Here is a 52,285-nt window from a genome sequence, read left to right on the forward strand (position 1 = left end):
CAGGGTGGACTAGGGACTTTCACCCATTAGAACGTGCGCCCGCTGGGCACACTACCACAAGAGAGCAGGGAATTAATTCCTCGCTCTCTTAAATAATTTCCTTTATTCATGGCTTGTACATTCCGGGAGATACTGAGTTGCAAGCCATTGGGTAAATTCTGCGCTGTCCACTTTTACCAAGCCATCTTCCTCGGTTTTAATGCCATCATAGTACTCATATCCTGCTTTCAATTCTCCATATGTATTAAAGGCGCATTGGTAAGGTTTGTCACGGATAAAGCAATCTGATCTGCCCTGATGCTCAAAGAAGCCTCTGCCTGCTTTGCCCTGGTGACTTCTGCAAGGATCTGTTCAGCGGTAATAGCGAACTTTGCTTCGGTTTCTGCTTTCAGGTCAGTTACCCTTACGGATACTTCTTCCACAGACTTTTTAATAACAGCCGCCTTACCCTCAAGTTGAATAATTTGGTCACCAAGTCCGAAACTCTGTTCCCACTCAATACTTCCTTGAGATTCATAGGTATCCATCATGCCCTGAATACCTTTCATGGTACGCTTAAAGCAGTAAGTTTCGATAACATCATCGGTAGTATAGCAAATAATGCCATCTCCAACCTCCACCCATGGCAGTGCCGGTCCTACAATATGACACGGTTTATATATCCTGCTGGATATCTGCTCATATACCGTAGCCGCAATTGATGGAAGTTCATCCGCAGACTTACCATAAACCAGGTAATTCCCCTGAATGATATAGCAGTTTTTTCCCGGCCCGTAAGAAACCCCTACATCACCTTCCTCCTGCCGAATCTGTACTTTGTTAATTGGTTTTGTTACAAAATCCTCATAATAGGTTTCAGACTGTTTGTACCGAGACAAATTTTCTGCGTTGGTCATTTCTGATGGAAACAAATCATCAGATGGATATAAGGACTCTGACGGAAACAAACCTGAAAATCCTAGAAACTTATATGTAAGCCGACCAGTCTTATCAAAATTTCCGAAGCAACCGTTTATTTTACAGATGGCCATTAAAACCTTACGGCCATCCAACTGCTCCGGATCAATAGTCTTTGTCAGCTGCATATCGTCCAAAGGTAAATTAGTCGTGGCCTGGGAAACGCCGACATACTCGCAAAGTGAATCCCGGAACTGTTTCAAGGTCATGGGAAAGGTTAATCCCTGGTACCAGTCAGCCACGTCAATATCAAAATACAGCATACGATCATAGGCTACAATTTTCTTACGCCGCCTGTCAGCCTGTTCTCGGACAAAACTATCGACCTTGTAAATCCCCATAGCCAATTCATAGCCGCCGATTTCTACCGTCACCACAAATTCTTTCCCGGTTAAATCCATCAGTACATCAGCAACTGTTATTTCAAATTGAGATGAATTACATTCTCCAAATGCCAAGTCTTGGCTTGCACATAGGTTCTCTTCTATCGTAAGGGATTCGGATATTATCTGTCTGTTATCAATGATGTATATTGGCTCCTGATCAACGGGAAATAATTCATCTGAATGAAAAAGAACATTTTCCGGGAAATTTATTTTCTCATCATAGAAACGAAGCTTTAGATGCCTTTGTGTATCGGCACTTAAATTATCCGCTCGAAACAACTCCTTTATTTCTTCAGGAATATTCAGCAAAGCATTGACCTCCTTAATATTCGGTTATCGTTATTTTAATCGGCTTGTAGAGAATGTCCTTTTTCTTCTCATCAACATATAAAATTTCATACGGAATATCGGAAATATAAAACGCCCCCGATTTATATAAGGACGTATTTGGATTCCAATATTCAATTTCACTTTTTACTCTGTTTCCGTGAGGGAAAAAAGCATTCAGCCTTTCAGTATCCCTCAATCGCAAATGTGTGGTAGAGAACTCCATGGAGGTGGCTGTATGAGGCAACACATTACGGTGAAGCTCTCCGCTTCCATCTCGATAGGGGTCCAGGTCCATTATCTGATCCGGCGTACATTTATATGATTCAAGCGCAATCAACTCATTCGGAAACACTGTCCCATTTATCTTAAGCAGCCAGCCTTCAAACGCCAAACTCCCACCTCCAGACATAACAAAAAGCGCCATCACTAGGACAACGCTTTATTCATTCTATACCACGATATCATTTTATCATATTAGAAATGGGAAATGTGGGAAAAATATTTATAACACATAAGTTATATTTCTTCTCCCATTCTATCCTTGTATATTTTAATTTTACCACTTTCATCTTTTACCGCATCTTCTAGCAGTATATTCAAATATACTGGACCTAACGTATCTTCAGTTAGATACCACTTTCCTTTACATCTCAAATCATCATTGTCCCCTTTTTCCCAAAACACTTTGTATAATTTAGAATTATATACAACATTACCCTCTTTAGGTATTCTATTTCCTTTACTATCAAAGTATGGTGTATACTTTTTTTCTACACAATCCCAATATCTTTTGTTTTTTTCATATATCCAGCAAAAGATTCTAAATAAAAATAAACAAAAGAAAATAATAAATACTTTATCTTTTTTTGATATCGAATGTTCTATAACCATGATTAAACTCTATTAAACAATTTATAAAAAACAATGCTATTATCGAAGCAAATGCAATTCCTAATAAATCTTCAATAGTATTCCAAAGTGGAAATACTTTTATCTCCTGGGTTACTTCTAAATATATTATTAATTTTTCTAAAAAGTATTTAATAGGAAAACAGTATAATATAGCAATAATAAATATAAAAGGCGTATAATTATGTAATACACTTCTCAAACCATAATCAAATAGGGGGACTAACGGCATATTGATATATTCAAAAAAGTTCCAATAATGAACAAATAATACACAAAAAAATAAAACAATCTGTACTAACTCTAAAAAAGAAATTATTTTACTTACTGCTCTTTGGTCTTTAAAAATTGTATTAAAATCTTTTAATAACTCTTTGCCTTTATCGTAATCCAAAACAATTCTCCTCTTGTATAAAAACTTTATTAATCAAGCCAATATGAAGCATTTAAAATTAATCACCATTATAATACACTTCTAAAAACTTATCAATCTTCTTTTGTATAGTTGTTCTGTCATAATTCAATTCTTTTGCAATTTTTTCATATGGCCAGCGCTCAACATACCGATAATATAGTATTTGCTTAATCTCCAACTGTCCCAGTCCTAACTTTTCAAGAAAACACTCTATCTCCAGCTTCATGTCCTCAAAAAGTTGTTCATTGCCTTTTAAGTCAATTAGGAGCTGCCTGACCGCCCTTTCTCTTTCCTCATTTGATTTCACACTTGCTCCTGAAACCACGAAATGGCATTCCGTATAGGGAAACTGCTTCAAAGAACCTTTCACAATCCCATATTCAGAAGACAAGGGATTGTTCTCATAGTATTTTATCCTGCGCCTGATACGCTTAATTTCGGATTCTAGATATGTATAAGTTGCTAAATATTCCCTCGACAATTTCATAAAGTCCTCCTCATATAAGTCTGCTGATTGGCTCCCAGGCCTGCGCTTGGCGTATTTAATGCGATTTCCAAATCCCAACCCAATTTGTAAACTCTATCTCTAACCGTTGCTGGCTTTAAACCATGCTCTCTACACAATTGAGCAAAAGATTTTTCGTTAGCAAGGCTTTCAAATGCTTTTTCAGGAGACCACCCACTAGTAATGCGGTTATGAATTGTATCATACATCAGTCCCATTTCATTGCACCACACCATTAAATCTTTCGTCTGCCCTCGATAAGTAACAAATATTGAATCTCTTTTATTGAAGGCCTGCTGCTGCCTAGTAATCCACATACAGTTATTCGGCTCGTAATTGCCATTCACATCTTTTCGTTCTATTGTTAATCCATTCCTGTATCCATTTACTTTTGCCCAATCTGCAAATTCATCAAATCCTTTAAGCCATTCTTCACATATTTCTATTCCTCTTCCACCGTAATCTTTATAACGCTTGCAATTCGGATTTAAACAGCGTTTTTTCATGCTATGATAAGAGTTCCATAGACTTAAGTTTTCTTTTTTAGGATTCCTCAATTTTTTTGCCATATGGTAAACCTCCTAACATGGTCTACGGAAGACGGTCACTTTACCGCCACCCATATTTTGTGTAAATAATGCAGACTGCGCCCAGCCATCGGGTACATCATCATGGACGTTCTTGCCTTTGACAGAATAACTAAGCAGAAAACTCATCATTACCCCATAATCACTTTTGGCCTTATACAGGGAAGAGTCTTTGAATAAAACATGTTTCTTTACCCAGTCCGCATTTACGATAATCTTCGTTTCCTTGTTGCTATCAGTGAATTTTGTTGTGATATTACAACGACCATTCTTCTGCTCCACCAGCTTATTTACTTCGTACCCTACCCGGCTACCACCGTTATTGCTTTCGAACTGGCACTGCTGCAGCTTATTATCCACTATTATCTTGGAGCACCTTTCATATTGAACGCCGTAGTCAGAATTATCATCACAAACGCAATCCAAGCAGTAATAATCACTTCCATACTGGGCCACGCAAGGTAGGAACATATAATCTGAACCCTTGTCCTTCGTATCACAAATACCAAGAAGAGCGTCAGGCTCTCTTTCTGGAAGTTTAAAGTATCGCCTTAATTCATCTTCATGATATAGCAAGCCTTCACGTTCAATCTGCTGGCTTTTATATAGACACTTATAAGAAATATCATCCATGGCCAAAGCCTGATCATTGAAAAAAGCCACCGAGAAACCATTGTACTCGTAATCAAAATTCGATTCCTCTGTTACCGGGTCAATATCGGGAACTTCAATGAATCTCACCCGGTCACTATAGTGGTATAAATTCTTTATTCTCCCAATCACATCATGGACGGACCACCTTGTCGCAATATGAATTTCTTTACAGCCGTCCATCTTTCTCTGCTTGCCATCAACACTGTACAGAGACCAGAGTTTATCTAACCGGACCTTATTCAAGGCTTCTTCAATACCACCAATCAGATCATCACAATACAGGTAACGATTACACCTAACCTTACCAGCGTTCTTTGAACCAATTGAGGTACATTGAATATTGGGAAAAGGCTTGTACTTTTTAAAATTAATCGTTTCCGTTTTGGCATTGGTACCTTCAAGCTTCACATCTGGGAAAATTTCGTTCCAAGTGTATTCATCTGAATTTGTTGTGATATCATATATACCGTCGTAGAACATTCTGGTGATATCACCACTATGAGAATAGAATAAGCTGAAATCATCTGGGTGCTTCCTATTACCCACGAGGCAAAGAACTTCTCCAAGGTTGTCTTCTGCGTCCCAGGCGGCATTGATATGCTTAAGATATCCAGTCTATCATCTTCCAGATCCTGCATTGCTTGAATCAAGCCGTGTTTATTCAACTGCTTGCGTTTCGGTAAATAAAAGCGGTCCTTTGCTTCCCGGTTCTTCTCCAGGTAAATCAGATAGGATTCAAATAAATATGGAGCCTCAAAATGTAAAGTTTTCCAGTACAGATCATCCCAGCGTATATCCATGGTCTGGACAAACCTTGTGACGGCCCATTTCTTAATGAACCCGGAATAGGTCATGATGAAATCTCGGTCCTCAACGGGCAAATCCGGATTATCCTGCATTGTATATTGGAGTTCTGACAGAAGAATGTTTAGAATATCGTAAGACGGCAGCGTTCCAATCTGCCGCTTTAATTTTTTGATTATTTCCCGGTGTTCATGGAAATCCATAATAAAAGAGCCACCTACCTTTCATTGAAAAGTAAATGGCTCTCGGCTCATCGGCTCTCGGCTCTATTTATAATTCTTTTTTAATTTAAGCAAATCATTCTTAATTTCCTTCATACCTTCTTCTTGTTGATTTGCATTAATAGTTTTAAACTTTGAAACTTTTTCGTATTCCGCTTTACCTATTGGGTGTTCATTTCTAAAATAATTTTCCTTGTTATTACCATCAAAATCTATGTAAGATATTTTCACATAATAGTCAAATGTTTCATATACTTGAAATTTATCTTCATCATTAGTGTCGTTAATTTCTTGACTGACACCATATATCTTTCCCATTATTTGAGAATAATGAAAAGATGTAGATTTTCTACTTATAATTCCTGTTTTGTCATATCTTAAATATGCCTGATCATAAAATGAAGTAAAAAAATCATCTACCTTATAGCAAATGCCTTTTAAAGTTTCACTATTTTCATTTTTAGTCATTCCAATATTTAAGACTGCAGCTGTTTCAATTTCTTTATTATCTATTGCTTTTCCATTATTGCTAATCTCAAGATATTGATCATATGCATCGGTCAATTCTTCCGTTGATCCAGGGATCCCACTTACTATTTTTACATTAAATTGAGGACCTCTGTCATGTTCCTCAAATCTTACTTGTTTTATATAAAGCTGCAATGTCAAAAAAGCAAGTAATGCTGTTACTATAATACTTATAATTTCAAGTATTGATAAATCACCTATTACAAGCCCCCATATTTTCGTCATGAATTTTCCTCTTTTGTTTTTTATAATTTTATCATGTGCTCTTATTATTCTCCAATAATAAATACTTTCTTACAGTGACTATTCCTGCATCTGTACTGCAATCCAATTATAATTGCCCCATCATTTATTGGGAAGTGCTTTTTATGGCACCAAGGACAGTATACCCATTTCTTTCCATTACTGTCAACCTCAATATCTGCCTGCCCGTCAAATCCATCTTCTAGAGGATTCATAGCTTTTTCAAAACCTCTTATCAAACCTGACATTATGCTTTCCCCCATTTCTAGCCCCTCTTTCGCTGTATAGCCTCTATTCATTTTTTGTTTTCACCTCATATCCTCCAATTAAATCACCCAGTCCATATATGCCATAATAGCAAAGATGGTACTGATAAACTGGACCCATAGGCACATCAACACCATCTACCCGCATGTTTCTCTCTACAGTACCTGTCTCTTGAAATTCTTTACCGCACCGGCGGCAACGATATATTACTACTGGTTTACTCTCTCCTATATCATTATCTCCTTTTCATAGGCAAGCCATGAAGCCGCCGCCAGTTATTCTGCTGTATCTGCTCCAAGGTGCACAGGCCACATAAAACTGCAAACAATTCTCCGTCGGCAATATCAAATCCATGGAGAAATCTAGAGATATAGGCTTTTGTAAATCAGCTTTGGCCTTTTCCATTTCTTCATCTGGCACTAATTCAAAATTAAGTATCGGAATCTCATGCAGTGGTATTTTTATTCCGTCAGAGCCACACATAAGCACCGTACTGTAACATTCATTTTCTTTAAATGGCATATTCAAACCTTGCCTTTCAAATTCTCAGCAATATTGTTACATCTGCTCTCATTCTGGCATCGGATATTATTCATAGTCTTTTGTGAGGAATCTCCAATCAAGGTACAATCCACCTTTTCAATCGCCGGATCAAAATCCGGGCAGTAAGAGCAGAAGTTACGTAAGCAAAACTGGAAAACGTCCATAATGCCACCTCATTTACGCAATAAAAGACCAACCTCCAAATATTGATGGTTGGTCTTTTGTATTATCTTTAAAAGAAGATTCCATAAACCGAAGCTATGCTTCCTATAAAACCAATAATATAACCCAAATTACTTATCCATTTTTTTCGTGCCATTTTCTCAATCATATCTTTATAATATCTATCTTTTTCAAACAACACTCCACGATTAAAAGCCATTAACTGTATGATAAATTCTTTTAGTTCTCTAGCTTCTTCACTACCATTCTTTTCACGCACTTTATTAACAACACTGTCTATTTTATCATCATCAAGACGATATTCATCCTTAAATTTATCAATAATTCTTTCAAGCTTGTCAATATAATTTATATTATTTTCAAGTTTTAACTTTCTATCAAACTTTTGGCACAATTCAACAATTGAGTTGCTAGAAAATCCAAATCTTTTATTCTTATACACCTCATAATCATTTCTCAATCCTGTCATGGATTTATTGATGTCATCAAGCTCTAATGATTTCTGTGCTGCCTTAAAAAATTTCTGATTTTCATATTTACTAAAAATCCATGTAACTAGGATCGCTATTATAAGCGTAAGCCATATTAAAATAATGCCTACAGCCAAAATGAAATTTGTATACTCCACAAATTTTTCCATTTATTCACCTCTATCTTTTGTAATATCAAGATTATATCATACAAACCATCAATATTCAATTTCCAATGTGCAAAATCGGGCTACCCGGATTCAAACAGGGAAATGCAGGAATCAAAATCTTGTGCCTTGCCTTTTGGCAATAGCCTATTAAACAGGTATATACGGAATCGAACCGCATGTCTTGCTTCCTGACGTATGTCTAGTAAGCGTGATCTGTCCAACCCACGCACCATCTGCAACACTTATATATAGCTTACCTCCCTCAACGGCCAATCTTATCTTGGATCCAGTGGAGTAATCAAAATCAATCTCAATCCTCAGAAACTTCATTCCAGATTTCTTTCCAGGATAACCATGCGCTATTGCACTCAACACATATCCAATACTAAATCCGGACCAATCAGCCAGTTCCCTTAATGTGTCAGCCACATAAAGCGGCAACTCATATTTATCTGTTTCAACCGCCATATATAACTTTTTCTTCACAGCAATCAACGCCTTTTTATTTTTTGAGAAAAATGGAAATCCATCTTCTGGACCGGACCGTATTAATTACTGTCACGTTATCGCCATCTTTCTCAATCCCAACATCACAGTTATAGCGGAGAATTGTCCGCCGGAATTTCCTGGCCAGTTCTTCATCAGGCAGGTTATAAATCAAATACAGATTTTCGGCTTTATCAACCAATGGCTTTTTACCCTCAATGATTTCACTTTTCTTACATGGGATTACCGCTCCTCTAGTATGTCTGCCAAAATAGAAAAACAACCAGCCGACTAATGGCCACTTTCCATCATTCAGGTAATATGGATCATATTTAGGAATCCACCAGGGGGTTTTCAAAGAAAACTGGATATACCACTCATAGCATTCCTGGGTCTTGAAATTTACAAAGGCAAACATGAAAGTTCCTCTATGCCTTTTGGCGAATAATAGTTTACGATTGAACATTTTGTATCCTCACGGGAAAAGCCTTTTTGTTTTTTTGAAAATTTTAAAAGTTGCTCTTCTAAGAAACAATTTCCACAGGACATCCTACAAGCAATTCAATATCAGCCTTTGAAAGCTTAATCGGTTTCCCAATACTCAATCCAATTTCTTTACGATCCCCGGAATCCCCTTTGGCAATCGCCTTTCCCTTATACGTCATTGTTTCTTCATCAACATAAATTCTGAAAAGGCTATATCCATGAGCCCGGCAGAAGTGCAATGAATCAGATAATATTCTGTTCATCTCCTCATCTTCTTCTCCAAATAATTCCTGGTATGTATATAAATTATTCGGTGCCTTAAAAAAATCCGGTGTAGATATCCACCTAGGAAATTCAGAAAAATGGAAAAGTCTCTTATTGACCAATGCTTTCAATCCAATATCTGTTCTGTATCCTCGTGCAGATGCCATTCTAAGCAGTCTTTCACTTTCTTTATTTGTCATAGTAGTTATAAACTTTCCTGTAAGGTCTACCATATCATTTGCTCCTTTACTCTTTTGATTAGATTCCTGACTTTGACGAAAAGCCTTTTTTAAATTTTTCGGAACTTCGGGACCTAACTACGCCCGAAAAGCTTTTACTCTAGACCCCCTCCCGGGTGCCTATCCAGCTTGCACTTTCAAGGTTCGTAAAATATACAATATACGAACTATTACGTATTTACAATGGTTTCAATGTATGGTATAGTGTCTATAGGGAATAATACGAACTTATCTAATGTGTTTTACGAACTTTAGGAGGAGTATAGAATGAATAAAAAGACTGTTGCATTAACCGAAGAATCTTATCGATTTATAATTGGCACAATACGCTCCGGCTTCACAGCCAAAGACGGGACCATCTGCAAACCAAACAACCGGATAGCAACCGCTTTAGTACTGGAAGCTAACTTAGGCCTGCGTATTGGCGATGTCCTACAACTCCACGCCTGCGACATAATCAAAGACGGTAACCGCTACAGGCTGGACATTACAGAAACAAAAACCGGGAAGCAAAGAACATTTACAGTACCAAATGAGATTTACAACTACATCTTGCAATATGCACTTGATAACGGCATTTCAAGCCGCGCAAAGCTATTTGACATAAGCGAAAGAGCCATACAAAAGCATTTAAAACTGGTTTGTGAAGCATTAAATCTTGATAACATAGGTACTCATAGTTTCCGGAAATACTTTGCAACCTCTATCTACACAGACAATGGCTACAATATCGAACTTGTACGACAGCTCTTACAACATTCCAGTACTGCCATTACTCAACGATACTTAGGTATTCAGCCGAAAGAAGTCGAAGACGCATTACAAAAGCATATACAGCTGATCTAACACCTGCCCTGGCAATCGCCGGGGCTTTTCTTATGCCTTAATCCGGCAACTCATCGGCAGATCCCGACAGCAGGCCCACCGTTTTTGCTCTTTCTTCGATCTCTGCTCGGCTGTATTCCGGCTTCCCGACCTTGTCATCGTAGGCTATGATCTGGACGTTGTCACGATACCCATAGTTGGCTTTTAGGGCGAACATGCAGCCGATATTGCCAGTTTGGATTACCTCGTCATACAGACTTGACTCGCATTCAGATTTCCATTTTTGTGCCGTTACGGAGTGGCCAGAAGCGACCCGGCCATCATATTCCCCTTTTAACCAGCTATTAAACGTATCTTTATTTACATTAATCATCATACCAAATCTAAGTAACGTAGGCTTAATCCTGCAAGTACAACAGATAACTGTATAGATATCCCATAGTATATCTAATTCTTTTATATTATTAATATCTGCTTTATACTTACGTCCTATATCTTTTAATAACTCAGATAATCCCTGAGAAGAACATAGATTAATATTACTATGTCTCTTTATGAACTCATTAGATATCTCCATAATGGTAGCTGTAATATTATTAATATAATCTCTATCATCTGTATCTCTATCATCTGTATTAAGCTCTATATCAAAGCCATCTACTGTATAATCATCTGTCTTAGCCATAACTTATATAACTCCTTTCTGTCTCTTATACAGGTATCATATAATCATCATACAGACACATATAAGAGCTTTATATATTAATACCTGGGAAAATACTCTTGAAGTCCCAAAAGCTTATAAACTCTAACTTTAAATCCCTGATCTGACAGTGCAAATGTTATCCGGTCATCTGGAAGTGGAATGATTTGGTTCAACAGATCCAGACATTCATTCCGCTGTTCCTGATCAGTACACCTTCCGTCCTCACAGAACCTGCAGCTTTCCCGGTTGCATTTATCACTTATTCTCTGCATCTGATCACCTCGCAATCTTAATTTCTTTCACAAAGTTATATTTGTTCTATAACCTATGGAATTAAATGCCGTTTTTACGTTCACAAATGCCCTTTAATGCGTTTCCGGTATCTTCCATGGAGGTTTTCTTGCCTACACTTTTCAAATCTATTTACGGGCCAAATAAAAAAGTCCTCGCGCCATACGGAGTGGATACCGTACAACACAAGGACTATAAGTCTTGGTTCTTTCCCGCCTATTGCGGGGACATTGCATATGGTCAAGGCCAACCAGGCTAGCATATGCACGCTTTATATATATCATTTTCCAGATAATACCATAGCATTATATATCTGTCAATATCTTTTAGATATTAAATCACTATACATCCCATACATCTAATTACCTCAGGGGATACAGAAAGCCTAAGAGTATATTATAAATAATACTTTATGTCTATATATTTTTTATAATACATAGGGCCAAAATATACGAATTTATGAATACAAAAAGCAGGCTTCAAAGCTTTTTCTGCTCCTTCGCCTGCCTGATTTAATCACCATGATAAATTCTCAATGTCCGGAAGATATACCCTTGAGTATTTCTTGTAGAGCCCCCTCGGCTTTTTCAGATTAGCATAAAATAAATTTTAAATCAACCCTTGACAAGAATTTTTTTGTGTTATTTGTATAACAGATGCCGACATAGCTGCCCCCAATCGGTATGTCGGAGAGGTTCAGCCTTGCAGATAATGCAGGGCTTTTCTTTTGTATAAAAGCGACAATTATTAACAAACTTTTATTGGCCAGGAGGAAAGCAAATTTTATTAATCACCTTGTAAATTTATACACCAATGCAATGGTCATTACAAATGCTGGAATCATTAAAGCAAAACCAAAAACCCAAAATGTCAAAGCACACAAAAGTATTGAAAAAGCTAGCAACATCAAGTAAAAAATAAATAGTTGTATATTAAATTCTTTTGTTTCTTTTGCTTCCTTTGCTCCACACTCTTGTTCTGCTGATTTTACTTTTATCTTTACTTCATCTAATATTTTATGAGTGAATTCTGAATATTCTTCATTGCTCATAAGCAAATTCCCTTGTTCGGATATAATTTTATTCCTCAGGATTAACGACAAAATTTTGCGTGATTCTTCTCTAGATATTTTGTTGAACAAGAATTTTTCTACAGTGTCTATTTTGATTTTTTCCACTTTGTTCTCAAAAGTAATATCCATAAGCTGCCTTATGTAAGGATTGATGTCACCGTCTACAATTATCCCCTTATTAAATGGCTTATAAGGCCCATACCTCTTCTCATATAAGAAACCCAGTTCATCGTATTCTCTTTTGCTCATCTCGTTGAAATTAATCAACTTTATTCCCCCAGTACTATTTCAATATGAATCAAAGAATTCTTAATAGATACCTAATGATAATGTATATTTTTTTATTTATCAATGTCAATAGGAATCCCAACAAATCCAGATCTTATTATATCAAAAAATGAGCCACCAATTGCCCACACCTAAATTACAATCGTTCTATCTCTTATTCATAAATTGCATCACCCGATAAATCAATATCATCGTTATAAAATATGTCAAATTCGAGTTGCATAAATGTATATTTAAGTCTATTATAGATTTAAAAATATCTATAAGGGAAGAATAGGTGATGATATGAATAAAGGCGAATTATGCAAGATAAAAAATACCCATAGAAAACTTAATGAGGTTCATCTTTTATGGCATCAAGCTAGTGAAGCATATTTCAATCCTGAAGGATTCCGCACAAATATTAATGCAACCATACAAGCATTAAGAAATATTACATTTGCTTTGCAAAATGAGAAATCTACTATTCCTAACTTTACAAATTGGTATGAACCATGGCAGAAAGATTTAAAAGAAGATAAAATAATGAAATGGTTATGTGACGCCAGGACTGAAATAGTACATAAAAAAGATTTGGAGATTTATAGCGAAGCAGCAGTTACAATTTATACATATGAAACCATTTTAAAAGCTAAATCAAATATCCCTATTTTTATATCTGGCAAACAGTTACTTCAACACTTGGTAGAAAAAAACATTATTGACGAACAACTTGCCGATATGGACGTATATGCAGCGGTAGAAAGAGTGTGGCGAATATCTGAATTCCCCGAAAGCGACTTACTATATTTAGTGGCTTATGGAATTGGAAAATTATATGGTTTAGTTAAAGAAGCTCATGAAATAATTGGGGCAAGTATAGACTCATGTAATATTGCTTTTAAAGATCACGCTTTTGAAGTTAATATTAATAATATTCCAATATGTATGGAAAAAGAGTTAAATAGCAGAAGAGAATTAATTGATTTAAAAAATTTTATTTCTAGACAGCTGATTATTCAAAAAGTCGAGTTTAATTCAAACATAATTGATGATATGAAGAAAAAATATAGAAAAATTATAGATGGATTAACAAAAAGCAGCACTAATAGCCCTAGTGTATATGAATTTGCCAACTTCGTTGTGGATTTATCAAAACAAATACTAGTCAAAGATAAGTTTCATGTTGCATTATTATTTTATAGAAATGGTGATATGAATTGGGAAATTATTCAAGCAGTTTTCGGAGATCAAACATCAAAGTTCATATTTTGGCAAGAATTTTCTAAGAAAGTAAGAAACGAAAACATTAATGCAATTATATTTACTTCTGAAGTTTGGGTAGGAACTATGGATGAATATGTTTCCAGTGGTAAAAGAGCATCAGAGCAAAAGGGAAAAACCGAAGCATTAGTAACAAATGTATTTGTTAAAAACGATAAAACTATAACATATTCTACTGATTTTAGTAGAGGGTTTTATGGTAGAATTAAACTCGGCGAAACAATAATGTCAGAAGAAGACAACCAATATAATTATTTTTTTTCACCAGTATTGAAAGTTTGGAATGAACAATAATCTTCTAATAGTTACATGTCAAATATTTAACTTAGAGGTTTCTTATTCGACAGACGTAGATGGTCTGAACCCAGAATATTCAGATAGGGGAAAATAGAAAAGTGAGTATGTGAAAGTTTCTCTGTAAATTAGGGTCTTCTATGATAAAATAAAAAATCATAGGAGGCCCTTTATTATGGCGAGAGAAAAGAAACCAGTACACAAAGTACAAATGACAGATGGGTAACGTAACATTATCCGGCAGCTTCTTGAAGAGTATGACATTGAGTCTGCTCTGGATATTCAGGAGGCTTTTAAAGATCTTCTTGGCGGCACTATCAAAGAAATGATGGAAACAGAGATGGATGACCATCTTGGTTATAATAAATCCCAACGATCGGATAATGATGATTCTCGTAACGGCTATAAAACAAAACAAGTTAACAGTAGTTTTGGAAGCATGAAGATCAATGTCCCCCAAGACCGCAAATCCAGTTTTGAACCACAGGTGGTGAAAAAGAGACAGAAAGACATTTCTGATATTGATCAGAAGATCATATCTATGTACGCTAAGGGAATGACCACCAGACAGATTTCCGATACTCTTTATGATAACTATGGCTTTGAAGCTTCTGAGGGATTTATATCGGATGTAACTGATAAAATAATTCCATAAATCGAAGACTGGCAGAATCGTCCTCTTTCTGAAATATATCCAGTACTCTATATTGATGCCATCCATTACTCCGTAAGAGATAACGGCGTCATTCGTAAACTTGCGTCCTATGTTGATCTTGGAATCAATCTCGATGGACGCAAGGAAGTTCTAACCATTGAAGTAGGGGAAAACGAAAGTTCAAAGTACTGGCTATCTGTATTAAACGGCCTTAAAAATCGTGGAGTGAACGACGTCTTACTTATCTGTGCAGATGGCCTAACCGGAATCAAAGAAGCAATTTCAACCGCATTTCCCAAAACAGAATATCAAAGATGTATTGTTCACCAGGTACGTAATACTCTGAAATATGTGGTTGATAAAGAACGGAAACCATTTGCAACAGACCTAAAGACAATCTATCAGGCGCCAACGGAGGAAAAATCATTGTAAGCTCTGGAGCGAGTTACAGAAAGATGGTCAGAAAAATATCCTAACTCTATGAGGAGCTGGAAACAGAACTGGGACGCTATTTCTCCTATCTTTAAGTTCTCTTCTGATGTTCGTAAGGTTATCTATACTAAAAATGCCATAGAGAGCTTAAATGCTACATATCGTAAGCTTAACCGCCAAAGAAGTGTATTTCCAAGTGATACGGCCTTATTAAAAGCCTTGTATCTGTCAACCTTTGAAGCCACAAAAAGGTGGAGTATGCCTATCCGTAACTGGGGCCAAGTTTACGGTGAATTGAGCATTATGTACGAGGGACGCCTACCGGAATAATAGTTTGACATAAGAGAAAAAACAGACGGAAAGTTCCGTCTGCTCTTGACATGCCCAGCATGCGCTGTTATATATAAATCAAGGGCTGAACCTACTTTTAGAAGAATTCAGCCCAATCAATATCATAGAAGATTCACAATTACAGAGATTTCTTCACATGCTCGAAAAAGCGGTTTCCTATAATTTTACGCACTGGAAACCGCCTATATATTTTAATTCAAATTGTATTAAATGCCATACTTTGATAATAATTCTTCTATACGTTTATCAGAAAATAACCTAAAATCAGAAATCTCATCTATCGTCCCATATCCAACAGCTTGCTTACCCCAAACATGCTTTTCCCTTCGTACTTAATTAGTATAGCACATCTTAGAACTATTATATGATTTTTTTCGTGCATTATAAAAAAAGAAAGTATCCGTAATAGATACCCTCTTATTTTTACCTAAATTAAAAGAAAAGCATTAATAATTTATTATATTCAATTCCTTATATCTTCTGCTCCTATCCTTGTTAACCAGATTATCCATTCTGTCAACTTCAATGATTGTATATCTATCATACAATTCCCGTATCTGCTGGCAATCGTTATAAGACAATACAAATTTCCCTCTAATATTGCCCAGGCACTCCCTCAGCCGTTTATGGTCTTCCGGATTAAATCGATCTGGATAATATTTCTCCGCTTCGTAGTAGGGAGGATCCAGATAGAATAATGCATCTGGTCTGTCATACGTTTTTATCAGTCGTTCAAAGTCTTGGTTCTCAATTACCACCCTATTTAATCGTCCAGAAACTGCTTTTAGATAATCAACTGCCTTATATATATCCCTGGAACTTACACCGAATGATCTGCAGTCTGACCCAAAACTCTCCCTGATCAGGCAGAAGAAACGAGCGGCCCGTTGTATGTCGGTCATTCCTCTGGTGTTCCTGCTTAGCTCATCAAAGAACTGCTCCCTGGACATAAGCAGCCATTCCAGTTCCTTCTGCAGTGGATCCGGGTGATATTTAACCACCCGGTATAAATTAATCAATTCCCCGTTTACATCGTTGAATACTTCCAACGGAGCATGTTTATTCTTTGAAAATAAGACCCAACCGGCTCCGCCGAATACCTCAATATACCGGCTGTATGAGCCCTGATCTGGAAATTGTTCCAGTATCTGCTTTCGTAATAGCTTTTTTCCACCAATCCAACTTATAAAACTATTCATGCAACAGCACCTCCAATATACATACAGCATATCATTAATAACCAGTGCAATTCTATGCAAAATTACTTTTTAACTGTTTTCTTATTTACTCCTTTTACTATACATAGTATAATTTTATTAACTTGTTATTATCTTTGCAAATTATTTTAGAGAATTTCAGAACATTACGTATCTAAGCTTATGATAATTACAAAATATACTTAAGATTAATTGGAGAAAAAATGCATCTTTTAATATATTTATCAATTGCAATCCTATTTTTTGTCTTATTGAGCTTAATTGATTCTAGGATTGATTACCAAAACAAAAGTATTTACTATACAATTTATAATCAAAATGGCACTACTTTTATTCGTGTACCATATCTTATATGGCAACAAAATAAAAGAAAGGAAATAGAAGAAAGATTTTCAGAGTTCGTAGAATATGAAGGACGTTTATATAGCGTTAATATAGCCTTTAAAAATCAGGCCCATATATCCGAATCAGATAGCGGAATTATAAGCCTATTTTACAGAGATTATTATGCAGAGATTGAAGCATTTAAAAATAAAGAACCAAATATAGTAATTAATACACAAATTGACGGAAATAACAATACAGTAAATATTGTTCAAAATATTACTAATAATATATCTAATAGTATAGATGGCTTACTTAATGACAATCGTATAGCATTTGAAGATAAAAAGGATTTAGAACTCTTCAAATATAAGCTTAAATCGAATGAAACTTCAAGTAATGACGCAAATAAAATAATAGACAAACTAACAAAGTATACTCCTTATATTACATTAGCTAATACATTGATAACCTTAATAAAAACTCTTTATTCCTTATTCTAAGTAATTCAAGAATAAATAGATAACATGCCTTAGAAACCACGGAAGTTTGTGATTTCTAAGGTTTTTTGATTTCTAAAACACACTTATTTTGTAGGTAATATTATGGATGGCCTTACTATGTATATTGAATATCTGCCTGGTGCTATAATCCATTTTGTCTGCAATTTCTTCCCATCGGCAGCCCCTTATATACCGATATTTCATTAAACGTTTCCCCTGCTCATCTTCCAAGGCTTCGATTTTATCATACAGCTCCAAGCAAATCTTCACCTTTTGATACCGATAGTAAATAGCTTTCTGTTTCATTTCATTCAGGGCAGAGACATATTTTTCATCATAGCCATATGTATTAATTTCCTTTTGTATTGCCTGGATTTCTTCTCCAGCTTCAACGATGGCAGTATTAAGCACAACCAAACTCTTTAATTGTTCCTTGACCGTTTTTTTCATCATGCTGAACATCTCTCCCTCACGTTTCTTAATGTATCCGGTGTAGACTGAGCATAATAAATAGCTGTCACTGATGGGCTGGAATGCCTCAAAATCTCCTGAATGGTGCCAAGGTCCACTCCCTTGTTTTTAAGGTTCATTCCCAGAGTTTTACGCAATTTATGAGGATATACCCGGCATTTCAATTTGGCCCGGTTGCCAATAGTTTTTAAGATGCTCCGAATCCCGGAAGTTGACAACTTTTCATAAGGTTCCCTACAGTGAGGAAACATAAACGGACTATCATCACTCCTGGAGTCAAGATACTGCCGGTAATAATATCGAGCTTCATCATCTAAGAAGATGGGCTGATACTTGTCGTTCTTCTCTCCCAGAATCACAATGTCTCCGGTCCTCCAATCTATCTGATCAATAGTAATATCAACCAACTCTCCGACTCTGGCACCGGTGCTCCGTAGCACTTCTATTAAGGCGCGCTCCCTTGGTTTCTTACAAGCATCTCTCATCTTTGCCATCTCTTCTGGCTTGAAATAATCAATCGGCTTTCGAACCGTTTTCAGCGGATCAGTAGCTTCCACCGGATTTTCACCTATTAACTTTTCCTTCCGCATCCAAGTGAAGAACGCAGATAGAAAACGTCTTTCGTTATTCACAGTCACAGCTTGGTTCTTTTTGCCGCCTGCATTAACATTTCGCTTCTCGTACCATGAAAGATAATAACTGATATCTGATTCCTCAATTTTATCCAGTGGCTTATCAATCAGGGTAATCAGACTTTTTACCGTACCAAGGTAAGCTTCCTTTGTATTATCTTTGATTTTCTTCTTAACAATGAATAGCTGAATAATGTATTTGTTTTTCTGATCCACATCATTCTGATACTCTACCGGAAGAGTTGTAATCTCCTCCATATTGACATTAACAAATTCCTTTATTACCACCTGATGAAGAATGTCTAGAACTTCTTTCGCCACATGCCCTGCCATGGCAACAATGATATTATTTATAACCTGTGCTTTAACAGTTTGTCCATTCACAATATGTAATCTCCTTATCTATAAATTTCAGTTGCTTAAGGAGACAAATTGATTTATAATATCCTTAAGCGTGAAGCGGTAGAAGAACTTTTGTCGGGGACTCTGCCGCTTGTTAATTGTCTATGATTCGAATGTATGTTCTTTTTGAGCTATTTTTTTACCGGGGTCTCTATGCCCCGGCTTTTATTTTAATTTTTGGTTAAAAAACTACTAGTTTTACTTGATTTTTTATAATAAAAAACCAATAACTGAAAATTGATAGTTGGTTTTTTAAATATATTAAATTATAGTTCTCATAAGTTCATATTTATCATATAAAACACTTGTTTGATAAACAGCTTTATTGTTTGTATTGGCCCAAATCATGATTTCTCTTTTATATTCTTCTGGGCAATTAATTCCAAGAGTTACAGACGTAATGCTATCTTTCAAATTAATATTTGCTCTAATTTGTTTTTCATAAACTGCAATTCTCCACTCTTTCTCGTACTCCCACTCTTGAGCTTTATGAAATAAGAAATTAAATGAATTATATTGGTTACCCTCAAAATCATATGTAGAATCATAAAATTGTTTTTGATATATAACAGGAAGAAAAAAACGCTTTGTATGATCAGGAATCATAGTGGTATCATATTCTATACAGAATCCTTTGTGGGAATCTGCATAATGTGCCCACATTAAAAGTGAATTCCATTGTTCGCAAAAACAAGCCACCCTCATCTTTTCCTGGGTAAATTGCTTGACTTCCAATTGTATTATATCAAAGATATCTTCTGCAGATTCCATGTTTAGCTCAATGTCTATACCCGTATTATCATAAAATATCTTTCTTCCACATATATCCCAGAATTTATTAATCTTAATATTGGGGACACCATCAAATGGATCATTAAACTGGCTAGGTTTCGAAAGATATATCTCGCCATCAAATAAATTATTTTTCCAAAAATTATTAAATGTTCGATATCTATATAACTTTTTTGGAACATACTTTATCATGTAATCCATAACTTCATTTGTACTTATATTTTTATCTTGTATAAGCCGCTTATATTGATCATACATATACTTACTTCCTTTATAATTCTATATATAATAGTATAGCGTATACTATATCAACTATCAATATTCAATTTCCAATGTGCAATAATATATTAACATTAAGCAATTCTAAACTGTTCCTGGCTATCATCAATCCTCATGTTTTCTTTTCCATGCATACCCACCAGCATGATGCCTCTCGCCTCTTATAACCTTTTCAATATTTGTACTGTGGATATTATTACTTTTGGCAGCTTCTGCTAAAGAAGAATATTTTCCTTCTACTTCACCAGTCACCAGATTTACCTTTAATACAGGGATTTTCTTGCGGCCGCCCTGGCCTGTAACACGATATAGCCCCATCTTATAAGCATGGATTTGATTTTCTCCATTAGTTATCCACTCAAGATTACTAACGTCATTATTTCTTTTATCTGTGTCTATATGATTAACCTGCAGCTTATTCTCCGGATTAGGGATAAATGCGACCGCTACAAGTCTATGTATTTTCGCCGTTGCTTTCTTATCATGTAAATTCATTCGAACACGTAAGTATCCTTTATTATCTAATTGTGGTTTCAATATATGACCTGTTATCTTATTCCTGACAGTACCAGTATTACTTACTTGATACTGTTCGCCGTAAATGTAAGTATCTTTCCATGTTTCTACATTTACCATTTTCAAAAAGGACCCGCTATAGCATTACCCCGGCCGGAGGTCGGCTCCTTTCTATTATTACTTTGCTGTTCTCCAAATCCGTTCAAGTTCTTCCAAGGTTACGTGAATCAGGAGGTTGTTTATAAAGTAGCAATTTTTATATTCTCTGGAAATGGCCCCGATCATATCAACAAGACCATTCCAGTATTCATCAGTATCATTTGGTTCGCTGTACTGTTTAAACAGTTTCCATGCTCCGGTAAGACACTCCTCATACTGCTTATCCTGAAGAGGAGTACCGCCGGATTGAATCCGTTTTATCTCCTGCCAAACCACCAGACAAAATAGCCGGCCCATGACCGGATTATCATGCTTCTTTATCATCTGCTCAACATACTCTGGCTTAACCATCTGTCGATTCTTCATAAATTTCCATGAATCCGTATAAGCAGACCAGTACTTTCTAAGCTGATTCTCATCCATCTATTCCACCGCCTTATATGGAATACAATACCGGGCCTTTACTTTTGCCTTATCGTCTATGTAAGCATCAGCGAATATCTTCCGTGAATCATTACCGAAATGCTCTATCATTTCCGTCAGATTCTCATTTACAGCGTCAAATTTCAAACCGTGAGAATTACACCATGAAACAGCTTCTTCCAAACGATTTCCGCATCTACAAGTCCAGAGAATTACTCTGTTCCCCTCTCTTCGCCTTTTAATCAAATGTTTAATCAGAGCAGTGTTAGGACTACCAATTCCGGGCCAGACACTTTCACATAAGGTCCCGTCAAAATCAACAGCATAAATAGTATATTTTCTACCTTCGTTCATATCCCACCGCCTTTATGCTTCGTTCACAGGAGAAGCAACTCTCATTACCAAATCTTCCATCATAATGTTCGCAGGTTCCGCAGTTCTTCACGGTCCACAACATTATGAGCTTTCGTAAAAGCATATGTAAGTTATATCTCATAGCCGATATACCTCCGTTATTCACAGAAGACCGGAATGAAAAACGCCCATAAGCAACCAGGGTTCTTCGTAATAAAAATCCCTATGGAAACTGCAACTGCTACGCTTACCCATTTAACCCAACCATTCAAATTTATTCTCCTTTCTTCAAACCATTTTGTCGAGTTCAACAATATGGTTAATTATGCGAATCTAGTTCATGCCAATAGCATCTTGATAAGTTTGTGAATGCCTCTCCCATTTTTACGCCCCATTATTTTCCTGTACCTGCCCAAAATTGGAAAAGCTTTGTATCGTTTTTTCTCCAACAATGAAAATGGCCTATTGTTTCATTGAGTAATTTGTACTCGATACCATTTCTTTCAAATTGAGAAATCACTTATTGAATTCTATCCGGTGTCTTAGCGACCCTGATTTGATGACGTTTTTTTTGCTTCTGCTTTTAAGAATTCTCCAACTTCCCTCATGTCTCCCATGCTTTTTGTCTCCTATATTTCAGTTTAGAATTTTAAAGCCTGACCACAGTAAGCACAGAACTTATCTGATATATCAATATCATCATTCTCACCAATTATTCTCTTACACGATGGGCATCTGACCCAATCCTGCTCATCACTACCATCTGAAACTGCCATCTGAGGAATCTGCTTTTCCAAAGCTTTTATAGCCGCGTTTATGGCTTCTCCCTCTTCACAAGTGGTATCGTCAAAACCACCTTGCATTCTTCCATTAACCATCTTACAGTTCTTTGGATACATGGTTTTCAGCTTTTCTATAGCTATTTTTGCTTTCATAAGTTTCCTCCTCAAAATAATAATTTTCATGTTCTTTTGGAAAGTGGTTTTTGCTTTTATAATGCCGTTTTCCAGATGCCGATTTGCCGGGTTTGTCGTTGTGAATATTCGAGGTCAATTATTCATATTGGATACTCTTTTGTTTAAAATTAGCAATAAATATGATATAATCAATGTGATCGTAATATTCCTCTGTTGCAGCTTGTTGAGGTTTGGAGGGAAAGCGAACTAAAAGTGAGGTAACAATCATGAGTGACCAAAAGAGATCGCAGTTGCCGATACCAGCGCGGATGACAGTTGGTATTTTTCTGATTGCTTTTCCCATTATAGGGGGAATTGCCCTTACCATTACAGGTCTATTAGATAGGTATGTACTGGTATACATTGGATATTTATTGAGTGGTTGGCATATATTCGGCCTTTGCACCAATCAGTTTATCTTCTTAAAGCGCTTTTTCGGGAAGGATCTTTCGTTTCAATATAGCGAGAACGAACTGTGGAGCAAACGCTTTGGCATAGTAATGAATTTGCTTTTGCTTACCTTTGGCCTATTCCTGCTTGGCCTTGGAATTTATGATTTGATCCGATGATATATATAATATATATAAACATAGTTCACCTCCGATTCTAATGGTGAGCGAGGAGGTGCCACCCTTATTTTGGACGGCGCCTTAAAGTGGATTTTGAGCATGGTATAATAAACTAGACACTTAGATAAGAGAATTCTGTGAAAGGTGGATGGTTTATGGTAAGAAGAAAGTTTGATAGGAATTTTAAATTAGCAGCGGTAAAGCTTGTTGTTCATGATGAGATGCCTGTCTCTGAAGTAGCTAAGCAACTGGAAATTCATTATAATAGTTTATATCGCTGGATTCGTGAATACGAAGAGTATGGAGAGAGTGCGTTCCCTGGTCATGGGTGCGCACTTTATAATTATCAGTATGAAATAAATAAATTAAAAAATGAAAATAAGCATTTGCAGGAGGAACTTGAATTGTTAAAAAAATTCCGGGCCTTCTTGAAGAAAAAGAATGTGTGAGATTCCAGTTCTTAAAGGATAATCAGGAAAAATACAACATCAAGAGGGCCTGTAAAACACTCAATATATCCCGCTCTGGATTTTATGAATATTTAAAGCGTAAAGAATCTGACCGTGCCATTGAAAACAAGGTACTGAGTCAGGAAATCATACGAATATTTGAAGAGCATAAAGGGAGATACGGCTGTTTAAGAATTTCAAAGGTGCTGGAAAACGAGGGTTTAAAGATTAACCATAAACGTGTCCAGAAACTTATGCGCTCCATGGGCTTATATGCTAAGGGAACCCGGTATCGATATAAGCATTATCATAGTTCTCTTCAAATGGAAGAAAGACCAAATCTATTGAACCAAGTCTTTCAGTCTACTGGGAGAAATAAAATATGGCTTGGCGATATTACTTATGTGCCAACGAAAAAAGGCGTTTTATATCTGGCTGTATTTTTAGATATATTCTCCAGAAAAATCACAGGCTGGTCCATGGGAAGAAGCATGAAAGATACTCTCGTAATGGAGGCTTTCATGCAGGGATATGGCCGGGAACTTCCGGAAGATGGATTAATTGTTCATACCGATCAAGGTTCACAATATACAAGCGGTAATTTTAGAAGTCTATTGAAACAACATAAAGCCATCCATAGTAATAGCCGAAAAGGGAATCCCTATGATAATGCAATGATGGAGTCTTTCTATCGAACCTTAAAAAGAGAGCTTATTCTGGATGCTAGATTTGAAACACCAGAACAAGCTCAAATGGAAATTTTTAAATATATTGAACTATACTATAATACGAAGCGCATGCATTCTGCACTGGGCTATATTTCTCCTGCACAGTTTGAGCGAGAAAACTCATAAAATCAACTTAACTTTGTGTCTAAAAAATGTTGACAAGTCCAAAAAGATAGATGCATATAAAGCAATCATGAGATATAAAGAGAATCCGTATGATTTAAAAAACGATTTAACTGTCAAAGAATTATATGATGCGTGGTTATCAAAGTACATATCAGATAATAACTTAGATGGTAATAGGCGCAAATCGTATGATGCTGTTTTTAAGTATTGCGGACCAGCTTATAACATCAAAGTCGTTGACTTTTTACCACCTATTATTGAAGAACATATAAAAACTGCCTATAAAATTGGTGAAAAGGGGAACGATGCCGGTAGAAAGATTGCTGCAACTTATATAATAAAAGGCAATATTAAAGCTTTGTATAATCTTCTTTTTGATTATGCTGTCTTCCGACGAATTGTAACAGAAAACTATGCTAGGACGTTTACAACAAACACAAGCAAAGGGGACTGTCAAAAATCCAGAGAGGGCCGGCCATACACTAAAGATGAGCTAGCAATTCTCTGGGATAATAGCGGTGACCTTTTCATTGACATGATTATTGTTCAATGCTACTCTGGCTGGCGTCCAGGTGAGGTCATTATTCTTGCCGTAAATAACATTGATCTAGAAAACAGGACATATACTGGCGGAGTAAAAACTAGCAATGGTATTAATAGAACAGTACCCATTCATCCAAAGGTATTACCAATAATTCAAAAATATTACGATGAAGCCATTGACATAGGAAGGCCTATGTTGTTTGGAAGAACACAAAAATTTCACGGTTCGTATAGATACATTGAAAATTCATTCAGAAACTCTCTGTTGAAGAAAGAATCCGAACTTGGCATTTTGGGTCATGTTCTACATGATGGCAGGCATACTTTTTCAACATTCGCAAAAGAATATGGAGTTGATGAATACGCCAGGAAAAAATTTATGGGACATTCCATAAAAGACCTAACAGATAGAGTTTATACTCACATGGACATTGAATGGTTTAGGACGGAAATAGAGAAGATTTTATAGTGTTGTATAGTTTGTTGTATAGTACGTTACTACCAATGCGATTTTATAATACTCTTATTTCATAATTATTCAGTTATAATCAGCTACAGTTGCATAATCAGTTGTAATCACTTATAAAAAGCTTATACCATTCATTCACAGTTTTTTCACAAGACGTACAAAATTTATTTACAACTTCTACAAACTTTTTTCACATCTGTCTTATATAATAAAGATAGTAACAAGAGGAACTCCAAACTTGTTAAAAATAAAACTTTTTTTCATAACTGGCCGGTGAAAGTCACATTTCACCGGCTCCTCCCTTTTATGGGCCAATTATTTCCCAGTTGCAAAGAAACTCTTTCTATTATAGAATAGGGAAGGTGCCCATGGCATATGCAAACTTGGAGGATATTATTACATGAAGAAAAATGCAATCGTAGGACAATCCGGCGGACCAACCGCTGTGATCAACGCAAGCCTTTACGGCGTCATCAAGGAAGGAATGGCCCAGACTGAAATCGGAAGGGTTTACGGAATGCTCAATGGCATAGAAGGCTTCATGTCCGGCAATTATATGGATTTAACAGATAACCTGACAGAAGAAGAGCTGGAGCTTTTGAAATTAACACCTGCTGCTTATTTAGGTTCCTGTCGCTATAAACTTCCTGACGATCTGTCTTCTCCCTTTTATCCTGCTCTTTTTGAAAAATTCCGAGCTATGGATATCGGATATTTCTTCTATATTGGCGGTAATGATTCCATGGATACGGTAAGTAAGCTTTCCCGCTACGCCGCCTATCATGGAAGTCCTATCCGTTTCATTGGAATTCCCAAAACCATTGACAACGACTTGATTTTAACAGATCATACTCCCGGATACGGCAGTGCTGCCAAATATGTGGCTGATACCGTCCGTGAAATCGTTCTGGACTCTTCTGTTTACCAGCAAAAGTCCGTCACCATCATAGAACTGATGGGCCGTCATGCAGGCTGGCTTACTGCTGCCAGTGCGTTGGCCAGAAAATTTGATGGCGATAATCCCCTGCTTATCTATCTTCCTGAAACGGATTTTGATTTTGAGCAGTTTGCTTCGGATGTAAAAGCTGCCCTTAACAAACACAATTCCGTTATTATCTGCATCTCAGAAGGACTCTCTGATTCCCAGGGCAAATTTATATGCGAATACGCGGATGAAGTCCGTTTGGACACCTTTGGTCATAAAATGCTGACCGGAAGCGGTAAAATGCTGGAGAATTATGTACGTAGCCGTTTTGGTGTAAAGGTCCGTTCCATTGAACTGAATGTAAACCAGCGCTGCAGCGGCATGCTTGCTTCTGCAACCGACATAGAAGAATCCGTGCAAGCGGGCTCAGAAGGAGTAAAGGCCGCGTTAAAAGGTCTTACCGGAAGAATGGTCGCTTTTCACCGCACAGGAAACTCCCCTTATTCCATGGAATGCATCACCGTTGATGTCAACGAAGTATGCAATCAGGAAAAGCTGTTCCCAGCCCAGTGGATCTGCGGCAATGGCACGGATATCTCCCCGGAATTTCTGGAATATGCCATACCGCTGATCCAGGGTGAGCCTCAAAGAAAGATGGAAAGCGGCAGACCCGTGTACCTGTACCGGAGATAATCATGGTATGCTTTTCCGAATCTTAAATTCCGTTCATTCATACGGCTCAAGAAAAGCGCCATGATCCTTTAATAGATTCTGAAGCTGTGCTACGTCGATTGATGCAACACTTATTCCCTGTTTTGCCGCAATCGCTGCCGCTGTACCGGCCCCTTCACTGATTGCCATCAGTATGGGCGTTACGCGGACCGCAGCACAGGCTTCATGAGTCGCACTGATGCATCGCCCGGCTACCAATAGGTTATCCAGTTCATTTGTATACAAACAACGGTATGGAATGGAGTACCAGCTTCCTTTTTTCAAATAATGATGCTCCATGGTTCCCCCATCAGGGGAATGGATGTCGATGGGATAGCCGCCCATGGCAATGGCATCTTCAAACATTTTGTTCTGTAATAAATCGGATGCAGTTAACCGATAAGCACCGTTTATCTTGCGGCTTTCCCGGATCCCGATATGCGGCCCTGTGGTAACGATAACTGCATTTTCAAATCCAGGAATGTTTTTTCTCATAAAGGCAACTATGGCATGTGCCTGTTTTCTGCCCTCTATCTCCGCTTCCGTTAAATCAAAAGAATCCAGAGCGCTTTTTTTAATGATCCGGGACATGTTAAGGATGTATTCTCCGGAATTGTTGGTTTCAAAGCAAAGCACCATATCTCTGTCAATCGGGAATTCCCCATTTTCCTTTGCCTTACTGATAACAGAATACGCCCCCTGCATGCCGCTTCTGGGAATCAGCTGCAGACGTACGAATGGAATGGTCTCAAGCATATCATCAGAATTATTCTTTATATATTCAATCATCTTATCCCGATCCACATTGCATACCTTGACATTCATTGTCATTGGCTGAGCCAGATGATCCTCCTCCCTGCCGTAAACACTTCCAATTCCTGCATGGGTGGCCAGGTCTGCATCTGCTGATGCATCAATGAACACGGATGCGGATACATCAAAGAACCCCTGTTTTGCATACAAACGCACCTTGCAAATCTTGCGGTCCTCCCATTCACAGCCTGTATAGACGGTATGATAGAGCAGATCAGCTCCGGCCTCTTTCACCATGCTCTCAAGAATCAGCTTCATTCCTTCTGCATCAAACGGGGTTACAGAACTGGCATACCCCACAAAATCCTCCATATGGCCTGGAGAAAAGCCTTCTCTTACCATACGCGCTATAATTTCCTCCGCAATTCCCTGCACCACTTGTGTATTTCCTGCATGGAATGTCATCTGGGGACCCGTTCCGGCCATCGTAAGCATACCGCCTAAGTATCCGTTCTGCTCTACCAGGAGGGTCCTGGCTCCGGATCTGGCACTGGCAATTGCAGCTACGGTACCGGCTGGTCCTCCTCCAATAATGACCACATCATAGGTTAAGTTCTGTTTCATATCTCTCCTCCTTTATCAGCTGATCATAGCGGCAGGCAAAGGCATGAGCACCGATTTCTGATAGTGCCCGGATCCCGGTCCGTCCGATTTTCAGACTGCCAATCCTTAGCATTGGCACCAGATATTCTTTACTTGTAAATCCCAGTTCACTCCATTCAAGAAAATGGTAATATTCATGGCTTAAAATCAAATTCATAGCTTCCCCCATCTCCATTTTATTTTCTTTTGCCCAAAGTGAAATGGATCTCAAATAAAGATGGATCCTCTTCTGTCCGGTCAGATAATCACTGAAATATCTCTGGTTTCCCACAACATAATCAGCATCAACCTTCTCGCAGGTTAAACCGCTTTCTGCTGCAATTCTAAAAAAATCTTTTTCCCCATTGTAACGCCCAAAAATCATTTCTGCTGCCGCTTCTCCCTTTTGCCACGCCCGGTCTGTGATCCTTTTTCTGTCCTCGGACCGGATTTTATGATAACAGCTGTCACGGCTTAATTCATCCTGTGCCAATTCCTTCCCCGGAAACGGCATGGAACTCGTATTCAAAATCCAATCACCACCTTATCCGCATTTATCCTTCTGTCCGGCCGGTCGCAATGATCAAAACCTTTTCATCCTTGCCAAAACCCGTCAGTTCCGCATTTCCCAGTGCACAAATTTGCGCTTTGCTCTGGAGCCCGGATAAATCAATGACCCGTTTCCCTGATACCAGATAAATATTGGGCAGATTGGCACCGCCATCATTAAACACCGTCAGCTCTTCCAGATACCATTCGATTTTTGTTTCCCAGTCCACAATCTTCACCTCTGAAACCAGAGCATTGCTTTTCTGAAGGCGGATCACACCTTCTTCATCAATCAGCCGAAGGGGAGTAGTTTTCTTTTTCACCAATCCCAGAAATTTCTTTTCCAGTCTCTGGGACTGTACGGCATACATCACTCCATTTTGAGCAGTTATGGATAACTCTCCCGGATTCATATCCATATTTTCGGCACAAATCTTAAGAAGCTCATCAACCGTCAGTTTTGTATTGCCTAAGACCTTACTTCTCATTTCCGTGGCACCTACAGCAATTGCCCTTAAAAGGTTTTTTTGCGTATCCACTTCTACATGAACCTCAATGGTCCCCGGCGCGGCGCCGCTCTGGATTGCTTTCTGTTCCACTTCCCTGCGAATGCTTAAAATATCTTCCTGGGAAGGACTTGACACCGTCCGTTCTACCATATCCCGTACCATGGCAAGAGCGACACCAATGGTAGAAATCACCGAGGCGTTGCCTGCGATCCGGTATTTATGCTTCATGGTCTTTGCAAGATGAGGAACCACGCTGGCCGCTCCGCCTCCGCCTCCTACAAACACAGTCTGTTCCGGGCGCATTTTATAGTCCTTTATAAGCTGTTCTGCAACCTTTGCATTTTTGGCTGCTGCAAATGCCATAGCCTTTTCTGCCGCCTCTTCCACAGTACAGCCCATTTGATCTGCCAATGGCTTCCAGGCTTTCCTTGCTGCTTCCACATTCCCATAGGAATAGTCTTCCGGTCTGACGTAACCGGCAATATTGGCGGCTCCCGCCATGGTGAGGGTCAACCGTACTCCATTGTCACATTCAATAACCGCATACTCCGGATCAGAAGGAACTGGCCTGACCGTCATCAGCCTTGGATTCTTAATAAGGTCGGCATCGGTATAAACTTCATAATCCAGACCGGCAATATGAGCGCTTCGCGGCCCCATGTTAACGGCCTTACCATCCTTTATCTGTACCATGCTTCCCCCGCCGATGCCCACGGTTCTGACATCAAGACTGCTTAAATAGGTTTTATGTCCTCCCACTTCTGCATATTGGATCATAACCTTGCCATCTTTTACGCAGGATATATCCGTGGAGGTGCCGCCGACCTCAAAAAAAAGGCCATCCGTCAGCTTTTCATACATCAGAGCGCCGGCAACACCGGCTGCCGGCCCCGAGAGAATTGTCATAATCGGCCGGTTCCTTACCTCATCCACGGTCATTACGCCGCCATCACAGCGCATTACCATGAGAGGATTTTTGATTCCAGCCTCTATGATGCTCGTTTCCGTCATAGTCGCCGCCTCAAGCATCTTAGGCATAATGCTGGCATTCACTACGGCCGTCCTGGTTCTTATTTTCAGACCGTATAGCTTTGATATTTCATTGGTAGCCGTACCCGGGATATTCATTTCCTTGCATTTTTCCAGAGCCAGATTCTCATGATACGGATCATCCACACTGAAAGCCTCTGCAGCTACAATACTGGAAGCCCCTTGTTCTCTTAAGGAGCGGATTGCATCCACGATCCTGCTTCCCAGACTGTCTTTATCCGAAGTGTCCACATATTCGTTCTGGCTTTCCAAAAATTTACCGGCTGCCAGTTCTATATTGCTGATATTGGTATCCGACCTGCTTTTTGCCCCCTGCAACCCGCTTCCCAGGGTCACAATTCCAACCGGAGCCACATCTCCTTCCAGAAGTGCATTGGTTGCCTGAGTCGTACCGTGAGCGATAAAAACAACGTCATCCGGATTAATATGACAATCCTCCATAATGCGCTGCAGTGCCTGAACAATTCCTTCTGCCACCCCCTGCCTGGAATTGTGGGTCGTAGGAGTTTTCACCACTCCTATTAATTCAAAAGTTTCATTATCAATGGCAGCGGCATCCGTAAAGGTACCGCCCACATCAATCCCGATGCGTACTTTCATAAATTCAATTCTCCTGTCCTAGCTTAAAAGTAAATGAATGCTGAGATTATCACACCGATTACGGAAATCGTCCAAAGATAGGGCAATAGTTTTTTTGTAATCGTATTCACATCTACCTCGGCGAAATTAGCCGTCCAGACGTTTTGTGTATTGGTGGGATCCCCACAGCCCTGGATCCTTTCTGCGGAAAGAAAAGCCCCCATAACAGCCTGCGGATTCAGTGTCCCAAGTCCGATCACCAGGGCTGCTATTCCGGAACCCAGACCAAACAGATTCATAGGACCTCTGTATAGGGATAATGGTGCCAGAATGGAGAAAAAGATTATGTATCCGACTTTTGAAGTTGGTATTACGGCAAGCAAAAATGGGTTCAGCACTTCCTTTACCATGGCGTGAGTCACTGCAAGATATAAGATTCCAATGCCCACCATTAAGATGATTGCAGGCGCTGCATCGGTAATTCCGTCATAACAGGTTTTTACAAGCAGATTCATGGCTTTGGAAAAGCTTTTGGATGTAAACAGCAGAATCCAGATTATGCCTGCCAAAAAAGAAGGAACAACGGGCACCTTTAAAAACGCTACCAGAATGATGGGAACAAGTGCTGTGATCATGGCAAGGCCACCGGCTGTTCCTCTCAGCTGCTTTGTCTGGAGCTGATCTGAAACGGGTGCGGAAAAGGCAAATTTTACTCCATTCTTTTTGAATTCCACAAAAATCAGGATGATGGTGGCGATCAGCGTTACAGCCAGCATATAGACTTCAAACCCTTTGATTTTATCAATTTCCAATCCGAATATGCTGGAAAATGATGTCCAGTTTGCAATATTAAAACTGAGTCCCACTGCAAATGCCATCAAAAATATGCTGGCAGCGCTGACGGCCGGAACACCCACGGAAATCAATATGGGCAAAACAATGGTTCCCACCATAATTACTGAACCCAATCCGTTTAAAGTAGTAAACAAAAGTGCAACTGCCGTTACCATGATCAGAGTAACAATTAACGGCCTGTCGCCTCCCAGCTCAGCACTTTTTTTGATGATATTTTCGGTCACTCCTGTCTTATTCATCAACTGTCCTAACCATGCACCAAAGATAACTGCCATGATAGCAGATCCCATTCTGACAGTACCGGCCTCTAAAACAGTGGAAAGCCAGCCAATCTGAGCCCCTTCCCCATTAACTCCCACTGCCGGAACTCCTGCAATCACGCAGATGACAACGGCCAGAAAGGGCAGAGCCAGCAAAGTAGGCAGTTTTTTTGCCATCATAAATGCTGCAATAACAAGAAAAGCAATGATGATACATGTTCCCTGTAACATACGAAATCCTCCATTTTTCAATTAGATGGTGTTTATAATTTATCTACCGCATTCCGGAACTGCCCGGTTACTTTTTTTACCTGTTCTGCAGACGGTTCCTTCCCCATAACAATGGCTCCGATCATGACGGCTTTGCAGCCGGCTTCATAAAGATGCTTTACTTCCTCCGGGCAAATCTTCTTTTGGGTAGGAATTAAAGTCGGTTTCCCAGCCTTAGCAGATATATGGGAATATCGTAAAATATCTGCATAATTAAGCGGCGCCCCGTAGCGTGATCCCGGCTGAGTGCTGCATTCTAAGATATCAATGCCGGACTGCCGGACTGCTTCCAGAGTATTCTGATCATACGTATCATCAATAGCCGCCATTTTTGTCAATACCCGGCTCTCCATCATATAACACGGAAGATGGTGAATGTAGGAGGAAAAGAACCGAAGTCCCATTTGTTCCACTTCAAGCCTTTCTTCCCTTGTAATAAAAGCATCTTCTCCTCCGGGCACAAGTCCAACCGGCACATCCTTGCATAGATCAATCAATTCTTTCAGGAACTGCCGGTTCTCTTCATAAGTTCCGAATGTATGGCCGCTTGCACGGTGCCATACATTTGCATGAACTTTAATTGCCTGGGCTCCTCCTTCTAATGCGGCTCTTGCCAGTTCCAGATTGTTTTCCGGCAGGCTGACAACCAGGGTAAATCTGTTTTCATTTACCACTTCTTTAAAATCCATTAACATCTCCTCTCTGAAATGCGGTCATCCGGCGGCCGTCCGGACGGCTACATTTCATAAATTACTTTTTTCAGTACTCTCTTACCTAAATCTGTTTCCATATGGTTAATCACAGGCTTTATTGCCTTGACTTCAACAGCGTGTTTTAATAAATGACTTTTCTTTAACTGCCCGCTTACACGTTCTGCCAGACGGTCTCCCTCATCCAGCCTGCCTGACAGATATACGTTTTCGATGGGAAACATCATGCAGATCATCTGCAATATATTAACTATTCCTTCGGAAAGTTTGTCTGCGGTCATTTTTTTTCCGGTATTTTCAACAAAGGGGGTCATATCCGCTTTCTTTCCCTCCGTCATATCAAGAAACGTCCCATTGGAGGTTATGGAAACGAAAATTTTTTTCCCAATCTCAATGTGTGCACTGTTGGGACTCTCTTCTTTTTTCATGATTTGCCGGAAGGAATAAACCTGGGAATATTCTTCCATGACGGGTACTTTAAACTGGGTTTTCACCGCTTCACAAAATGATATGCTGGCAGAAGACAATGAGGTGGAATACATAACATTAAAATCACTGGGGCTCATATCCTCCTGGAACAAAAGCCCGATTCCTGCCAGCTTCCCATTGCAAAAATTATCCGCATCCTCTCTTATGCAATGGGCGACCTTTTCAAGCAGTTCATTGCCGGTAATGTAATAATCGGATATCAGAACGCTATGCTTTTTTTCCAGCGCCAGATCTAAAAAATGCAAGACGGCCCTTCTCCAGCCAATTTCCAAAATTGCAATATATCCTTTGCTGTCATTAACCGATAATTCGATCCTTTTTCTGCCGCCCGTGGATGTGGTCACACCATTTTCCACGATCCAGCCTTTTTCTATTAATTCCGATGTCAGAGATGAAACCGTACTCGGTGAAAGCCCTATGATCTCAGATAATTCTATACGGGAAACCGTTTCCTTTTCTAAAATCACATTCATGATCAATCGCAAATTTTCCCGTTTCATGTCCTGTAAACCGCTTTTTTTCATATTTGTACAACGCCTTCCTTCTTTTTTCGGTCTCCGAAATAAGTTCTGTTTTAAAAATATATCAATTGTAACAAATTGTCAATCGAATCTTAACGATCTCTTCTATTTTAAGCAATGTGCACGAATTTATTTTTCGAATTTGTCAAAATCCTCCAATGTTTTATGACCGTCAGCCGAAATTCATCTATTTCAAAATGTTTTCTATATTAATATCTTTTTATGCATTTTTTGACAACATGCTTCATATATTCTATATAAGGCCTATTTCTATTTTCATAGCACTTATGGGAGAAAGTGAAAATGAACGGAGAAACTTTTTTAGACCGCATTCCTTGCGGCATACTGAAGCTTAAAACTGATGAAGATCTTACCATTCTTTATTCCAATCAGGCGATTAAAGCATTGTTTCAAACGCCTGCTTCCCTTCAGGACATGGTATGTGAATCAGAATATCCGGAGCTGCTGACGGAAATTCGCAGCCACTTGACAGGTGAAGCAGCCAGCTTTGAATTGGAATTCAAAGCAAAAATACAAAAAAGCTGCATCTGGTGTTCCTTGCAATTGAATTATATCCCTGAGGAGGAAATATTGTACTGTGCGATCTCCGATATCACATGTATGAAAAAATTCCAGGAACACTTACGGATCCGTGAAGAACAATACCGGCTGGCAAGCCGGCATTCCGGCTGCCTTGTAAGCATCTATGACATCCCTTCCAGAACCCTATCCCCCTCGCCTGAATTTTCCAGAACTTTCCCCTTTCCCTACACCCAGCCGCTCTCCCCCGAATTCCTTATTGAAAACGGCATTGTGCACAAGGAAAGCGTCACCGACTTTCTGGATTTTTATGATGACATGGAAAAGGGGATACCCGAGGGAAAGTGCATCACACGCCTGAAAATATGTTCCGGAGATTATCATTGGTTTTCCTCACAATACTCACTGGTGTGTACTGAGGAGCAAAAACCTCTCAGGGGAATCATATCCTACCAGGATATTACGGATCAATATGAAAAAGAACTGGCATATCAGAAGTGGATGGAATACATGCGTGAGCAGAAAAAGGACTGTATCGGCTATTATGAATATAATCTAAAATTTGACTTATTTGAAGAAATCATTGGAGAAATGACTCAGACCATGCCGGAATATGTCTCCAATTCCTTTTCCAGCATTATGAACTACATAGCAGAGAATCACATATTTGAAGAAGACCGGGAGATGTTTCTGAAATTCTTCAATAAAAACCAATTGCTCTACCACTACTATCGTGGGAACCGGTCCTTACGGCTGGAACACCGGCGTATACGCCCCGATTCCACCGTCTACTGGGGGATTGGCATGGTGCAGATTGTTTCTGATCCTTATACTGATACAATTAAGGCATTTATTCTCATTAAGGATATTGATGCAGCCAAACGGGAGGCCCTGAATCTTCAGGAGCTTTCCAAACAGGATTCCCTTACCGGCTTGCTGAACAGGGCAACTGCCATACATGCAATACGCAATACATTAAAAAACAGCCAGGGGCATCACATCCTTATCATGCTGGATATTGACCGTTTCAAGCAACTGAATGACAATTACGGCCATCAGTTTGGAGATAAGGCCCTCCACCGCGCCGCTTCAAGACTTAAATCCGCGTTAAGGCGTGATGATATCTTTGGACGGCTGGGAGGCGATGAGTTCATCATATTATTAAAAGATGTGGCTTACAGCATGGATTTGTACGCTCGCCTGGAAAATTTATGCAGTCTCATCGGCAGCGCTCTGGAACCGGAAGCTCATATTTCCGGCAGTCTGGGAACGGCCGCCTATCCGGAAGACGGAACCGTATTTGAGGAATTATATGAAAAGGCTGACATTGCTCTTTATCATGCAAAGAAACACGGCCGCAGCCAGTATGCAGTTTATGAACCTGGCATGAGTATGCCAAAATTATAAAATTAAGGGTGCTGTAAATCAATCATTGATTTAGCAGCACCCTTCTGACAAGCTGCGATAGCAACTATGAGGCTATGAGCAAGCAGCGAAGCGGATCGCGAATATCCGATTGACTTGAATCTTATAATATTTCTCCGTTGGATTTAATAACTTTTTGATACCAGGCAAAAGAGTCTTTCTTGAAACGATTATAACTGCCATTTCCGTAATTATCCGCATCAACATAAATAAATCCATAACGTTTACTCATTTCATTGGTTCCACAGCTTACTAAATCAATTGCTGTCCAAACGGTATACCCGAATATTTCCACACCGTCTTTTACCGCTTCTTTCATCGCAGCAATATGCTCACGCAGATACTCTATACGATAGGTATCGTGCACAGACCCAGACTCTTCCAATTTATCATTTGCACCAAGTCCATTTTCCGCTACAAAAAGTGGTACTTGATATTTATCATACAGTCGATTCAGTGTAATTCGAAATCCAAGGGGATCGATGGGCCAGTTCCATTCTGTTGTCTTTACATACGGATTGGGTTCGCTATCAACCAGGTTTCCGGATACACGGGTTCCTGTATCATCGTACTTAGCAACATAAGTATTGTAAAAGCTAAAAGAAATAAAATCTGATGTATTTGATGCAAGTAATCTTTTTTCTTCTTCCGTAATCTCAAATTCAATGTCATGTTCGGCAAAAAACCTCGTCATATATCCGGGATATTTCCCACGGACAGATACATCTAAGAAAAAGCAGTTTAACTGGTCATCCAACAATGCCGAGAACTGGTCTTCCGGTCTGCAAGTAGCGGCATAATTTTCCAGGCGAGCGATCATGCAGCCAATTTTAAACTTAGGGCTGATCGATCTGGCAATACTTGTTACATTTGCAGCTGCCAAAAATTGATGATGGATCGCTTTATATTTTGCAGTTTCAATATTTTTGGAAACAATCCTTTCCTGTAAAATTCCTGCGCCTGTATAGGGACTGAAAACCGTCATGTTTAATTCATTAAAAATAATCCAATATGTTACATCGTTTTTGAATTCATTTAAAATTACATTTGCGTACCTGACAAAATGATAAATCGTTTCTTTGCTTTCCCAACCATTTAATTGATCAACAATATCTACCGGTATTTCATAATGAGACATCGTTACAAGAGGTTCCATTCCATATTTCTTACACTCAGAAAATACATTTTTATAGAACTCCAAGCCTTCTTTGTTTGGTTCAGCGGACAGGCCATCAGGAAAAATCCGTGCCCATGAAATGGATAAGCGATAGACTTTCAGTCCCAGTTCGCCAAACAATTTAATATCTTCTTTATATTGATGATAGAAATCGGAACCTCGTCTTTTGGGAAAATTTCCTTTCGCTCCTCCAATCTTATTTTTTCTAAAATCCTCTACCGTCAGATCAGAGGTAAGAACTTTTAAGTTTTTTCTATTCTCAGGCTCGTAATAAGGAACAACATCAAATGATGAAAGTCCTTTTCCGCCCTCATTATATCCTCCTTCCACCTGATTTGCTGCAGTTGCTGCTCCCCATAAAAAATCATTTGGAAATCCTGTTATCATTTTTTATTTGTATTATGTATTTAGATTCAAATACATCAATACACTCCTTTCTTATAAAATTATAATACTGCAATAATATTCGTTTCCCAACTTCCTTTACTTCCTACTCCAAGCAGTTCAATTCTATTAAATACGGAGGCGTTTGTTACAATTACAGGAGTTATAATGTCTACCCCTTTCTCTTTCAGATAGTCTAAATTTACTTCCATCAATTTATCACCCACTCTTATATTATCTCCTGCTTTTACTGTTACCTCAAAGCCCACACCACCAAGTTTTGCCGAATCAATGCCGACGTGAATTAACAATTCGATTCCGCCTTTGGATTTTAAACTGATTGCATGTTTGCTTTCCGATATCATTGTTACTTGTCCTTCAAATGGTGCGCGGATTTCACGGCTTTCCGGTATGAATGCTACCCCGAGTCCAACAATCTGCTTGGAGAAAATTGTATCCGGAACATCTGTAAGCGATACTATTTCCCCTTCAATAGGGCTTCGAACAAATTCTTCATTCAATGTTTCTTCCGGAACTATTTGCGGCTCTTCTTTTATATTTATTTTCTTATCTTTCCATAAAATCAAGGTTAATCCAAAAGATGAAGCAAATGTAATTAACAGGCTGAGAATAATCACGGCTATGTTTGTATTATCACCGCCCTGGGTAATGTAAGCGGGGATCCCGGTAATTCCCGGCATGACAAAAGCATAGACTTTAACACCAAACATCGTTGCCACAAAACCTCCGATGCCGCCAGCGATCAAAGACGCATAAAACGGTTTTTTCTCATGAATATTAACGCCATACATTGCAGGTTCCGTAATGCCAAACATAGCGGAAATACCAGTAGATAAAGCCAGTGATCTAAGCTTCTTGTCTTTTGCTTTTGTAAATACAGCCAACGTTGCCCCTGCCTGTGCTATATTGCATAAAAAGAATAATGGGGCGATAAAATCATAACCTAATTGATTTAAATTTTGCAGCACAATTGGATTCACCACATAGTGCATGCCCGTCATAACGATCAGTGGAATTATTGCCCCTAAAATGAGTCCCGCAACCGGACCGGATACTGCAAAAATCCATGTAAGGAAGCTGGCTAAATAATAACCTGCATAATTCCCCAGCGGAGCCACTAATCCAAGTGAAATTGGCACAATAATAAACAGTGAAAGCATTGGCGCTATTAAAAGCCGTACTGTTTCCGGTGTTCTTTTGTCAATAAATCGATATACCTTGCTTAATAGCCATACGCTCAGCACAATCGGAATAATAGAAGCAGAATAATTAATGAATGGGATTGTTATACCGAATACATGTAAGACACCACCATTTGCTGCCCCTGTTATAATTGTTGGATACATCAATGAACCGGCTACTGTCAGCGCCAAAAATTCATTGGTTTTAAACTTTCGTGCCGATGTTACGGCAAGTAAGAATGGAAGGAAGTGAAAAGCGGCATCGGATAATATATTGAACAATTGGTAAATATCACTCTCTGCTGAAACTGCCCTGAAAGCCAATAACAATGCTAAAACACTCTTTACCATACCTGCTGCTGTAATTGCCGGCAAAACCGGTACGAATACTCCGGCTAATGTATCCATTAACTTTGTCATGATATTTGTTTTTTCTGCACTTACTTCTCCGTCTTGTTTTCCGGAACCATTCATATGAGAAACAAGATTTTCATATACATTTTTCACATGATTTCCAATGATGACTTGAAATTCCCTTCCTTTAAACTGAGCTCCGGCAATTCCTTCAGAATCTATTATTTCTTTTTCATTTACCTTTGAAGAATCTTTTAAATGAAATCTGAGCCGGGTAATGCAATGATATACATCCAGAATATTCTCTTCTCCACCCACATTTTTTAATATAGTTTTCGATAAATTATCATAATCCATCTCTGCTACCTCCTAAAATAAAAAACACCTGAAAAAGAAGCAAATGAAATTGCTCTTTTACAGGTATAGCCTACTCAAAGTGACTCCCTATTATTTATTTTCAATTAAAAGCTTGTTCAAATAAATCATTAAAAAAGTTCTTTCCGATTTACCAATTTTCTTTTCAAACTGGTATTGCAGATATTCAATAATCTTATCGGTTGTTTCATGAATGATGCTGTTTGAACAATCATAAATTGCGTTGTAAAGATTATCATCTTCATTGCTAATATCTTCGTTAAGTTCCAGACGTTTCATTAAAAAACGTAAATGGGTGACGAAACGAGAATAATTTATTGATTTCTTATCCAGAACAAACGCACCAGAATATTCGATGATATTTATGGATTTATTGATCACCTCCGTTGTGTTCATAGTCTCATTCAGTAATTGATTGAAACCATTATTAATAAAATGAAGTGCAACGGCGGTAATTTCAAAATCATTAAGATGAATCTCGAATCTATCATTCAAAGATTGGACAACTTTTCTTGCCAATTCGTAATCATTAGGATAAATTCTTTTAACAATCCATCTGAGAGGATGTTCCTCTTCCTTGCCTTGATTTTTAATTGCAGCATCCAGATGATCCAATAATGAGACCAGGCCTCCTATGCTTAATTGAAAGCATGATGATTTCTCAATGGATTCCATTATTCTCTGGACTTCAATAATCAATTTCTCATCAATGCCGTCCAGTACTTCCAGATTTATCAGTTCTTTTTTATCCGCGTTTAAAATGTACTTTTTATCAATCTTTGATATATCCACCTCCTGACCAGCTTTTTTTCCAAAACCAATACCGGTTCCAATAAGAACGATTTCCTGTCCTTTGTCTTCAGCAAGAATTATATTATTATTATATGGCAGTAAAATTTTCAATCCAATCTCACCCCTTTCACTTTTACATCTAAAAATTAAGGAACATAATATAAATCCTCTTAAAACAAAAAACAGACAATATCCTTAAAAGAATAATTGTCTGGTAATGCCCGATTGGTAACACCCTAAATTATAATAAAAATATAGCTTATTTTAAAATTGTTGTCAACCCAAAATTAATAATTTAAATTACAATTATTGGGAAACTCTATTCCACTTAGTGCAAAACGATTCTTCGGCTTTTAACCGGATTATGCAAAAATGTCCTGTGGTGTTCTCCACAGGACATTAAGTATAGCTATGCAGAAGAAGGGACTTGAACCCTCAAGGTATTGCTACCACACGGACCTGAACCGTGCGCGTCTGCCAATTCCGCCACTTCTGCTCTTTAATTGTTCGAATTGGTAATTCAATTCGTACAATTATAATACTATACTTTTTGCAAATAATCAAGTACTTTTTTATTTATTTTTTGAATTGTACTGGTGAACGCTGCCATCATTTAATCCGATGCAGATAACATCTCTTTAATATTTCAATAAAAATGGCGGACCTTAATATTCTCTGGTTTTGATAACTGTTTCCGCATCCGACTGATCGTACACCTTTTCTTCTGTTATAATCCGAAGAGGCATTTCCTTCCCCGCAATCATATCCCGGATCGCTTTCATAAGCGGAGGACCTAAAAGCGGACTGCATTCCACGGCACAGTTCAGCTTGCCGTCTATCATTGCCTGAAACGCTTCTTTCGTCGCATCCACGGAAACAATCGTTATATCCTTCCCCGGCTTCAATCCATGTGCCTCCAATGCTTTAATCGCTCCTAGGGCCATATCGTCGTTGTGGGAATAGATAATATCCACATCCCAGGTGTGACTGTTTATGTATTCCTCGACAACCTGTTTTCCTCCCTCGAAAGTAAAATCACCATAATCTGTATATACGATCTGGTACTGGGGATTCTCCTCTAATATTTCAAAAAAACCTTTCTTTCTCTCTTCCGTAGGTGTCGCACCTTCACTTCCCTGAAGCTCTAAAATATGAACAATCCCATGCTCCGGTTTTACATGTTCCTTTAGCCAGCGCATGGCTCTTCGCCCCTCCTCTAAAAAATCAGCGCCAATATACGTGGTCGTTAAATCATCTCCCGCCTCGATTCTTCGGTCGGACATCACTACAGGAATGTTGGCTTCCTTTGCTTCTTTCAGGACCTCATCCCATCCGGTCTCGATCACAGGGGAAACCACGATCACGTCTACCTTCTCCTTAATGAACCTCCGGATCGCTTCAATCTGCTTTTTTTGAGACTGGTCTGCGCTGTCAAAGAGAAGTTCCATATTAAACTCCCTGGCTGCTTCCTGAATCGAGCGGGTGTTGGCAAGCCTCCACTGGCTCTCCTGCCCCACCTGGGAATATCCTACGGTAATTCTTCTGCCATCGTCGATACTTTCTCTGTCAAGAGCAGCCAGATACTCACCAGCATTTTTAGGATAGATCGTATGACTTCTTAAAATAACCTGCTTGGGAACACCGCTCTCCTTCCGAAGAATATTAATGGCATATTGCACTGCCTCTTTCCCTCCTGTAGGGCAGGAAATCGTTGCCGCAAGCTTTCCTTTTCTCACTAAGTCTACCCCTTCGTTTTCTCCGGTAAAGCCGTCACATCCGATGACTTTTATCTTCTCAGTAAGGTTCCTGTCTTTTAATGCCTCGTATGCCCCAAAGGCTACTGAATCATTGTTGGCAAATATCAGAGAAACACCTTTTAGTTCCTCCTGCATGGCAAAAACCGCATCATAGGCCGGATCCTTCATATCGTTTTTTAAATCACAGACAGTCTTTTCTATATCAGGATAATCCCTGATCACAGAATCAAACCCATCGCTTCGCTCCTCGCTCTGAAGGGAACCGGCCGTTGCACGAAGCTCGAGGATCTTTCCCTTCCCGTTTCCAAGCAGCTGGGCCGCACATTCTCCGCCCTGTTTCCCGATCAAATTATTGTCCGGACCGATAAACAGATTATAATCAAAGCCTTCCACGCTTCGGTCCATGACAATCACAGGAACCCCCTCCTGATATACATCTCTGACTTTCTTTGTGAGACGGCTGGAATCACAGGGAGAAATGATCAATAGGTCAATGCCATAATCCAGAAGCCTGTCAACATCCTTTTCCTGCTTCTCTACGCTGGAGGTGGCGTCTGCCGTAACGATCCTGATATTGGGATACTTTCCCGCTTCCTCCTGGATCTCATTAATCAGGGCAACCCGCCATGCTTCCCGCATGTTTGCCTGAGAAACGCCGATCACGTACTCCACATCGCTTTTATAAACCGTTTGAGTAATCGCCCCGTTATATATACGGTACCCCAAAAAGACAAATACCGATATCAGTAACACCATTAGCAATTTCGTTCTTTTCTCCATTTTATCCTTTTTCAAGATCATTCTGAACTTCTTTCGGAATTCGTATAACAATACGCGTCCCCTGCCCCTCTTTGCTTTCCACCAATACTTTAAACTGCTCACCGTAACGGATTCGCAGCCGCTCCTTAATATAAAACAAACCAAAGCTTCTGTTTCTGCCTGCTTCTCCCGGTTCATTTAACAATCTGGATAGTTCCCAAACCTTTTCTTCTTCCATACCCTTTCCGTCATCCCAGACTTCCAGGCTCACCCAATCATCTTCCACCCGGCCAGTGATCTTTAAATGCCCGTCTCCGTTCTTCATCTTTACCCCATGGTAAATGGAGTTTTCCACCAGCGGCTGAAGGATCATTTTGGGAAGTACGACCTTCATGCAGTCTTCTTCTGCCTGAATTTCATACTGTACCTTAGGCCCGTAACGGATTTTCTGTATGAAGAGATAATTGGAAATATAACGGATCTCTTCTTCAATGGTAATATAGTCTTTGCCCTTGCTTAAGCTGATTCGAAAAACATTGGTAAGAGCATCCACAAGATGAACAATGTCATAAGCGGAATGCTCTCTGGCCATCCAGCCTATGGTGTCCAGAGTATTGTATAAGAAATGCGGTTTAAACTGTTCCTGAACTGCCTTAAGCTGTGCTTTCCGCTTGTTTTCCTGTTCTTTATAAACCTCCTCCATCAATTCTTGTATTCGCTCAAGCATCTGATTGAACCGCCGTCCAAGCTCACTGACCTCATCCAGATAATTGCCTTCGAACCGAACGGATAAGTTGCCTTTTTCCGTTTCCTTCATTAAGTTGCGGAGCCTGACAATGGGTTTTGTGACCGTCTCTGAAATTTTTACCGCCACAATAAATACCGTGAGAATTGTTAAAACCAAAACCCAGCCAAACATGATCAGCATGGTATTGATTCCGCCCATGATTTCACGGTAGGATGAGACACTGACAGTTTTCCAGCCGGTATAGGCGGATTTCTGATAGCTGATCTGATACTTTTCCCCATTGGTAACAGCGGTCACTGGCTCTTTTTCATTCCATAGCCATTCCGGGCGGATGCGATAGACGATTTTATTGGTTGGCGCATATACTAAATGATTCTGCTCATCCAGGACGAATACAAATCCATTTTCACCGATGTTCGCATCCTGAATCGCGGAGGAAATGATTTCATGCTTTACATCAAACAGCAATACGCCCACTCTCTCCCCTGTCTCCGGGTCAGTCACAGCTTTCATTACTGAAAATACATCATCAATGCTATAGGCGGCCTCCGTTACGATATTTCTTCCGGTAACATTGCTGATGATCTGCATTTCACCTGGAGATGCCGCTGCTTTTTCATACCAGACTTCCTTAATAAACGGGTCCCGGGAGATTCTGGACATCCCGGTTCCCACATACATATCATGCTCCGTAGCAAAAAAGATGCCCGCAATTTCATCATGAGTTTCCGCAACCACCTCAAAGCTGTTTTTCAGCGCTGCTTCATACTCTTTCCAGCGGTCATCCTCAGCGGAGGGGATCTTATTTAAATGCATTGGTTCAATAATCCGGATCAGCATATTCGCAGTTTTTTCAATGCTGCTAATATAGATATCCGTTGTATGCTGCACCTGCCCTACCAGCAGAGATGTATGCTGGGTCACATTGCGCTCCGCCTCTCTGGTTGAGCTGATAATCCCCAATAACCCGACAAAGCAAAAAGGAATGAGCGCAATAAAAATATGAGAATTGATCATTTTATCACGAATTTTCATATCCATGAATCTTTTCTTCCAATATTTCATTGCTCTCACTCCTATTTTCATTTCATATTCCCTGCCTCATCCAGTATACCGAAGTTAACAGACTCTTACAACTGCATTATGCTTTATTTATTCGTTCTTCCCCTTTGATTTTTCTGCGCGGATCGCAATGATTCTCTGTATTACGATAAAGAAACAAAGAAGCGCCGCAATGGTAACTTTCGTCCACCAGGTATTTAAATTCTGATAGGTAACGATTGTCTGGATAATTCCCTCTATCATGACTCCGACTACCGTACCTGCCACAGTGCCTACACCTCCGGTCAGCAGGGTGCCGCCGATAACAGCGGATGAAAGTGCATCCAGCTCCAGCCCCAGATTTTGGAGCCCGAATCCGGCCAGAGTATAAAAACTGAATACGATTCCTCCGAGAGCGGCGCAAAAGCTGCTGATTCCGTATGCCGCGATTTTTGTTCTTGCAACATTTAATCCCATGAGGCTTGCGGACGTTTCACCGCCTCCCAGTGCGTATAAGCACCTGCCAAACTTTGTATATCTCAGGGTATAGACCGCAGCCGCAAAAACGATCAAAAGGATAAATACATAGTAATAAATTTTCCCGTTCCATGCTTTCGCTTCTCCTAAGTGAACTGCCACCTTTCCAAGAGCCATGGTCTTAAAAAACGGATCACTGATGGGAATGGAGCGTTCACTGATTACAACGCAAAGCCCCCGCATTAAAAACTGGCCTGCCAAAGTCACAATAAACGGCTGAAGTTTAAAATAATGAATCAGGGCCCCCTGGGTACAGCCTACGATGATTCCTGCAAGAAGCATTAGAAGGATTACCAGAAATGCCGCAACTCCACGCTCCAGGAGGTAAGCGGATCCTACGCCGGTAAATGCTATGGTAGAGGCGATGGAGATATCGATCCCTCCGCTTATTAGCACAAAGGTAGCTCCGATAGCCGCTATCATTAAGTATGCGTTGTCATTAAAGAGGTTTAAAAAGGTTGATAATGATAAAAAGTTATTGTACTTTACAGAACCAAACAGAAACATCAGGACAAACAGCACTACGGTGATAACCAGTGAAATATTATTGATCTGAACCCTTTTTCTTTTCCCCGTCTGCTCCATCAGTTACCAACCACCTTTCTGTTTATCATTTTACGCTTGATGACCAGATCCTTAAACTGTTTTGACTGCGACAGACAGATGATAATAATCAACAAAGCCTTTAACACACGGATATAGGCCGCCGGTACACCCAGGGCCAGTACTGTTGTTGTGATGCTCTGTACGATCAATGCTCCTATGACGCTGGCTGGAATGGAAAAACGCCCGCCCATTAAGTTGGTTCCTCCAATTGCTACGGCAAGAATGGCATCCATTTCTATGCCCAATCCCGCATTGTTGCAGTCCGCACCTTTAATCCCAGCGCTTTCAATCAAACCGGCCACCGCAGCAAAGGCTCCGGAAAGTGTATAGATCGCCAGCAGCATACGGTCAACCTTAATGCCCACGTACTTTGAGGCAGTCGGATTGCAGCCCACAGATTCCAAAAACAGGCCAAAGGCTGTTCTTCCTGTAAATAGAACTAAAAAACCCACCAGAAAAAGCACAATAAACAAGGGGAAGGGAATACCGAGAATATAACCTCCGTTGATAAAATAATAGGCATCCGAAGTAATCGTAACGATCTTTCCCCTGGTAATCAACTGTGCGATTCCCCTGCCCGCCACCATTAAAATCATGGTGGCTACAATTGGCTGAATCTTTATTTTAGCCACTAAAAAGCCATTCCAGATGCCGCTGAGCGTTCCTGCAAGGATCGCGAGAATAATCGCCGCGGCAACATTCCCATGGAACGACGGAAAAATATTCCCATTTACAATGCTGCAGGCAATAGCTCCGCTGATCGCCATGATAGAGCCTACGGAAATATCGGTTCCGCCTGTTGCCAGTATCATGGTCATGCCGCCAGCCAGTATCATGAGCTTGCTTCCATTTCTTACAATGTCAATAATACGTCCGTATAAGTGCCCATCCACGATGGAAAGTGTGAAAAATTCTCCCTTGCTGACAATACCGTTAAAGAGCAGAATTATCATAAAAATGATGAGGGGGCGGAAATACTGTTTTCCTGTCAAACGATTCCAGATTTCTCTCATGACGCTTCACCTCCAGCCATAATATGCATAATTGCTTCTTCCGATATTTCTTTTCCGTTTAGCTCTCCTACCTGCTTCATATCCCGGAGCACGATCATCCTGGTGCAGCAGCGGAGCATCTCATCAATCTCCGATGATATGAAGAGTACCGCCATCCCTCTTCCTGCAAGATCCATGACAATTTTCTGTATCTCCGCCTTTGTTCCGATATCAATTCCCCTGGTTGGTTCATCAAGCATCAGAAACTCCGGATCCGTGGCAAGCCATCTGGCAAGAATTACCTTCTGCTGGTTTCCGCCGCTCAAATTCTTAATTAACTGCTCTGTGCCCGGTGTTTTGATCTGAAGCTTTTCAATATACTCCTTCGAAAGCTCCTCCGCTTCTTTCCTTGAAATCTTATGGAAGATCCCCCGTTTCACCTGAAGGGCAAGTATGATATTTTCCCAGATGGAAAGCTCTCCGATAATTCCCTCTGTCTTCCGGTTTTCCGGGCAAAAAGCGATTCCGTTTCGGATCGCGTCCAAGGGAGAATGGAGGTGAACCATTTCATTTTTCACCTTTACTTCTCCTTCGCTGATGGGATCTATTCCGAATAAAACTTTGGCCGATTCCGAACGCCCGGAACCTAAGAGCCCGGAAAATCCCAGAACTTCTCCCATTTTTACTTTAAGATCAAACCCCTTAACCGTTCCGGGACTGCTGACATTGACCAGCTCAATAAAAGTTTCATTTTCCTGTCCCCCTGCTTCCTCCGGCCGTTTTGCATTCATGGCATCCTTAAGCCCTGCATAGTCCTTGCCTATCATTTTTCCCACCAGTTCTACTCTTGGCAGCTCTTTCGTCAGGTAGGTTCCTACATATTTTCCGTTCCGAAGTACGGTGATTCTGTCAGTGACTTCATAAACCTGATCCAGAAAATGTGTAACAAAGACAATTCCCATTCCCTCTTCTCGTAGCTTTCTCATAATTTGAAACAGCTTATCTACCTCAGCAGAGGAAAGACTGCTGGTGGGTTCATCTAAAATCAGAACCTTGGCTTCAATATCGCTGGCCCTTGCAATGGCCACCATCTGCTGGATCGCCACAGAGTAATGATCCAGATTCTTCGTAACATTTATATGTAAATCAAATTTATCCAGCAGCTCACTGGCGTCGGCATTGATTTTTTTCCAATTAATGGTTCCAAACCGGTTTCTCGGTTCCCGCCCAATATAAATATTTTCCGCCACGGAAAGATTGGGGCAAAGATTGACTTCCTGGTATACCGTTGAAATTCCTTCGTTCTGCGCTTCCTGTGTGGATCTCGGATTGATCGGTCTTCCGTCTAACTCAATGACTCCCCGGTCCTTTGCTTCCACTCCGGTCAGCACTTTAATGAGCGTTGATTTTCCCGCACCGTTTTCCCCTAACAAGGCATGTATTTCCCCCCGATTCAAATCTAACTGCACATCAGCCAAAGCAATAACCGCTTTCCCAAATGCCTTGGATATATTTCTCACTGTCAAAAGCTGATTCCCAGCACTCATGGCGTTTCCTCCTCGCTTTCCAATTAAGAGGGCATTTCCTCTGATATGAAAAGGGTTGTTGCAAAAATAGTAATATACTTTTGCAACAACCCCGCGGTTTAATATTTGCGGTCCGGAAGTACCTTAGCTGCCATATCAGCAGTAAATACGCCATCTACCGATTTCACCCATTTATCAACAGACTGGCCTGCCTTCAGCTTTGCTGCTGTTTCAAATAAAAGCGGCCCAAGCAGTGGATTACATTCTACGGTACAATTTGCCTCCCCGGCTGCCATTGCTTCAAAGATTCCGCGGACACCGTCGATGGAAACGATCTTGATGTCTTCGCCCGGTTTTAATCCTGCCTCTTTGATTGCCTCAATTGCTCCAAGGGCCATATCGTCGTTGTGTGCATAAACACCCTTGATATCCTTATTGGATTTAAGGAAAGACTCCATAACTTCTTTTCCCTGGGCTCTGGTGAAATCACCGGTCTGGGAAGCCACGATCTCAATACCCGGATAGCTTGCTTTGATTTCATCATCAAATCCGGTTTTGCGGTCCGTTGCTGCGGAAGCGCCTACCGTTCCTTCCAGCTCAACAATTTTTCCATTTTCCCCGAGCAGCTTAGCCATTTCCTTTGCAGCCATCTTGCCCTCTTCAATGAAGTCAGAGCCGATAAAGGTTGCATATAAGTCTTCACTGACGTCCGCTCTGCGGTCCAGAAGGATAATCGGAATCCCTGCTTCTTTTGCCTCAGCAAATACCTGATCCCATCCGGTTTCTACGACAGGTGCAAGGCCAATAACATCTACGCCCTGTTCGATGAAGTTCTTGATCGCTTTAATTTGATTCTCCTGCTTCTGCTGCGCATCTGCAAAAAGAAGCTCCACCTTATCCCCATGCTCAGACGGGTATGTCTGAATGGAAAGGGTTTCTGCGTCACGCCATCCGGACTCCTGACCGATCTGGGCAAAGCCGACTACCAGCTTTTCTCCTGAAGCCTCGGTAGTTTTAGCCGTGGTCTCTTCTGCTTTTGCTGTGGTCTCGGCCTGTGCAGACGTAGTCTGGGGAGCGGCTGTGGTTGCGGTCGAACTGCTGGCTCCGCTGCTGCAGGCGGCTAAGGAAACCGCTGCCATGGAAGCGCACAGCAACACGCTTAAAAATCTTTTTTTCATTTTGATGATCCTCCTTTTTGGTTTTAACGATACGTTTATTATGCCGGAAGGAGGAGAGAAAGTCTTTGCAATAATTTGAGTAAAAGGTATAAAATCATTGCATGGCGGAGGCTTGGTTATCCTTTTTAATCAGCCTCCGGTATTCCGCAGGGCTGACCCCTAGGTTCTTTTTAAACACATTGCTGAAATAATGCTGGTTTGCATACCCGGTAAGCTCCGCAATTTCGTAAATTTTCAATTCGCCGTTATGTAAAAGTTCTATTGCTTTGCGGATCCTGACACTGGTTAAATAATCGATAAAGGTGACTCCCATCTCTTTGCGGAACATCCTGCTTAAATGGGGAACTGACAGATTCACATGACCCGCCGCATCCTGAAAGGAAAAATCCTCCCGTGAATAGTTGTCCTCGATATAGAACTTCACATCCTTAATCACAGAGGAACCGGTTTCCAGCTCCTTCAACCGGCTGACAGCCGTTTCATAGGTTTCAGCTAAGACTCCGTAATCATCTCCGTTCACCTGTATTACTACACTGCGTACCGGCAAACGGGATTCCAGCATTTTACAATAGGTCTCCGATTGCTCCTCTGCAATTTCCGGGGCCACCGTTTTAGAGATCACCACCAGATTTCCGTGCCTGTCCTGGCAGCTGTTTGGGTTCACCAGCCCCTGAAACATTTCATTTGCAATATTCTCAGCTACAAAAAACAGCAGATCTTCATTCCAGGTGCTTTTTACGTCTTCCATTTTCTGATATTCCAGGGAAACAACCGTAATTGTAAACGGCTCCGGAAGCAGCAGATTTAAATACTGGGAACGTTCCCCGATTTCTTCTCTTGTATAATGCCCTTCCAAAGCCCTCTGTAAAAAGTTAGAGGCAAGATAAGTGCGGTTTTGTGCCAGCATGCTCTTCGCCCAATCAAGATATTTATCTTCACTAGCCTCTCTCTGCAATCTTTCCCGGACCCGCTGCACCATCTCATCAAAAGGACCTTCCATCAGAGGTTTGAGAAGATACTCAAAGACCCCCAGCTTCAGCGCTTCTCTGGCATATTCAAACCGGTCATAACCAGTGATGATCACTACCACCGCCCTGGGATTTATTTCCTTTAAGCTTTTAATGAATTGAAGCCCATTGAGAAATGGCATGTTAATATCAACAAAATAAACATCCGGTGAAATGTCTTTTGCAAGTTCTAACGCCATCACTCCATCCTCTGCTTCTGCTGCCAGCTCAAAATCACTGTATTGTCTCAAAAAACTGATAATCCCCCGGCGAATGATATACTCATCATCCGCTACCAGTACTTTATACCCCATAGGTACTCCTCCTGAATTTTATTTGAATCCTATTATAGCACATTTTTTCTTTTGTAACTGGGTTTCTGTATGTAAGGAGTGTCAGGGGTTCGTATACATGACCAAAGACGTTCTCCATGCGGGTTCCTGGCCTTCCATTGAGAGAAGACTTCCCTATCATCATACATTTTCCCTTAGTTCTTCTTTTGGTTTTTAATACCAAAAACCGGGGTCTTAATACCAGTACCCCGGCTCGAATAAAATAATATAATCCAACGGCCTCCTATAAATGGCCCCTTGCTTAGACCAAGGGAAATGGAAAAGGCGATAAGGAATATCTCTTTTATCCATTCCCTTACCGCCTTTTCATTTTTATGTTATTTTATTTTTTTACTGCTTAACTGACATAAAGCAAATGCGAAGAACGATGCCAAGGATAACAATAGATAAACGTTCCAGGATACACTGGTGTCGCCTGTTTTCGGTAAACCGTCTATTTCACCTATTTCGTTTATTTCGCTTATTTCGTTTATTTCACGGATTCCTTTCGGTGTTGTCTGGTCTTCTACAATAATTTCCTCGATGGTCTCTTCGTCGACACTGTTTCCAGAAATAACACCAGGTCCACCGGTATTGCTACTGCTTCCTCCAGGTCCACGGGAACTGCTGCTTCCACTCCCGCTACTACTTCCGCCGCCGCTACTTCCGCTGGAGTTGCCACCGCTTCCACTTCCGCCGCTACTTCCGCCTCCGGTTTCAGTTCCGCCGCCAGTTCCGCTTCCGCCTCCGGTTTCGCTTCCTCCGCCAGTTTCGTTTCCTCCTCCGGTTTCGTTTCCTCCTCCGGTTTCACTTCCTCCGCCGGTTTCGTTTCCTCCGCCAGTTTCGTTTCCGCCTCCGGTTTCGCTTCCTCCGCCGGTTTCGTTTCCTCCGCCGGTTTCGCTTCCTCCGCCAGTTTCGTTTCCTCCGCCGGTTTCACTTCCTCCACCAGTTTCGTTTCCTCCGCCAGTTTCGTTTCCTCCGCCAGTTTCGTTTC

The 52,285-nt window shown here is 39.9% G+C and carries 52 protein-coding genes, 1 tRNA gene and 1 pseudogene; 9 read left to right on the top strand and 45 right to left on the bottom strand.

What is annotated here, in order from left to right; all coding sequences use genetic code 11:
• Positions 1-227 precede the first annotated feature (227 nt).
• The 16 genes from RT269_RS15970 to RT269_RS16045 form a co-directional block, all read right to left on the bottom strand.
• Positions 228-1,652, bottom strand: coding sequence for a hypothetical protein (locus tag RT269_RS15970; protein ID WP_313184016.1), 1,425 nt, complete (start codon positions 1,650-1,652; stop codon positions 228-230).
• Between the two features lie 13 nt (positions 1,653-1,665).
• Positions 1,666-2,064 carry a DUF6711 family protein gene (locus RT269_RS15975; RefSeq protein WP_313184018.1) on the bottom strand — a complete coding sequence of 133 codons (399 nt, stop codon included), beginning with the start codon at positions 2,062-2,064 and terminating at the stop codon, positions 1,666-1,668.
• Positions 2,065-2,189: 125 nt separating this feature from the next.
• Positions 2,190-2,564, bottom strand: a complete 375-nt coding sequence (locus tag RT269_RS15980) for a hypothetical protein (protein ID WP_313184019.1) — start codon at positions 2,562-2,564, stop codon at positions 2,190-2,192.
• Positions 2,530-2,976: a hypothetical protein gene (locus tag RT269_RS15985; protein ID WP_313184021.1), complete on the bottom strand. Its 447-nt coding sequence runs from the start codon at positions 2,974-2,976 to the stop codon at positions 2,530-2,532. The genes RT269_RS15980 and RT269_RS15985 overlap by 35 nt, the downstream gene beginning before the upstream one ends.
• A 58-nt stretch (positions 2,977-3,034) precedes the next feature.
• Positions 3,035-3,484 carry a hypothetical protein gene (locus RT269_RS15990; protein ID WP_313184023.1) on the bottom strand — a complete coding sequence of 150 codons (450 nt, stop codon included), beginning with the start codon at positions 3,482-3,484 and terminating at the stop codon, positions 3,035-3,037.
• A complete protein-coding gene (locus RT269_RS15995; RefSeq protein WP_313184025.1) occupies positions 3,481-4,071 on the bottom strand; it encodes a hypothetical protein in 591 nt (196 codons plus the stop codon). Before RT269_RS15995 ends, RT269_RS15990 begins: the two co-directional genes overlap by 4 nt.
• A gap of 12 nt (positions 4,072-4,083) precedes the next feature.
• The gene (locus RT269_RS16000) at positions 4,084-5,223 is read right to left on the bottom strand and encodes a hypothetical protein (RefSeq protein ID WP_313184027.1); all 1,140 of its coding nucleotides are present in this window, start codon (positions 5,221-5,223) and stop codon (positions 4,084-4,086) included.
• Positions 5,148-5,750, bottom strand: a complete 603-nt coding sequence (locus tag RT269_RS16005; protein ID WP_313184028.1) for a hypothetical protein — start codon at positions 5,748-5,750, stop codon at positions 5,148-5,150. Before RT269_RS16005 ends, RT269_RS16000 begins: the two co-directional genes overlap by 76 nt.
• A 63-nt stretch (positions 5,751-5,813) precedes the next feature.
• A complete protein-coding gene (locus RT269_RS16010) occupies positions 5,814-6,521 on the bottom strand; it encodes a hypothetical protein (protein WP_313184029.1) in 708 nt (235 codons plus the stop codon).
• A gap of 44 nt (positions 6,522-6,565) precedes the next feature.
• A complete protein-coding gene (locus tag RT269_RS16015) occupies positions 6,566-6,838 on the bottom strand; it encodes a hypothetical protein (protein WP_313184031.1) in 273 nt (90 codons plus the stop codon).
• A 214-nt stretch (positions 6,839-7,052) separates the two neighbouring features.
• A complete protein-coding gene (locus tag RT269_RS16020; protein WP_313184032.1) occupies positions 7,053-7,328 on the bottom strand; it encodes a hypothetical protein in 276 nt (91 codons plus the stop codon).
• Between the two features lie 2 nt (positions 7,329-7,330).
• Positions 7,331-7,513, bottom strand: a complete 183-nt coding sequence (locus tag RT269_RS16025) for a hypothetical protein (protein WP_313184034.1) — start codon at positions 7,511-7,513, stop codon at positions 7,331-7,333.
• Positions 7,514-7,581: 68 nt separating this feature from the next.
• The gene (locus RT269_RS16030) at positions 7,582-8,172 is read right to left on the bottom strand and encodes a hypothetical protein (RefSeq protein ID WP_313184035.1); all 591 of its coding nucleotides are present in this window, start codon (positions 8,170-8,172) and stop codon (positions 7,582-7,584) included.
• Positions 8,173-8,319: 147 nt separating this feature from the next.
• Positions 8,320-8,658 (bottom strand): hypothetical protein, encoded by a 339-nt coding sequence (locus RT269_RS16035; RefSeq protein WP_313184037.1) that lies wholly within the window; start codon positions 8,656-8,658, stop codon positions 8,320-8,322.
• A 16-nt stretch (positions 8,659-8,674) separates the two neighbouring features.
• Entirely contained in the window at positions 8,675-9,076 is a 402-nt protein-coding gene (locus tag RT269_RS16040) for a hypothetical protein (protein WP_313184038.1), read from the bottom strand.
• 106 nt (positions 9,077-9,182) lie between these two features.
• On the bottom strand, positions 9,183-9,641 hold the full coding sequence (locus RT269_RS16045) for a hypothetical protein (protein WP_313184040.1): 459 nt from the start codon (positions 9,639-9,641) through the stop codon (positions 9,183-9,185).
• A gap of 273 nt (positions 9,642-9,914) precedes the next feature.
• Between RT269_RS16045 and RT269_RS16050 the strand changes: the two genes are divergently transcribed.
• Positions 9,915-10,493 carry a tyrosine-type recombinase/integrase gene (locus RT269_RS16050; protein ID WP_313184041.1) on the top strand — a complete coding sequence of 193 codons (579 nt, stop codon included), beginning with the start codon at positions 9,915-9,917 and terminating at the stop codon, positions 10,491-10,493.
• Between the two features lie 37 nt (positions 10,494-10,530).
• Here the strand turns inward: RT269_RS16050 and RT269_RS16055 are convergent, their stop codons facing one another.
• The 3 genes from RT269_RS16055 to RT269_RS16065 all read right to left on the bottom strand — a co-directional run bounded on the left by RT269_RS16055 (position 10,531) and on the right by RT269_RS16065 (position 12,808).
• Positions 10,531-11,157 carry a hypothetical protein gene (locus tag RT269_RS16055; protein ID WP_313184043.1) on the bottom strand — a complete coding sequence of 209 codons (627 nt, stop codon included), beginning with the start codon at positions 11,155-11,157 and terminating at the stop codon, positions 10,531-10,533.
• Positions 11,158-11,234: 77 nt separating this feature from the next.
• Positions 11,235-11,450 (bottom strand): hypothetical protein, encoded by a 216-nt coding sequence (locus RT269_RS16060; protein ID WP_313184045.1) that lies wholly within the window; start codon positions 11,448-11,450, stop codon positions 11,235-11,237.
• A gap of 809 nt (positions 11,451-12,259) precedes the next feature.
• Positions 12,260-12,808: a hypothetical protein gene (locus RT269_RS16065; protein ID WP_313184046.1), complete on the bottom strand. Its 549-nt coding sequence runs from the start codon at positions 12,806-12,808 to the stop codon at positions 12,260-12,262.
• A 306-nt stretch (positions 12,809-13,114) separates the two neighbouring features.
• Between RT269_RS16065 and RT269_RS16070 the strand changes: the two genes are divergently transcribed.
• Both RT269_RS16070 and RT269_RS16075 read left to right on the top strand, forming a co-directional pair.
• Positions 13,115-14,386: a hypothetical protein gene (locus tag RT269_RS16070; RefSeq protein ID WP_313184048.1), complete on the top strand. Its 1,272-nt coding sequence runs from the start codon at positions 13,115-13,117 to the stop codon at positions 14,384-14,386.
• 232 nt (positions 14,387-14,618) lie between these two features.
• Positions 14,619-15,803, top strand: a pseudogene (locus RT269_RS16075) (IS256 family transposase).
• 467 nt (positions 15,804-16,270) lie between these two features.
• On the opposite strand, the gene RT269_RS16080 reads toward RT269_RS16075, so the two are convergent.
• Positions 16,271-17,023, bottom strand: coding sequence for a DNA adenine methylase (locus tag RT269_RS16080; protein ID WP_313184050.1), 753 nt, complete (start codon positions 17,021-17,023; stop codon positions 16,271-16,273).
• Positions 17,024-17,244: 221 nt separating this feature from the next.
• Between RT269_RS16080 and RT269_RS16085 the strand changes: the two genes are divergently transcribed.
• Positions 17,245-17,868 (top strand): hypothetical protein, encoded by a 624-nt coding sequence (locus RT269_RS16085; protein WP_313184052.1) that lies wholly within the window; start codon positions 17,245-17,247, stop codon positions 17,866-17,868.
• A 72-nt stretch (positions 17,869-17,940) separates the two neighbouring features.
• Here RT269_RS16085 and RT269_RS16090 read toward each other — a convergent pair whose 3' ends face one another.
• From RT269_RS16090 to RT269_RS16120, 7 genes are all read right to left on the bottom strand, one after another.
• On the bottom strand, positions 17,941-18,321 hold the full coding sequence (locus tag RT269_RS16090; protein WP_313184053.1) for a hypothetical protein: 381 nt from the start codon (positions 18,319-18,321) through the stop codon (positions 17,941-17,943).
• Positions 18,318-19,355: a tyrosine-type recombinase/integrase gene (locus tag RT269_RS16095; RefSeq protein ID WP_313184055.1), complete on the bottom strand. Its 1,038-nt coding sequence runs from the start codon at positions 19,353-19,355 to the stop codon at positions 18,318-18,320. Before RT269_RS16095 ends, RT269_RS16090 begins: the two co-directional genes overlap by 4 nt.
• Before the next feature lie 279 nt (positions 19,356-19,634).
• Positions 19,635-20,423 carry a DUF2971 domain-containing protein gene (locus tag RT269_RS16100; protein WP_313184057.1) on the bottom strand — a complete coding sequence of 263 codons (789 nt, stop codon included), beginning with the start codon at positions 20,421-20,423 and terminating at the stop codon, positions 19,635-19,637.
• Between the two features lie 126 nt (positions 20,424-20,549).
• Entirely contained in the window at positions 20,550-21,080 is a 531-nt protein-coding gene (locus RT269_RS16105; protein ID WP_313184094.1) for an NUMOD4 domain-containing protein, read from the bottom strand.
• 57 nt (positions 21,081-21,137) lie between these two features.
• Positions 21,138-21,542 carry a hypothetical protein gene (locus RT269_RS16110; RefSeq protein ID WP_313184058.1) on the bottom strand — a complete coding sequence of 135 codons (405 nt, stop codon included), beginning with the start codon at positions 21,540-21,542 and terminating at the stop codon, positions 21,138-21,140.
• Positions 21,543-21,896, bottom strand: coding sequence for a hypothetical protein (locus RT269_RS16115; RefSeq protein WP_313184059.1), 354 nt, complete (start codon positions 21,894-21,896; stop codon positions 21,543-21,545).
• Positions 21,897-22,537: 641 nt separating this feature from the next.
• Positions 22,538-22,831 carry a hypothetical protein gene (locus RT269_RS16120; RefSeq protein ID WP_313184061.1) on the bottom strand — a complete coding sequence of 98 codons (294 nt, stop codon included), beginning with the start codon at positions 22,829-22,831 and terminating at the stop codon, positions 22,538-22,540.
• Between the two features lie 248 nt (positions 22,832-23,079).
• On the opposite strand from RT269_RS16120, the gene RT269_RS16125 reads away from it, so the two are divergent.
• The 4 genes from RT269_RS16125 to RT269_RS16140 all read left to right on the top strand — a co-directional run bounded on the left by RT269_RS16125 (position 23,080) and on the right by RT269_RS16140 (position 27,354).
• Positions 23,080-23,421: a hypothetical protein gene (locus tag RT269_RS16125; protein ID WP_313184063.1), complete on the top strand. Its 342-nt coding sequence runs from the start codon at positions 23,080-23,082 to the stop codon at positions 23,419-23,421.
• A 155-nt stretch (positions 23,422-23,576) separates the two neighbouring features.
• Positions 23,577-24,724 (top strand): IS3 family transposase gene (locus RT269_RS16130; protein WP_313184064.1). Its coding sequence is split into 2 segments (ribosomal slippage): positions 23,577-23,838 and positions 23,838-24,724, totalling 1,149 coding nucleotides; the frame shifts between segments, so codons are not numbered across the junction.
• A 67-nt stretch (positions 24,725-24,791) separates the two neighbouring features.
• Positions 24,792-25,736 carry a tyrosine-type recombinase/integrase gene (locus RT269_RS16135; RefSeq protein ID WP_313184065.1) on the top strand — a complete coding sequence of 315 codons (945 nt, stop codon included), beginning with the start codon at positions 24,792-24,794 and terminating at the stop codon, positions 25,734-25,736.
• 400 nt (positions 25,737-26,136) lie between these two features.
• Positions 26,137-27,354, top strand: coding sequence for a 6-phosphofructokinase (locus RT269_RS16140; RefSeq protein ID WP_313184067.1), 1,218 nt, complete (start codon positions 26,137-26,139; stop codon positions 27,352-27,354).
• A gap of 33 nt (positions 27,355-27,387) precedes the next feature.
• On the opposite strand, the gene RT269_RS16145 is transcribed toward RT269_RS16140, so the two are convergent.
• The 6 genes from RT269_RS16145 to RT269_RS16170 are packed head-to-tail and all read right to left on the bottom strand — an operon-like array spanning position 27,388 to position 34,562.
• Entirely contained in the window at positions 27,388-28,749 is a 1,362-nt protein-coding gene (locus tag RT269_RS16145; RefSeq protein ID WP_313184069.1) for an FAD-dependent oxidoreductase, read from the bottom strand.
• Positions 28,727-29,296, bottom strand: a complete 570-nt coding sequence (locus RT269_RS16150; RefSeq protein WP_313184071.1) for a hypothetical protein — start codon at positions 29,294-29,296, stop codon at positions 28,727-28,729. The genes RT269_RS16145 and RT269_RS16150 overlap by 23 nt, the downstream gene beginning before the upstream one ends.
• Positions 29,297-29,321: 25 nt before the next feature.
• Positions 29,322-31,475, bottom strand: coding sequence for a hydantoinase/oxoprolinase family protein (locus RT269_RS16155; protein WP_313184072.1), 2,154 nt, complete (start codon positions 31,473-31,475; stop codon positions 29,322-29,324).
• Positions 31,476-31,498: 23 nt separating this feature from the next.
• Positions 31,499-32,800, bottom strand: coding sequence for a C4-dicarboxylate ABC transporter (locus RT269_RS16160; RefSeq protein ID WP_313184073.1), 1,302 nt, complete (start codon positions 32,798-32,800; stop codon positions 31,499-31,501).
• Between the two features lie 32 nt (positions 32,801-32,832).
• A complete protein-coding gene (locus tag RT269_RS16165; RefSeq protein ID WP_313184074.1) occupies positions 32,833-33,528 on the bottom strand; it encodes a hypothetical protein in 696 nt (231 codons plus the stop codon).
• 47 nt (positions 33,529-33,575) lie between these two features.
• The gene (locus RT269_RS16170) at positions 33,576-34,562 is read right to left on the bottom strand and encodes a winged helix-turn-helix transcriptional regulator (protein WP_313184075.1); all 987 of its coding nucleotides are present in this window, start codon (positions 34,560-34,562) and stop codon (positions 33,576-33,578) included.
• Positions 34,563-34,862: 300 nt separating this feature from the next.
• Here RT269_RS16170 and RT269_RS16175 point away from each other — a divergent pair, with 300 nt between their 5' ends.
• Positions 34,863-36,506 carry a sensor domain-containing diguanylate cyclase gene (locus tag RT269_RS16175; RefSeq protein WP_313184077.1) on the top strand — a complete coding sequence of 548 codons (1,644 nt, stop codon included), beginning with the start codon at positions 34,863-34,865 and terminating at the stop codon, positions 36,504-36,506.
• Positions 36,507-36,627: 121 nt separating this feature from the next.
• Here RT269_RS16175 and RT269_RS16180 read toward each other — a convergent pair whose 3' ends face one another.
• The 12 genes from RT269_RS16180 to RT269_RS16235 form a co-directional block, all read right to left on the bottom strand.
• On the bottom strand, positions 36,628-38,088 hold the full coding sequence (locus tag RT269_RS16180) for a glycoside hydrolase family 1 protein (RefSeq protein ID WP_313184078.1): 1,461 nt from the start codon (positions 38,086-38,088) through the stop codon (positions 36,628-36,630).
• A 59-nt stretch (positions 38,089-38,147) separates the two neighbouring features.
• Positions 38,148-39,998 (bottom strand): beta-glucoside-specific PTS transporter subunit IIABC, encoded by a 1,851-nt coding sequence (locus RT269_RS16185; RefSeq protein ID WP_313184079.1) that lies wholly within the window; start codon positions 39,996-39,998, stop codon positions 38,148-38,150.
• A 90-nt stretch (positions 39,999-40,088) separates the two neighbouring features.
• A complete protein-coding gene (locus tag RT269_RS16190) occupies positions 40,089-40,919 on the bottom strand; it encodes a PRD domain-containing protein (protein WP_313184080.1) in 831 nt (276 codons plus the stop codon).
• Between the two features lie 301 nt (positions 40,920-41,220).
• Positions 41,221-41,304: transfer RNA gene (locus RT269_RS16195), tRNA-Leu, on the bottom strand.
• A 169-nt stretch (positions 41,305-41,473) separates the two neighbouring features.
• The gene (locus tag RT269_RS16200; protein WP_313184081.1) at positions 41,474-43,366 is read right to left on the bottom strand and encodes a substrate-binding domain-containing protein; all 1,893 of its coding nucleotides are present in this window, start codon (positions 43,364-43,366) and stop codon (positions 41,474-41,476) included.
• A complete protein-coding gene (locus RT269_RS16205) occupies positions 43,347-45,137 on the bottom strand; it encodes a cache domain-containing sensor histidine kinase (protein WP_313184083.1) in 1,791 nt (596 codons plus the stop codon). Before RT269_RS16205 ends, RT269_RS16200 begins: the two co-directional genes overlap by 20 nt.
• An 87-nt stretch (positions 45,138-45,224) precedes the next feature.
• Complete coding sequence (locus tag RT269_RS16210) at positions 45,225-46,235, bottom strand: ABC transporter permease subunit (protein ID WP_313184085.1); 1,011 nt, start codon at positions 46,233-46,235, stop codon at positions 45,225-45,227.
• A complete protein-coding gene (locus tag RT269_RS16215) occupies positions 46,235-47,269 on the bottom strand; it encodes an ABC transporter permease (protein WP_313184086.1) in 1,035 nt (344 codons plus the stop codon). Before RT269_RS16215 ends, RT269_RS16210 begins: the two co-directional genes overlap by 1 nt.
• Complete coding sequence (locus RT269_RS16220) at positions 47,266-48,795, bottom strand: sugar ABC transporter ATP-binding protein (protein ID WP_313184088.1); 1,530 nt, start codon at positions 48,793-48,795, stop codon at positions 47,266-47,268. The genes RT269_RS16215 and RT269_RS16220 overlap by 4 nt, the downstream gene beginning before the upstream one ends.
• Positions 48,796-48,893: 98 nt before the next feature.
• The gene (locus tag RT269_RS16225; protein ID WP_313184089.1) at positions 48,894-49,952 is read right to left on the bottom strand and encodes an ABC transporter substrate-binding protein; all 1,059 of its coding nucleotides are present in this window, start codon (positions 49,950-49,952) and stop codon (positions 48,894-48,896) included.
• A 94-nt stretch (positions 49,953-50,046) separates the two neighbouring features.
• Positions 50,047-51,273 (bottom strand): response regulator transcription factor, encoded by a 1,227-nt coding sequence (locus tag RT269_RS16230; RefSeq protein WP_313184091.1) that lies wholly within the window; start codon positions 51,271-51,273, stop codon positions 50,047-50,049.
• Between the two features lie 544 nt (positions 51,274-51,817).
• The coding region (locus tag RT269_RS16235; protein WP_313184093.1) for a hypothetical protein at positions 51,818-52,285 on the bottom strand (468 nt) is incomplete at its 5' end.

The organism is Lacrimispora sp., from assembly GCF_032078915.1.
Classification (GTDB): domain Bacteria; phylum Bacillota; class Clostridia; order Lachnospirales; family Lachnospiraceae; genus Lacrimispora.

Coding starts and splice junctions, on each gene's coding strand:
- RT269_RS15980 (WP_313184019.1), bottom strand. CDS start 2,564: ATGGTTATAGAACATTCGATATCAAAAAAAGATAAAGTATTTATTATT.
- RT269_RS15990 (WP_313184023.1), bottom strand. CDS start 3,484: ATGAAATTGTCGAGGGAATATTTAGCAACTTATACATATCTAGAATCC.
- RT269_RS15995 (WP_313184025.1), bottom strand. CDS start 4,071: ATGGCAAAAAAATTGAGGAATCCTAAAAAAGAAAACTTAAGTCTATGG.
- RT269_RS16000 (WP_313184027.1), bottom strand. CDS start 5,223: ATGTTCTACGACGGTATATATGATATCACAACAAATTCAGATGAATAC.
- RT269_RS16005 (WP_313184028.1), bottom strand. CDS start 5,750: ATGGATTTCCATGAACACCGGGAAATAATCAAAAAATTAAAGCGGCAG.
- RT269_RS16010 (WP_313184029.1), bottom strand. CDS start 6,521: ATGACGAAAATATGGGGGCTTGTAATAGGTGATTTATCAATACTTGAA.
- RT269_RS16015 (WP_313184031.1), bottom strand. CDS start 6,838: ATGAATAGAGGCTATACAGCGAAAGAGGGGCTAGAAATGGGGGAAAGC.
- RT269_RS16020 (WP_313184032.1), bottom strand. CDS start 7,328: ATGCCATTTAAAGAAAATGAATGTTACAGTACGGTGCTTATGTGTGGC.
- RT269_RS16025 (WP_313184034.1), bottom strand. CDS start 7,513: ATGGACGTTTTCCAGTTTTGCTTACGTAACTTCTGCTCTTACTGCCCG.
- RT269_RS16030 (WP_313184035.1), bottom strand. CDS start 8,172: ATGGAAAAATTTGTGGAGTATACAAATTTCATTTTGGCTGTAGGCATT.
- RT269_RS16040 (WP_313184038.1), bottom strand. CDS start 9,076: ATGTTTGCCTTTGTAAATTTCAAGACCCAGGAATGCTATGAGTGGTAT.
- RT269_RS16045 (WP_313184040.1), bottom strand. CDS start 9,641: ATGGTAGACCTTACAGGAAAGTTTATAACTACTATGACAAATAAAGAA.
- RT269_RS16050 (WP_313184041.1), top strand. CDS start 9,915: ATGAATAAAAAGACTGTTGCATTAACCGAAGAATCTTATCGATTTATA.
- RT269_RS16055 (WP_313184043.1), bottom strand. CDS start 11,157: ATGGCTAAGACAGATGATTATACAGTAGATGGCTTTGATATAGAGCTT.
- RT269_RS16060 (WP_313184045.1), bottom strand. CDS start 11,450: ATGCAGAGAATAAGTGATAAATGCAACCGGGAAAGCTGCAGGTTCTGT.
- RT269_RS16070 (WP_313184048.1), top strand. CDS start 13,115: ATGAATAAAGGCGAATTATGCAAGATAAAAAATACCCATAGAAAACTT.
- RT269_RS16080 (WP_313184050.1), bottom strand. CDS start 17,023: ATGAATAGTTTTATAAGTTGGATTGGTGGAAAAAAGCTATTACGAAAG.
- RT269_RS16085 (WP_313184052.1), top strand. CDS start 17,245: ATGCATCTTTTAATATATTTATCAATTGCAATCCTATTTTTTGTCTTA.
- RT269_RS16090 (WP_313184053.1), bottom strand. CDS start 18,321: ATGATGAAAAAAACGGTCAAGGAACAATTAAAGAGTTTGGTTGTGCTT.
- RT269_RS16100 (WP_313184057.1), bottom strand. CDS start 20,423: ATGTATGATCAATATAAGCGGCTTATACAAGATAAAAATATAAGTACA.
- RT269_RS16105 (WP_313184094.1), bottom strand. CDS start 21,080: ATGGTAAATGTAGAAACATGGAAAGATACTTACATTTACGGCGAACAG.
- RT269_RS16110 (WP_313184058.1), bottom strand. CDS start 21,542: ATGGATGAGAATCAGCTTAGAAAGTACTGGTCTGCTTATACGGATTCA.
- RT269_RS16115 (WP_313184059.1), bottom strand. CDS start 21,896: ATGAACGAAGGTAGAAAATATACTATTTATGCTGTTGATTTTGACGGG.
- RT269_RS16120 (WP_313184061.1), bottom strand. CDS start 22,831: ATGAAAGCAAAAATAGCTATAGAAAAGCTGAAAACCATGTATCCAAAG.
- RT269_RS16125 (WP_313184063.1), top strand. CDS start 23,080: ATGAGTGACCAAAAGAGATCGCAGTTGCCGATACCAGCGCGGATGACA.
- RT269_RS16135 (WP_313184065.1), top strand. CDS start 24,792: ATGAGATATAAAGAGAATCCGTATGATTTAAAAAACGATTTAACTGTC.
- RT269_RS16140 (WP_313184067.1), top strand. CDS start 26,137: ATGAAGAAAAATGCAATCGTAGGACAATCCGGCGGACCAACCGCTGTG.
- RT269_RS16145 (WP_313184069.1), bottom strand. CDS start 28,749: ATGAAACAGAACTTAACCTATGATGTGGTCATTATTGGAGGAGGACCA.
- RT269_RS16155 (WP_313184072.1), bottom strand. CDS start 31,475: ATGAAAGTACGCATCGGGATTGATGTGGGCGGTACCTTTACGGATGCC.
- RT269_RS16160 (WP_313184073.1), bottom strand. CDS start 32,800: ATGTTACAGGGAACATGTATCATCATTGCTTTTCTTGTTATTGCAGCA.
- RT269_RS16165 (WP_313184074.1), bottom strand. CDS start 33,528: ATGGATTTTAAAGAAGTGGTAAATGAAAACAGATTTACCCTGGTTGTC.
- RT269_RS16170 (WP_313184075.1), bottom strand. CDS start 34,562: ATGAAAAAAAGCGGTTTACAGGACATGAAACGGGAAAATTTGCGATTG.
- RT269_RS16175 (WP_313184077.1), top strand. CDS start 34,863: ATGAACGGAGAAACTTTTTTAGACCGCATTCCTTGCGGCATACTGAAG.
- RT269_RS16180 (WP_313184078.1), bottom strand. CDS start 38,088: ATGATAACAGGATTTCCAAATGATTTTTTATGGGGAGCAGCAACTGCA.
- RT269_RS16185 (WP_313184079.1), bottom strand. CDS start 39,998: ATGGATTATGATAATTTATCGAAAACTATATTAAAAAATGTGGGTGGA.
- RT269_RS16200 (WP_313184081.1), bottom strand. CDS start 43,366: ATGATCTTGAAAAAGGATAAAATGGAGAAAAGAACGAAATTGCTAATG.
- RT269_RS16205 (WP_313184083.1), bottom strand. CDS start 45,137: ATGAAATATTGGAAGAAAAGATTCATGGATATGAAAATTCGTGATAAA.
- RT269_RS16210 (WP_313184085.1), bottom strand. CDS start 46,235: ATGGAGCAGACGGGGAAAAGAAAAAGGGTTCAGATCAATAATATTTCA.
- RT269_RS16215 (WP_313184086.1), bottom strand. CDS start 47,269: ATGAGAGAAATCTGGAATCGTTTGACAGGAAAACAGTATTTCCGCCCC.
- RT269_RS16220 (WP_313184088.1), bottom strand. CDS start 48,795: ATGAGTGCTGGGAATCAGCTTTTGACAGTGAGAAATATATCCAAGGCA.
- RT269_RS16225 (WP_313184089.1), bottom strand. CDS start 49,952: ATGAAAAAAAGATTTTTAAGCGTGTTGCTGTGCGCTTCCATGGCAGCG.
- RT269_RS16230 (WP_313184091.1), bottom strand. CDS start 51,273: ATGGGGTATAAAGTACTGGTAGCGGATGATGAGTATATCATTCGCCGG.